The sequence below is a fragment of the Arthrobacter sp. ISL-28 genome, from assembly GCF_018613875.1.
Lineage (GTDB): Bacteria > Actinomycetota > Actinomycetes > Actinomycetales > Micrococcaceae > Arthrobacter.
In genome coordinates this window covers 1-56,277 of the sequence record NZ_JAGGPJ010000010.1, presented here as the reverse complement: position 1 = coordinate 56,277, position 56,277 = coordinate 1, and the positions used below count along the sequence as shown (strand labels likewise).

Annotated in this window: 51 protein-coding genes, 1 tRNA gene, 1 pseudogene and 3 riboswitches (1 of these 56 only partly in view); of the genes and pseudogenes, 21 read left to right on the top strand and 32 right to left on the bottom strand. The window is 65.3% G+C overall.

The features are described from left to right. The 4 genes from J7E80_RS08220 to J7E80_RS08205 all read right to left on the bottom strand — a co-directional run. Positions 1–82: the 5' end (the start) of an NlpC/P60 family protein gene (locus J7E80_RS08220; protein ID WP_215050985.1), read on the bottom strand. The gene continues 677 nt to the left of window position 1, outside the view; 82 of the gene's 759 nt are visible here — the first part of the coding sequence; it begins with the start codon at positions 80–82; the stop codon falls past the left edge of the window. A gap of 98 nt (positions 83–180) precedes the next feature. Then, on the bottom strand, positions 181–861 hold the full coding sequence (locus J7E80_RS08215; protein WP_215050984.1) for a C40 family peptidase: 681 nt from the start codon (positions 859–861) through the stop codon (positions 181–183). A 52-nt stretch (positions 862–913) separates the two neighbouring features. Next, positions 914–1,107, bottom strand: a riboswitch (cyclic di-AMP (ydaO/yuaA leader). Positions 1,108–1,221: 114 nt separating this feature from the next. Continuing rightward, a complete protein-coding gene (locus J7E80_RS08210; protein ID WP_215051062.1) occupies positions 1,222–2,040 on the bottom strand; it encodes a M23 family metallopeptidase in 819 nt (272 codons plus the stop codon). A 10-nt stretch (positions 2,041–2,050) separates the two neighbouring features. Beyond that, a riboswitch (cyclic di-AMP (ydaO/yuaA leader) is annotated at positions 2,051–2,293 on the bottom strand. A gap of 124 nt (positions 2,294–2,417) precedes the next feature. Continuing rightward, positions 2,418–3,113 (bottom strand): metal-dependent transcriptional regulator, encoded by a 696-nt coding sequence (locus J7E80_RS08205; RefSeq protein WP_215050983.1) that lies wholly within the window; start codon positions 3,111–3,113, stop codon positions 2,418–2,420. 340 nt (positions 3,114–3,453) lie between these two features. Here J7E80_RS08205 and serC point away from each other — a divergent pair, with 340 nt between their 5' ends. Then, the gene (gene serC / locus J7E80_RS08200; protein WP_215050982.1) at positions 3,454–4,584 is read left to right on the top strand and encodes a phosphoserine transaminase; all 1,131 of its coding nucleotides are present in this window, start codon (positions 3,454–3,456) and stop codon (positions 4,582–4,584) included. A 29-nt stretch (positions 4,585–4,613) separates the two neighbouring features. On the opposite strand, the gene J7E80_RS08195 is transcribed toward serC, so the two are convergent. Beyond that, a complete protein-coding gene (locus J7E80_RS08195) occupies positions 4,614–5,177 on the bottom strand; it encodes a DUF3027 domain-containing protein (protein WP_215050981.1) in 564 nt (187 codons plus the stop codon). A gap of 8 nt (positions 5,178–5,185) precedes the next feature. Beyond that, positions 5,186–5,569, bottom strand: coding sequence for a cold shock domain-containing protein (locus J7E80_RS08190; RefSeq protein WP_215050980.1), 384 nt, complete (start codon positions 5,567–5,569; stop codon positions 5,186–5,188). Between the two features lie 184 nt (positions 5,570–5,753). Here J7E80_RS08190 and J7E80_RS08185 point away from each other — a divergent pair, with 184 nt between their 5' ends. From J7E80_RS08185 to J7E80_RS08160, 6 genes are all read left to right on the top strand, one after another. Continuing rightward, positions 5,754–5,987, top strand: a complete 234-nt coding sequence (locus tag J7E80_RS08185; RefSeq protein ID WP_215050979.1) for a hypothetical protein — start codon at positions 5,754–5,756, stop codon at positions 5,985–5,987. Positions 5,988–5,997: 10 nt separating this feature from the next. Continuing rightward, the gene (locus J7E80_RS08180) at positions 5,998–8,499 is read left to right on the top strand and encodes a helicase-associated domain-containing protein (protein ID WP_215050978.1); all 2,502 of its coding nucleotides are present in this window, start codon (positions 5,998–6,000) and stop codon (positions 8,497–8,499) included. A gap of 13 nt (positions 8,500–8,512) precedes the next feature. After that, positions 8,513–10,159 carry a DNA repair helicase XPB gene (locus J7E80_RS08175; RefSeq protein WP_215050977.1) on the top strand — a complete coding sequence of 549 codons (1,647 nt, stop codon included), beginning with the start codon at positions 8,513–8,515 and terminating at the stop codon, positions 10,157–10,159. A 61-nt stretch (positions 10,160–10,220) separates the two neighbouring features. Next, positions 10,221–10,934 carry a response regulator transcription factor gene (locus J7E80_RS08170; RefSeq protein ID WP_215050976.1) on the top strand — a complete coding sequence of 238 codons (714 nt, stop codon included), beginning with the start codon at positions 10,221–10,223 and terminating at the stop codon, positions 10,932–10,934. A 2-nt stretch (positions 10,935–10,936) separates the two neighbouring features. After that, positions 10,937–12,454 (top strand): cell wall metabolism sensor histidine kinase WalK, encoded by a 1,518-nt coding sequence (locus J7E80_RS08165; RefSeq protein WP_215050975.1) that lies wholly within the window; start codon positions 10,937–10,939, stop codon positions 12,452–12,454. A gap of 127 nt (positions 12,455–12,581) precedes the next feature. Next, a complete protein-coding gene (locus tag J7E80_RS08160; RefSeq protein ID WP_215050974.1) occupies positions 12,582–12,869 on the top strand; it encodes a WXG100 family type VII secretion target in 288 nt (95 codons plus the stop codon). Between the two features lie 65 nt (positions 12,870–12,934). On the opposite strand, the gene J7E80_RS08155 is transcribed toward J7E80_RS08160, so the two are convergent. The 6 genes from J7E80_RS08155 to J7E80_RS08130 all read right to left on the bottom strand — a co-directional run bounded on the left by J7E80_RS08155 (position 12,935) and on the right by J7E80_RS08130 (position 18,833). Next, the gene (locus J7E80_RS08155) at positions 12,935–13,984 is read right to left on the bottom strand and encodes a ribonuclease HI family protein (RefSeq protein ID WP_215050973.1); all 1,050 of its coding nucleotides are present in this window, start codon (positions 13,982–13,984) and stop codon (positions 12,935–12,937) included. A 186-nt stretch (positions 13,985–14,170) separates the two neighbouring features. Next, positions 14,171–15,799 (bottom strand): chaperonin GroEL, encoded by a 1,629-nt coding sequence (groL, locus tag J7E80_RS08150; RefSeq protein WP_215050972.1) that lies wholly within the window; start codon positions 15,797–15,799, stop codon positions 14,171–14,173. A gap of 291 nt (positions 15,800–16,090) precedes the next feature. After that, positions 16,091–17,374 carry an ABC transporter substrate-binding protein gene (locus tag J7E80_RS08145; RefSeq protein WP_311380785.1) on the bottom strand — a complete coding sequence of 428 codons (1,284 nt, stop codon included), beginning with the start codon at positions 17,372–17,374 and terminating at the stop codon, positions 16,091–16,093. Between the two features lie 29 nt (positions 17,375–17,403). Continuing rightward, positions 17,404–17,610, bottom strand: coding sequence for a cold-shock protein (locus J7E80_RS08140; RefSeq protein WP_215050971.1), 207 nt, complete (start codon positions 17,608–17,610; stop codon positions 17,404–17,406). A 158-nt stretch (positions 17,611–17,768) separates the two neighbouring features. Continuing rightward, positions 17,769–18,422, bottom strand: a complete 654-nt coding sequence (locus J7E80_RS08135) for a LytR C-terminal domain-containing protein (RefSeq protein ID WP_215050970.1) — start codon at positions 18,420–18,422, stop codon at positions 17,769–17,771. 48 nt (positions 18,423–18,470) lie between these two features. Continuing rightward, on the bottom strand, positions 18,471–18,833 hold the full coding sequence (locus J7E80_RS08130) for a DUF3263 domain-containing protein (RefSeq protein WP_396020732.1): 363 nt from the start codon (positions 18,831–18,833) through the stop codon (positions 18,471–18,473). A 116-nt stretch (positions 18,834–18,949) separates the two neighbouring features. On the opposite strand from J7E80_RS08130, the gene J7E80_RS08125 reads away from it, so the two are divergent. Together J7E80_RS08125 and J7E80_RS08120 are read left to right on the top strand one after the other, a co-directional pair. Further along, positions 18,950–19,714 carry a uracil-DNA glycosylase gene (locus J7E80_RS08125; RefSeq protein WP_251036642.1) on the top strand — a complete coding sequence of 255 codons (765 nt, stop codon included), beginning with the start codon at positions 18,950–18,952 and terminating at the stop codon, positions 19,712–19,714. Between the two features lie 107 nt (positions 19,715–19,821). Continuing rightward, complete coding sequence (locus tag J7E80_RS08120; protein WP_215050969.1) at positions 19,822–20,661, top strand: siderophore-interacting protein; 840 nt, start codon at positions 19,822–19,824, stop codon at positions 20,659–20,661. Between the two features lie 98 nt (positions 20,662–20,759). Here the strand turns inward: J7E80_RS08120 and J7E80_RS08115 are convergent, their stop codons facing one another. From J7E80_RS08115 to J7E80_RS08105, 3 genes are all read right to left on the bottom strand, one after another. Continuing rightward, positions 20,760–22,256 carry a threonine/serine exporter ThrE family protein gene (locus J7E80_RS08115; RefSeq protein WP_215050968.1) on the bottom strand — a complete coding sequence of 499 codons (1,497 nt, stop codon included), beginning with the start codon at positions 22,254–22,256 and terminating at the stop codon, positions 20,760–20,762. Between the two features lie 31 nt (positions 22,257–22,287). After that, a complete protein-coding gene (locus J7E80_RS08110) occupies positions 22,288–23,361 on the bottom strand; it encodes a peptidoglycan bridge formation glycyltransferase FemA/FemB family protein (RefSeq protein WP_215050967.1) in 1,074 nt (357 codons plus the stop codon). A gap of 113 nt (positions 23,362–23,474) precedes the next feature. Then, a complete protein-coding gene (locus J7E80_RS08105; RefSeq protein WP_215050966.1) occupies positions 23,475–24,308 on the bottom strand; it encodes a DNA/RNA non-specific endonuclease in 834 nt (277 codons plus the stop codon). Between J7E80_RS08105 and J7E80_RS23735 the strand changes: the two genes are divergently transcribed. After that, positions 24,307–24,873 (top strand): hypothetical protein, encoded by a 567-nt coding sequence (locus J7E80_RS23735; RefSeq protein WP_251036654.1) that lies wholly within the window; start codon positions 24,307–24,309, stop codon positions 24,871–24,873. The two genes, J7E80_RS08105 and J7E80_RS23735, sit on opposite strands and share 2 nt — an antisense overlap. Before the next feature lie 74 nt (positions 24,874–24,947). Here the strand turns inward: J7E80_RS23735 and J7E80_RS24580 are convergent. From J7E80_RS24580 to J7E80_RS08070, 7 genes and pseudogenes are all read right to left on the bottom strand, one after another. Then, a pseudogene (locus J7E80_RS24580) lies at positions 24,948–25,301 on the bottom strand (M23 family metallopeptidase); the annotation flags it as partial. Between the two features lie 732 nt (positions 25,302–26,033). After that, the gene (locus tag J7E80_RS08095; protein WP_215050964.1) at positions 26,034–27,446 is read right to left on the bottom strand and encodes an L-serine ammonia-lyase; all 1,413 of its coding nucleotides are present in this window, start codon (positions 27,444–27,446) and stop codon (positions 26,034–26,036) included. 147 nt (positions 27,447–27,593) lie between these two features. Then, a complete protein-coding gene (gene glyA / locus J7E80_RS08090; RefSeq protein ID WP_311380784.1) occupies positions 27,594–28,931 on the bottom strand; it encodes a serine hydroxymethyltransferase in 1,338 nt (445 codons plus the stop codon). Continuing rightward, on the bottom strand, positions 28,928–29,311 hold the full coding sequence (gene gcvH / locus J7E80_RS08085; RefSeq protein ID WP_215050963.1) for a glycine cleavage system protein GcvH: 384 nt from the start codon (positions 29,309–29,311) through the stop codon (positions 28,928–28,930). Before gcvH ends, glyA begins: the two co-directional genes overlap by 4 nt. 537 nt (positions 29,312–29,848) lie before the next feature. Beyond that, on the bottom strand, positions 29,849–31,024 hold the full coding sequence (gene gcvT, locus J7E80_RS08080; protein ID WP_215050962.1) for a glycine cleavage system aminomethyltransferase GcvT: 1,176 nt from the start codon (positions 31,022–31,024) through the stop codon (positions 29,849–29,851). Positions 31,025–31,035: 11 nt separating this feature from the next. Further along, positions 31,036–33,903 (bottom strand): aminomethyl-transferring glycine dehydrogenase, encoded by a 2,868-nt coding sequence (gene gcvP / locus J7E80_RS08075; RefSeq protein WP_215050961.1) that lies wholly within the window; start codon positions 33,901–33,903, stop codon positions 31,036–31,038. A 215-nt stretch (positions 33,904–34,118) separates the two neighbouring features. Continuing rightward, positions 34,119–34,217, bottom strand: a riboswitch (glycine riboswitch). Between the two features lie 142 nt (positions 34,218–34,359). Further along, positions 34,360–34,899: a TetR/AcrR family transcriptional regulator gene (locus J7E80_RS08070; RefSeq protein WP_215050960.1), complete on the bottom strand. Its 540-nt coding sequence runs from the start codon at positions 34,897–34,899 to the stop codon at positions 34,360–34,362. Positions 34,900–34,966: 67 nt separating this feature from the next. Between J7E80_RS08070 and J7E80_RS08065 the strand changes: the two genes are divergently transcribed. Next, positions 34,967–36,544 carry an MFS transporter gene (locus J7E80_RS08065; protein WP_215050959.1) on the top strand — a complete coding sequence of 526 codons (1,578 nt, stop codon included), beginning with the start codon at positions 34,967–34,969 and terminating at the stop codon, positions 36,542–36,544. Between the two features lie 107 nt (positions 36,545–36,651). Here the strand turns inward: J7E80_RS08065 and J7E80_RS08060 are convergent, their stop codons facing one another. The 3 genes from J7E80_RS08060 to J7E80_RS08050 form a co-directional block, all read right to left on the bottom strand. Continuing rightward, on the bottom strand, positions 36,652–37,110 hold the full coding sequence (locus J7E80_RS08060) for an SRPBCC family protein (protein ID WP_215050958.1): 459 nt from the start codon (positions 37,108–37,110) through the stop codon (positions 36,652–36,654). Next, positions 37,107–37,472 (bottom strand): metalloregulator ArsR/SmtB family transcription factor, encoded by a 366-nt coding sequence (locus J7E80_RS08055; RefSeq protein ID WP_311380783.1) that lies wholly within the window; start codon positions 37,470–37,472, stop codon positions 37,107–37,109. Before J7E80_RS08055 ends, J7E80_RS08060 begins: the two co-directional genes overlap by 4 nt. A 168-nt stretch (positions 37,473–37,640) precedes the next feature. Continuing rightward, positions 37,641–38,120 (bottom strand): Dps family protein, encoded by a 480-nt coding sequence (locus J7E80_RS08050; RefSeq protein ID WP_215050957.1) that lies wholly within the window; start codon positions 38,118–38,120, stop codon positions 37,641–37,643. Positions 38,121–38,330: 210 nt separating this feature from the next. Between J7E80_RS08050 and J7E80_RS08045 the strand changes: the two genes are divergently transcribed. The 3 genes from J7E80_RS08045 to J7E80_RS08035 are packed head-to-tail and all read left to right on the top strand — an operon-like array spanning position 38,331 to position 42,021. Continuing rightward, positions 38,331–39,446, top strand: coding sequence for a nitrilase-related carbon-nitrogen hydrolase (locus J7E80_RS08045; RefSeq protein ID WP_215050956.1), 1,116 nt, complete (start codon positions 38,331–38,333; stop codon positions 39,444–39,446). Further along, positions 39,443–40,483, top strand: a complete 1,041-nt coding sequence (locus J7E80_RS08040) for an agmatine/peptidylarginine deiminase (protein WP_215050955.1) — start codon at positions 39,443–39,445, stop codon at positions 40,481–40,483. Before J7E80_RS08045 ends, J7E80_RS08040 begins: the two co-directional genes overlap by 4 nt. Then, positions 40,480–42,021, top strand: a complete 1,542-nt coding sequence (locus J7E80_RS08035) for an APC family permease (RefSeq protein ID WP_215050954.1) — start codon at positions 40,480–40,482, stop codon at positions 42,019–42,021. The genes J7E80_RS08040 and J7E80_RS08035 overlap by 4 nt, the downstream gene beginning before the upstream one ends. 143 nt (positions 42,022–42,164) lie before the next feature. On the opposite strand, the gene J7E80_RS08030 is transcribed toward J7E80_RS08035, so the two are convergent. From J7E80_RS08030 to J7E80_RS08020, 3 genes are all read right to left on the bottom strand, one after another. Then, a complete protein-coding gene (locus J7E80_RS08030) occupies positions 42,165–42,713 on the bottom strand; it encodes a hypothetical protein (RefSeq protein ID WP_215050953.1) in 549 nt (182 codons plus the stop codon). A gap of 315 nt (positions 42,714–43,028) precedes the next feature. Continuing rightward, complete coding sequence (locus J7E80_RS08025) at positions 43,029–43,331, bottom strand: DUF4193 domain-containing protein (RefSeq protein WP_215050952.1); 303 nt, start codon at positions 43,329–43,331, stop codon at positions 43,029–43,031. Positions 43,332–43,465: 134 nt separating this feature from the next. Further along, entirely contained in the window at positions 43,466–43,672 is a 207-nt protein-coding gene (locus J7E80_RS08020; protein WP_251036631.1) for a hypothetical protein, read from the bottom strand. Positions 43,673–43,935: 263 nt separating this feature from the next. Between J7E80_RS08020 and J7E80_RS08015 the strand changes: the two genes are divergently transcribed. After that, positions 43,936–44,286 carry a hypothetical protein gene (locus J7E80_RS08015; RefSeq protein WP_215050951.1) on the top strand — a complete coding sequence of 117 codons (351 nt, stop codon included), beginning with the start codon at positions 43,936–43,938 and terminating at the stop codon, positions 44,284–44,286. 189 nt (positions 44,287–44,475) lie between these two features. On the opposite strand, the gene J7E80_RS08010 is transcribed toward J7E80_RS08015, so the two are convergent. Beyond that, positions 44,476–44,552: transfer RNA gene (locus J7E80_RS08010), tRNA-Thr, on the bottom strand. 136 nt (positions 44,553–44,688) lie between these two features. Next, complete coding sequence (locus J7E80_RS08005; protein WP_215050950.1) at positions 44,689–45,579, bottom strand: DsbA family protein; 891 nt, start codon at positions 45,577–45,579, stop codon at positions 44,689–44,691. Positions 45,580–45,758: 179 nt separating this feature from the next. On the opposite strand from J7E80_RS08005, the gene J7E80_RS08000 reads away from it, so the two are divergent. From J7E80_RS08000 to J7E80_RS07985, 4 genes are all read left to right on the top strand, one after another. After that, positions 45,759–47,261 carry a trehalose-6-phosphate synthase gene (locus J7E80_RS08000; RefSeq protein WP_215050949.1) on the top strand — a complete coding sequence of 501 codons (1,503 nt, stop codon included), beginning with the start codon at positions 45,759–45,761 and terminating at the stop codon, positions 47,259–47,261. Then, positions 47,251–48,081 (top strand): trehalose-phosphatase, encoded by an 831-nt coding sequence (gene otsB, locus J7E80_RS07995; RefSeq protein ID WP_215050948.1) that lies wholly within the window; start codon positions 47,251–47,253, stop codon positions 48,079–48,081. The genes J7E80_RS08000 and otsB overlap by 11 nt, the downstream gene beginning before the upstream one ends. 238 nt (positions 48,082–48,319) lie before the next feature. Continuing rightward, positions 48,320–49,402, top strand: coding sequence for an ABC transporter ATP-binding protein (locus tag J7E80_RS07990; RefSeq protein ID WP_215050947.1), 1,083 nt, complete (start codon positions 48,320–48,322; stop codon positions 49,400–49,402). A 163-nt stretch (positions 49,403–49,565) separates the two neighbouring features. Next, positions 49,566–50,984, top strand: coding sequence for a DUF4032 domain-containing protein (locus J7E80_RS07985; RefSeq protein ID WP_215050946.1), 1,419 nt, complete (start codon positions 49,566–49,568; stop codon positions 50,982–50,984). 16 nt (positions 50,985–51,000) lie between these two features. Here J7E80_RS07985 and J7E80_RS07980 read toward each other — a convergent pair whose 3' ends face one another. After that, on the bottom strand, positions 51,001–52,371 hold the full coding sequence (locus tag J7E80_RS07980) for an FAD-binding oxidoreductase (RefSeq protein WP_215050945.1): 1,371 nt from the start codon (positions 52,369–52,371) through the stop codon (positions 51,001–51,003). Between the two features lie 204 nt (positions 52,372–52,575). Between J7E80_RS07980 and J7E80_RS07975 the strand changes: the two genes are divergently transcribed. Both J7E80_RS07975 and J7E80_RS07970 read left to right on the top strand, forming a co-directional pair. After that, positions 52,576–54,324 (top strand): glycoside hydrolase family 13 protein, encoded by a 1,749-nt coding sequence (locus J7E80_RS07975; protein WP_215050944.1) that lies wholly within the window; start codon positions 52,576–52,578, stop codon positions 54,322–54,324. Between the two features lie 6 nt (positions 54,325–54,330). Beyond that, a complete protein-coding gene (locus J7E80_RS07970) occupies positions 54,331–55,350 on the top strand; it encodes a LacI family DNA-binding transcriptional regulator (RefSeq protein WP_215050943.1) in 1,020 nt (339 codons plus the stop codon). Positions 55,351–55,359: 9 nt separating this feature from the next. Here the strand turns inward: J7E80_RS07970 and J7E80_RS07965 are convergent, their stop codons facing one another. Further along, positions 55,360–55,854, bottom strand: coding sequence for an SRPBCC domain-containing protein (locus tag J7E80_RS07965; RefSeq protein WP_215050942.1), 495 nt, complete (start codon positions 55,852–55,854; stop codon positions 55,360–55,362). Positions 55,855–56,277: the final 423 nt, after the last annotated feature.

Genomic DNA, 56,277 nt, shown 5'->3' with positions numbered 1-56,277 from the left:
CGACAGCCTTGGCAATGACAGCCAGCGAGTTGGTCTTGGTGACCTCGGCGCGGTGCCGTGCAATGGGTGCACGTGTAGTCATTTTTTCTCTCTTTCGTGTTCCCCGGGCTGCGGTAGCAGGCCGCGGGCTATGGACGCGCCGGCATCTTGGGGGTATGCCGGATCGCCCCGAATGGGTTTTTAGCGAAGGGTGAAGAAGGAGGACGTGCCCGTGGCGGACACGGCGTGCAGGATCGTTCCCTGCGAGGGGTTCAGCGCGCTGATCATCATTCCGTTGCCGACGTAGATGCCCACGTGGGCGCCGCCGTTCTGCATGACCAGGTCGCCGGGAGCGGGAGTCGAGGTGGGCTTCATGGCAGTCCACGCATTGACGCGGGGGATGCTGATGCCTGCCTGGGCGTAGACCCACTGGGTAAAGCCGGAACAGTCCCAGCCGCTGGGAGTGGTGCCACCCCAGACGTAGGGGCTGCCGATACCGGTGTAGGCGATAGCTGCCAGCCCTGACGTCGCAGCGGAGCCGGCGGCGTCGGCCACCTTGTCCGCCTTGGCCGTAAGGGATGCATCCGCCGTTGCATCGCCGCTGGACTGCACGGCAAGAGTCTCGAGAACCGGAGCCGCCTCGGTGGTGACGGCAGGACGCTCGAAGGAGACAGTTGCGGTGGGTGCGGCGGTTACAGCCAGCTGCGTGCCCTGGGATCCGGACTCCGCGGAAGCGGAGACACCGATGGTGGCGTCGGCAGCGTTAGCCGGCATGCCAATGCTCAGGACGAGCCCTGAAGCAGCTGCGATAACAGCTGCCTGACGACCTACTGTGCCAGCATTGGCGCTTACTGCCTTGGACACGGAGTCCAACGGGTTCATACGAACCGTTTGCGCACGGTGGCGCGCAAGATTGTGGCGTGAAGACACGAAGGTAGCCTCTCCCAATGCCTACGAGGTGAGCTGTCGGATTCGGATGGGAGTCACCCGGCCGCGCCGCTTCCTGGGAAGCTTTGCGACTTAACCCCAAGGCCTTCTTGCGAAGACCAAAATTGGTTCCCCCGCCTCTGCCAGACGATGTAATGCGAACGGACCTTGAGCGGTGGCAGAGTTAGGCAATCCACTCAAAGGCGTCAACTTCGGAAAAGTTGACGCGGTTTAGACGGTACAGCAGTTCAGAGTCAATGTCACATTCAGATCACGGCGTGTCACAGGAATGTGAGAGTTTTCCATCGGTTTTACTTAAAGCCAGCCGGTGGGATCAACGACTTCTCCGTTGACCATCACCTCAAAGTGGAGGTGGCAGCCCGTGGATGCGCCCGTGGTCCCACTGAGCGCCACCACGTCGCCCCGGTTGACCTTCTGGCCGACCTGGACGCTCGATGACGACAAGTGGTTGTACGTGGTTTCGAGGCCGTTGCCATGGTCGATGACAACCCTGTTGCCACCGCCGAAGGCGTGCCAGCCGACAAAAGTAACAGTGCCGCTCGCGGCGGCGAACACCTGTGTTCCGCACTCGGCGGCAAAATCCTGGCCCCGGTGGAACTCCCCCGCCCCGCCTGTGATCGGACTTACGCGATATCCGAACGGAGATGACTTGATCGCGATTGCCAGGGGAAGCCCCAGGCTACCGACGGAGGCAGCCCGTGTGATCTTCCCCGCAGACTGGGCAGTCAGGAGCTGTTTGAGCTTGCCGTCCGGGTCACCCTTTGTGGACACCGAAGTGCGGCTGAAGTCGATTTTGGCGGCTGCTTCAGCGGAAACTTCCGGCTGCGCTGCCGAAGAAAGTGCTCCGGCGGTTGCCCGTTGGTCACCGGTAGCCATGACCGGACTTGTAGCGGGGACTGTGACTGTCAGCAGGAGGCCAGTGGCGGCCAGTGCGACTCCAGCCTTCTGACCCACTCCGCTGGCGGAGGCGAAATCTGTGACCTGGCGGAAGGGACTGCGCTGCTTCCGTGCTTCGCGCTGCGCATCCCGGGGGCGTTCAGTGGCGAATACTGCGGGGGTGCGCGGCTCCGCAGCGGGACCTGCCGCGCGGCGGCGGCCCCGCGAATTCTGCATGGTCAAGAACGGTTCCTCTCTGGATAGCCTGCGAAGTTAGCTGTCGGATTCGGGTCAGAGAGATCTTCAACCCGGTCCGCCGTAGCAAGCATTTCGGCACAGGGGTATCCCGGGAGATTCCATCTGTGGAAAGTGACCTGCTGCTTGCGGACTTCACCCCAAGGCTGTTTTTCAACAGCCGATTGTGGTTCCCCCGCCTCTGCCAGTAGGTGATTCGTACTGATCCGCTGGCAGAGCTCGGCTCCAGATCAGGTAACGCTTTGGTATCGGCGTTGCTGTTTAACTATAGGCGATTAAAGTGCGCAGTAATAAATCCGTGATGTTTAAGTGCAGTCACATCTGGCTACAGATGTCAGACAGATCCGCGCGGTGCCGACTTAGCTCACACGGACGAAAACGTGTGCAGCGACTTCCGGCGGAAGCTCGAGCGCTCCCTCAATCCCCGGGACACGCACCGAGATGTACTCCCCCACCCGCTCCAGGGATACCGTAGCGCCGGGGCGGATGCCGCCTTCGTCCAGCTGGACCAGCAGTTCGGGCTCAACTTGGATAGGCTCCGCCAGGCGGCTGACCCTGACGCGCGAGTCCGGACCATATCCGGCCATGGCCTCGAGCAGGGTTATGCCGCCATCGGGGAAGTCGGAAGAGGATTCCCCACCAAGTGCCGCCAGCCCGGGAATCGGGTTGCCGTAGGGCGATTCCGTGGGGTGGTCCAGCAGTTCATAGATCCTGCGCTCCACCCGTTCGCTCATCACATGCTCCCACCGGCAGGCCTCGTCATGGACGTAGGCCCAGTCCAGGCCGATCACGTCGGCGAGCAGCCGCTCAGCAAGCCTGTGCTTGCGCATCACTTCCGTGGCGCGCTTCCGGCCCACTTCCGTCAGCTCAAGATGACGGTCATCGGAAACAACCACCAGTCCGTCCCGCTCCATCCTGCCGACGGTCTGGGAGACGGTGGGTCCTGAATGGCGGAGGCGCTCAGCGATGCGGGCGCGCAGCGCCACGATGTTCTCTTCTTCAAGCTCCAAAATGGTCCGAAGATACATCTCCGTGGTATCGATCAGATCCGTCATTCAGCTCAGCTCCTCGAGCACAGTACTTGAGTCCGTCCCACCGTACCGGGGGGCCCACCGCCCGGCGGTCCGGCGTCAAGCTGCCGCGGCCGCGATCCGACGACGGAGCAACACCGGGTTTCCGCCCGTACGTCCATTCAAAGCTTAGCCTATTTTGAATTACTCCGGATAATTTTGCGACCACCTGCAAAGTCACGATGACTGGACTGTGACGGGTGCGTTTCCCGTGATTTCCGGGTCTCAGGCAGAATAAAAGGGGTCTTCGTGGCAGACATGACTGCCAGCCGGCCATCATCTGTCCCCGCCGAACTGCATGTCCATGCCGAAAATTGGAGCCACTGTGAGCGACACCAGCATCACTATCCCAGCAAACCTCCTGCCCAAGGATGGACGGTTCGGCGCCGGGCCCTCCAAGGTCAGGCCCGAGCAGATCGAGGCGCTGTCCGCAGCCGCCACGTCTATCCTCGGCACGTCCCACCGCCAAGCGCCGGTGAAGAACCTGGTGGGGTCGGTCCGCGAGGGACTGAGCACCCTGTTCCGGGCTCCTGAGGGGTACGAAGTGATCCTGGGCGTGGGCGGTTCGACGGCGTTCTGGGATGTGGCCAGCTTCGGCCTGGTGGAGCAGAAGGCCCAGCACCTTTCCTTCGGCGAATTCGGTTCCAAATTCGCTGCCGCCACCAACAAGGCGCCGTTCCTCGCGGAATCCTCCATCATCAAGTCCGAGCCGGGAACGTGCCCGGCGCCCCAGGCCGAGGCGGGCGTTGACGTCTACGCCTGGCCGCAGAACGAGACTTCCACCGGCGTGGCCGCCCCGGTCAAGCGAGTGAACGGCGCCGATTCAGGTTCCCTCGTCCTCGTGGACGCAACCTCGGCCGCCGGCGGGCTGGACGTGGACGTTGCCGAGACCGACGTGTACTACTTCGCGCCGCAGAAGAACTTCGCCTCCGACGGCGGCCTGTGGCTCGGTCTCTTCTCGCCCGCGGCCCTGGAGCGTGCCGCACGGGTCAAAGCCAGCGGCCGGTGGATCCCGGACTTCCTTGACCTGCAGACCGCCATTGACAACTCCAAGCTGAACCAGACCTACAACACCCCGGCCCTGGCCACACTGGTCACCCTGGATGCCCAGGTGCAGTGGCTGAACGCCGGCGGAGGCCTCGACTTCGCAGCCGACCGCACCGCGGATTCCGCCAGCCGCATCTACAAATGGGCTGAAGCCTCCGAGTTCGCCACGCCGTTTGTGGCCAACGCCGCGGAACGCTCGAACGTCATCGCCACGATCGATTTCGACGACTCCATCGACGCGGCAGCCATTGCCAAGGTGCTCCGCGCCAACGGCATCGTCGACACCGAGCCGTACCGCAAGCTGGGACGCAACCAGCTCCGCATCGCCACCTTCGTGGCGATCGAGCCCGCGGACGTATCCGCGCTGCTGGAATGCATCGACTATGTGGTGGGCGAGCTGAAGAAGTAGTCTCTCCCAAACCGGTGACGCTGACAGCGTCAGCGTTCGACGGCGTCGTCCGGGCTTGTGTCCGGGCCGGCGCCGTCCGCCGTTCCGCCGCCGGACGGCTCGACGGAATCTTCCCTTGGAGCCCTGGCCTGCTCCTCCTCTGGGGATTCTGCAGGTTCCTCCGCCTCGCCGGCATCAGTGCCGCCTTCTTCAGCGGCGTCTTCCTGGGCGTCCTCGGGCCGTACCCGTTCGGCCCACGGGATCCACTCCGGTGCGAGGATGGAGTCCTCCGAGGGCAACAGGCCCAGCTCATTCACCGTTATCACCTTGGACCGCGAGTTGCGCGTGAGCACGGCATACCACTGCCAGCCGACGTACCCGGGCAGCCGCGATTCGAAGAGGTGCGTCACCAGGCGGTCGCCCTCGGTGCGCGCTGCGATGTGCTCGCCGATTTCGGATGCCTTCGCTATGCCTTCAATGGCGGACCGTGCAACGTCCACGGCAGCCGCCAGGACGGCGTCCGGCTTACCGGTGCGCCATACCGGGACACCGGCGCGCCGTTTGGGGGCCTTTGGCTCCACCTTGGACTCGGCCTGATCAGGTTCCGGGTTCATGGGGATGCCTAAGCGTCCAGCTCGTCGGCAACCTTACGCAGGGCGGCAGCGATGGCTTTGCCTTTATTACCCTCCGGGTACTTGCCTGCGGACAGCGTGCCGGACAGGTTGTCCAGCACGCTGACAAGGTCCTGTACCAGCGGTGCGAGGTCCTTGGCGTTAGGCCGCTTGGCCTTGGCGATGGACGGCGTCTTGTCCAGGACACGGAGGCCCAGGGCCTGGGCACCTTTGCGGCCGTCAGCCACACCGAATTCAACGCGGGTGCCGGCCTTCAGTTCGTGGACGCCCTCGGGAAGCGCCGACTTGGGCAGGAACACTTCCTGCCCGTCCTCACCTGCGAGGAACCCGAAACCTTTGTCCTTGTCATACCACTTGACTTTGCCGGTAGGCACGTAATCAACCTTCTTCGTTCTGGCGTTACTAAGACATGTCCGGCCATCACCGCATCCGCACTGATATGCGGGTTCAGGGAATGACTGCCTGGTCCATGTTGGTCTGTTGATTCAAGGTTATCCTGACTGGCTCTGGATTCCTGCTTTGAGGCGCGGCCGTGGCCGGACTGTTAGCGTTACGTGCATGATACCCACGCGTTTCCGGCGTCCCCTGATGATCGCCGCTGCAATCCTGGCAGTGCTCTCCCTGGCCGCCGTGGGAACGGTTATGGCGATGGCCTTTGGCGGCCAGGCCGCTCCGCCCTGGATAACATCCACCGCTCTTTATGGACTTCCGCTCGCTTTCATCCTGATGTTCGTCCTAGTGATCGACGGCGTTGCCGCACGCCGACGGACAGGAAGCGGCAGCGGGCGGTAACGTTGGACTGATGTCCCTCATTCGTGCGCTCAGCAAGGAACTTGAGGCACGCAGCGACGAGTCGCTGCGTGCTCTGTTCATTGCTCGGCCGGACCTGATCTCGCCGGGCGTCCCGGACTTCGCGGCCCTGGCAGCGCGCGCCAGCGCCAGAGTCAGCGTGCAGCGCGCCCTGGAACGGCTGAACCGGCCCCAGATGCAGGTGCTGGAGACCCTGCACCTGTGCACGAACACGGACACCGGGCACAGCGCGTCTGCCACGGGCGTCAAGAAAATGATCGCCGGCTCAACGGTGGCCGCTGTTGAACGGATCCTTCTGTCGCTCCAGGAACTGGCACTGGTCCAACGGGCAGAGCCTCCTCACACCGCCGGCCCCGCTGCCCACCGGCAGCGGTATTACCTGCCGGTGGGCAGCTTGAAGGACGTCGTCGGCATCTATCCGGCCGGGCTCGGGCGAAGCTACACCGAGCTGGTCCGGCTGCAGCCGGCTTTCGCCCAGCGCGTCGTCCAGCTGGTCGGCGAACTGCACCGCAGCGGTGCCGCCATCCAGGCGGCCACCACTCCCATGGAGGCAGCGCTGGCGCTGCAGCACTGGACCTCCTCTCCGGAGGCTTTGCGCGCTATCCTCGCCAAGGCCCCCGAACGCACGACGGCGCTGCTCGCCAGGTTCAGCAACTGGGCCATGGGTGCCGTCCCCCAGGCACAGCGAAAAGCATCAGTCACCGCCGAGAGCCACGATGTGGGGCCGGTGGACTGGCTGCTGGCCCGCGGCCTGCTGGTGCCCCTGGACGCCGCTCATGTGGAACTGCCGCACAGCGTCGGCATGTCGCTCCGCGGCGGGGCCGTGATCGACAACTTTTCCCTCACTCCCCCCAGACCCACGCTGGGAACAACCACCGCTTCCCTGCGCCGGAACGCTGCCCTCGGCGCCATCGCCGAAACCCTGCGGCTCACCGGCGAGTTGCTCCATGCCGTCAGGGAGCAGCCGCTGGCCACGCTGCGGAGCGGCGGAGTGGGCATCCGCGAAATGCGCAGGCTTGCCGAGGCCCTGCGGGTGGACCAGCACATGGCGGCGGTGCTGCTTGAGTTCTGCGCCCTGGCGGGGTTGATCCGACTGGACGTGGACAGCTCCTGCTGGGTGCAGCCGACGCCCCAGCTGGAGTGGCTGGGCCTGCCCCGGCAGGAACAGTGGCTTTGGCTGGTCAACGCCTGGCTGGCCAGCGAACGCGCCCCGTCGCTGGTGGGGCAGCCCGTCACCGCCCAGCCTTCCGGACCGCCGAGCCACCGGACGGCCGCCGGCACCACGATCAATGCTCTGTCCGCTGAGGCCCAGCGGCCCGATGCGCCGGTCGTCCGCAAGAGAATCCTGGAGATTTTGCACGAGCTGACGCTGGAAGCGGAGGCAGCCGACGGCACGGCTCCCGTCCTCAATGCCGATGCCGTGCTGCAGCGCGCGGAATGGTCTCAGCCCCGCATGGCACGGCGCTTCAGCTCGCTGATCCGCGGGGTCCTGGCCGAGGCTGAGATGCTCGGGCTGATCGGCTCGGGTGCCCTGAGCCAGCTGGGCGCCGCCATTGCAGCGGATGCGCCGGACGACGCGATGAACATCCTCGGCGAGCACCTCCCGGCGGCGCTGAACCATGTCCTGCTGCAGGCCGACCTTACCGCTGTCGCTCCGGGATACCTGACGCCGGAGCTGAGCGAACAGCTGCAGCGGATGGCAGACGCCGAGGGGCAGGGCCCTGCCACCATCTACCGGTTCTCGGTGCAATCCATCCGGCGTGCCCTCGACGGGGGGCTGGATTCCGCGTCCATGCTGGATTTCCTGCGCCGACATTCGGCCACCGCCGTTCCGCAGCCGCTGGAGTATCTCATCGAGGACACCGCCCAGCGGCATGGCAAGCTGCGGGTCGGGGCAGCCGCCAGCTTTATCCAAAGCGATGACGAAGCGGCACTTGTCGAGCTGGCCGGCGAGGCCGCGGCGGCCTCGCTGAACCTCGTCCGGATCGCCCCCACCGTCCTGGTTTCCTCCGCACCACCCCGGCAGACCGCATTGGTGCTGCGCGGGCTGGGACTGTCACCTGCCGTCGAAGAGTCCGGTTCCGCCGTCGTCCGCCTGAACCGCACAGCCCCGGTGGCTGGCGCCGCGGGGCGCCCGGTCTACAGCGCTCCGCGGACGGCGCCGCCGGAAGCCGACATTGCCGCCCAGCTCACGGTACTGCGCAGCCACGCGGCTGTGGCTGGCCCCAACGGGCATCGTGCCAGCGCGGCCCTCAACGGCGGAGAGGAAGCCACGCAGCTGGGGCTGGAGACGCTGCGGACAGCCATCAGGCTCAAACAGCGGGTCACCATGAATGTGGTGGACAGCATGGGGAATGCCAAGCTGGAAACCGTTGTTCCCGTATCGGTCACCGGCGGACGGGTCCGGGTCTTCGACCCCGCCAAGGACACCGAGCGGGTGCTGTCCATCCACCGGATCATCGACATCGAAGCAACAGAGGAAATGCGTCCGTGAAAGTTGACGCCGCGTGAATGACGGCCCCCTGATTGTCCAGAGCGACAAAACCATCCTCCTCGAAGTGGACCACGAGCAAGCCACCGAAGCCAGGCACGCCATCGCGGCGTTCGCCGAGCTGGAGCGCGCTCCGGAGCATATGCACAGCTACCGGCTGACCCCGCTGGGCCTCTGGAATGCGCGGGCGGCGGGCCTCGACGCCGAGAAGGTGCTGGATACGCTGCTCAAGTACTCCCGTTTCCCGGTGCCGCACTCGCTCCTGATCGACATCGAAGAAACCATGTCCCGTTACGGCCGGCTCCGGCTGGAAAAGGATCCGCAGCACGGGCTGGTGATGCGCACCAGCGACTACCCCGTGCTCGAGGAGGTCAGCCGGGCCAAGAAGATCCAGCCGCTGCTGGGACCGCGCATTGACGGCGAGACCGTTGTGGTCCACTCCTCCCAGCGCGGCCAGCTGAAGCAACTGCTGCTCAAGATCGGCTGGCCCGCGGAGGACCTGGCGGGGTACGTCGACGGGACACCCCACCCCATCATGCTGAACGAGTCGGGGTGGAAGCTGCGGCCTTACCAGCGGCTGGCGGCGGAGAACTTCTGGGCCGGCGGCAGCGGCGTGGTGGTGCTCCCCTGCGGCGCGGGCAAAACCCTGGTGGGGGCGGCAGCCATGGCCACCAGCTCCACCACCACGCTCATCCTCGTCACCAACACCGTCTCCGCCCGGCAGTGGAAGGATGAGCTGCTCAGGCGGACGTCGCTCACGGAATCCGAGATCGGTGAGTATTCGGGAGCTGTCAAGGAAGTCCGGCCGGTCACCATCGCCACCTACCAGGTGCTCACCACAAAGCGCGGCGGCCTGTACCCGCACCTGGAGCTCGTGGACGGGAACGACTGGGGGCTGATCATCTACGACGAAGTCCACCTGCTTCCCGCACCGATCTTCCGGATGACGGCGGACCTCCAGGCCCGGCGCCGTCTGGGGCTGACCGCCACGTTGGTCCGCGAGGACGGCCGCGAGGGCGAGGTCTTCAGCCTCATCGGACCGAAACGCTATGACGCGCCGTGGAAGGACATCGAGGCCCAGGGGTATATCGCGCCCGCCGACTGCGTGGAGGTGCGGGTCGACCTCCCCCGCGATGAACGTGTTGCCTACGCCATGGCCGATGACGCCGACAAGTACCGGCTGTGCGCCACGTCGGCGACCAAGACGGTGGTGGCGGAGCAGCTGGTGGAGAAACACCGCGGCGAGCAGGTGCTGGTGATCGGCCAGTACATCGACCAGCTTGATGAGCTCGGCGAGCGCCTTAATGCCCCGGTGATCAAGGGCGAGACGTCCGTGAAGGAACGCCAGAAGCTCTTTGATGCGTTCCGCGCGGGTGAGGTCCAGATGCTCGTGGTCTCCAAGGTGGCCAACTTTTCCATCGACCTGCCGGAGGCGTCCGTGGCCATCCAGGTCTCCGGTTCCTTCGGCTCCAGGCAGGAGGAGGCCCAGCGGCTCGGCCGGCTGCTGCGGCCGAAACAGGACGGCAGGGCCGCACGCTTTTACTCACTGGTGGCACGGGACACTCTGGACCAGGACTTTGCCGCCAAGCGCCAGCGGTTCCTGGCCGAGCAGGGCTATGCGTACCGCATCATGGACGCCAAGGACGCCGGCGCGATGGGCTAACCCAAGCAACACACAACATTCATCCAGATAACTCCCAGTTTCTGGGAGCATCATGGGAGATATGAAAAAGAACGGTGCCGAAGCCAAGCTCCTCGTGGTCGACGACGAGCCGAACATCCGCGAGCTGCTGTCCACGTCGCTGCGCTTCGCCGGATTCGAAGTGGTCTCGGCCGGCAACGGACGGGACGCCCTCGCGGCTGCGGAAACCCACTCACCCGATCTGGCCGTGCTGGATGTCATGCTGCCGGACATGGACGGCTTCACTGTCACGCGCCGGCTGCGCGCCGCAGGCAAGCATTTCCCCGTTCTGTTCCTGACCGCCAAGGACGACACCGAGGACAAGGTCACCGGACTCACCGTGGGCGGCGACGACTACGTCACCAAGCCATTCAGCCTCGATGAGGTGGTGGCCAGGATCCGTGCCGTGCTCCGCCGCACCCAGCCCATGCTGGATGATGACGAGGCCGTCATCCGCGTGGACGACCTCGAGCTCGACGACGATGCCCACGAGGTGCGCCGCGGCGGGACGGTGATTGAGCTGTCCCCCACCGAGTTCAAGCTTCTCCGGTACCTGATGCTCAATCCGAACCGCGTCCTCTCCAAGGCACAGATCCTGGACCACGTCTGGGAATACGATTTCAACGGCGATGCTTCGATCGTGGAGTCCTACATCTCGTACCTGCGCCGCAAGGTGGACATCGATCCCGAAGCGCCGGCCCTGATCCAGACCAAGCGCGGCGTGGGCTACGTGCTGCGGACAGCAGAAAAGCGCTGACCTTGCTCGAGCGCTGGAAGTCCGCCACACTCCGGTCCCAACTGGTGGCCATCATGATGGCGCTCCTGCTGGTGGCCCTGGCAGTGACCGGAGCCGGCACCCTGACGCTGCTGCGCAGCTATCTTGAGGGCCAGGTGGACGACAAACTCCAGGCCGCCGTCCAGTCCGCCGAGCGGCAGCGGTCCTTCAACCAGCTCCTTGTGCCGAACCCTGTGGTCCCAACCGACTACACCGTGACCATCTACTTTCCGGATGCCGGGAGAAGCAATCTCGACGGCAAGGCTGACCGCCCCGACATCGACTCAATCTCGCTGGATGAGGCCCGCCAGCGCGGCCTGAAGCCGTACCAGGTCCGCGGCAGCGACGGCAAGAACTGGCGGGTCGTCGCGGTCAGCGTCGTAACCAGCGAGCAGGAGCGGGCAGTGGTGGTTGTCGGGCTGCCGCTCTCACCTGTCGATGAGGTCTTGCGGCACGCTACCCTGGTGGTCGTCGGCGTCGGACTGCTGACCCTGGTCCTCGCCTTCTTTATCGCGTCCTGGACGGTCACCAGATCCTTCAGGCCGCTCGCCAGGGTGGAAAAGACGGCCGCCGCCATTGCGGCCGGGGACCTGTCCCGCCGCGTCGCGGTGGAAAACCCAGCCACGGAGGTCGGCCGGCTGGGACGGTCCCTCAACGCCATGCTGGCCCACATCGAGGCGGCTTTTGCGGCCAGGATGGCCTCAGAGGACCGGATGCGCCGTTTCGCGGCGGATGCTTCCCATGAGCTGCGCACACCGCTGGTGACCATCAGGGGCTACTCGGAGCTCTACCGGCATGGTGCCCTGCAATCAGACGAGGACATTTCAAGCGCCATGGGCAGGATCGAGAGCGAAGCCAAGCGGATGGGCTCCATGGTGGAGGACCTGCTCCTGCTTGCCCGGCTGGACGAGCAGCGGCCGCTGCAGCAGAAGCCGGTGGACCTGCAGCTGATCGCCCACGACGCCGTCGTGGATACCCACGCGAGCGCCAGAAACCGCACCATCGCCCTGATCGGGCTCGACGGCGGGAGCGCCGCACCGGCCCCCGTTCTCGGCGACGAGGCGAAGCTCCGCCAGGTGGTGGGAAACCTCGTGGGCAACGCCTTGCGGTACACCCCGGAGGGTACGCCGATAGAGCTCGCCGTCGGCGTGCGGACGGGCGAGGACGGTGCACCCCGGGCTGTGCTCGAAGTCCGCGACCACGGGCCCGGCATTCCTGAAAGCGAAGCGCCCAGGATCTTCGAGCGTTTTTACCGGTCGGACACCTCGCGCACCCGGGAAACCGGCGGCAGCGGACTGGGCCTGGCCATCGTGGCGGCCATTGTCGGCTCGCACGGCGGCTCAGTCCGGGTGGAACCGACCGACGGCGGCGGCGCCACGCTTGCCGTCAGCCTCCCCCTCCGGGATGACTCGCAGGAAACCCGCCACGGGGACGCCGACAGCCAGCAGCGCGGGAGCAGGGACGACAGGAGCCAGGACGACGATCAGGTTATGCACATATAGAAATTAGCCGTGGCGCCCGCTGCGGCCGCGTTCGTAGGCTCGACTCAGTGGACCGGAACACCAGTCCCTGTCTTCCCATAGCCGGTTCCGCAAGCACCGGTCCAGCGAACGTCGAGAGGCCAGAGCCATGAGCATCATTTCCGTCGATACCGAACTCCTCCAGGTGAAGTCAGCCAACGTCAAGGCGACAGTTGACCGCATCAGCGCCGACGTCCAGACGATGAAGCGTGGCCTGGACGAACTCCAGGCCACGTGGCGCGGCTCTGCAGCCACAAACTTCCAGGCACTCGTCACCGAGTGGACCGTGACGCAGGGAAAGGTGGAGGCCTCCCTGGCTTCCATCAACCTCGCGCTCTCCTCTGCCGCCGCCACCTACGCCCAGGCCGAGCAGGGCAACGCCCAGCGCTTCACCTGAGAGGCCCGTCAGTCCCCACGCTCGCCGGTGGACCGGTTCGGCTTCCGAGTCCGTTGGCGGGCCCGTCAGGCCTCGGGGGTGCCTTGATGGAAGCGGAGGCGCCACTGCCCGCCGTCGAGGACCCAGAGGGAGCTGCAGAGGGCAGTGCCGGCACGGGAGTGGCTCCGATAGGTCAGCAGGATGGCGTCCGCACCGATCCGCTCCGTGCTAATCATCTCCAGCTCCCTCGGGCCGCCCGGGCTTTCCTCAAGCGACATCATCAGTGCGTCGCGCGTCCAGATCCGGCCGGAGCGTCCGATCTCCGTGAATTCCGGGTGCAGGAGCACGCCTATCCGCCCGATGTCACTGCGCACATCCGGGCGGAGGAGCTCGCGCTCGAGCGCCTCCACGGTTTCTTCCGGACTCACGCTGCCGCCGGGCGTGGCGGCAAAGGCGTCCGCTTCCATTTCGCTGAAGAGATCCGGCTCGCTCTCTGTAACAAGTCTGGTGCCCGTCACACTGCTGTCTGCTAGCGGACGGTCCTGGCTGCCAAAGAGGTCCAATTCGTCAGCGCCGTCCAGTTCAGCGCCGTCCAGTTCAGTGCCGGCCCGTTCATCGCCGTTCAGTCCTGCGCGGGTGCCCGGGGCATCCTCTACCCCCAGTGCTGCCGCTCCGCGGAAGCCGGGGCCGGAGCGTGCAGCGACCCCCTGCTGGAAGGACAGTGCGACGGCGCGGGCACGCTCGTCGGCGGCTTCGTTCAGGTCGTGGCCGGTGTGGCCCCTGACCCATTCGAAGGTGTACTTCCGCCCTGCGAGTTCCTTGTCAATCTCCTTGAGGAGGTCCACGTTAAGTACGGGCTTGCCATCCGCCTTGCGCCATCCCTTGCGCTTCCAGCCCGGCATCCATTTGGTCACCGAGTTGATGACATACTGGCTGTCGCAAAGGATGCGCAGGTCCTCCTGCGGTATGTGGGCCGTGGCGCGGAAGAGATCCAGCACAGCCATCAGCTCACCCTGGTTGTTCGTTCCGTGTGGCCAGCCTCCGGCGCGCCAGCAATCGTCGTTCACGTACCAGGCCCATCCGGCCGGGCCGGGATTTCCTAAAGCCGAACCGTCGGCCGCTGCTGTAATCGTCACGAATCCATCCTGCCAGACCCAGCCGGCACTGTTTTCACCCCCAGGTCCGGTGGACCGCCGGACCTGGGGAGCAGCCACGTCCATGCCAACAAAAAACATCTCCACGCTGTTAAAAACCAGCAGCGACCCCACCCGAAGGCGGGGCCGCTGCTGCTCTTACGCGTTAGCGACTAGGAGGCCCGGGGGTTAGAAACCGCCCATGCCGCCCATCTCGTCGCCGCCGGCCATGGCCGGAGCGTTCTTCTCCGGCTTGTCGGCTACTACTGCCTCCGTGGTGAGGAACAGGCCGGCAATGGAAGCCGCGTTCTGCAGGGCAGAGCGGGTTACCTTGACGGGGTCGTTGATGCCGGCAGCCAGCAGGTCGACGTACTCGCCGGTTGCAGCGTTCAGGCCGTGGCCAGCGGGCAGGCCGCGGACCTTGTCGACCACAACGCCGGGCTCGAGGCCTGCGTTGAAGGCGATCTGCTTCAGCGGGGCGTCGATGGCAACGCGGACAATGTTCGCACCGGTTGCCTCGTCGCCTTCGAGCTGCAGGTTCGCGAATGCCTTCAGGCCAGCCTGGATCAGGGCCACGCCACCGCCGGCGACGATACCCTCTTCAACGGCAGCCTTCGCGTTGCGGACGGCGTCCTCGATGCGGTGCTTGCGTTCCTTGAGCTCAACTTCGGTCGCGGCACCGGCCTTGATGACTGCAACGCCGCCGGCCAGCTTGGCCAGGCGCTCCTGCAGCTTCTCGCGGTCGTAGTCGGAGTCGGAGTTTTCGATCTCGGCGCGGATCTGGGAAACGCGGCCGGCGATCTGGTCGGCGTCGCCGGCACCTTCAACGATGGTGGTCTCGTCCTTGGTGACAACCACCTTGCGGGCGCGGCCCAGGAGGTCCAGCCCAGCGGTCTCAAGCTTCAGGCCAACTTCCTCGGCGATGACCTGGCCACCGGTGAGGATGGCGATGTCGGCAAGCTGTGCCTTGCGGCGGTCACCGAAGCCCGGGGCCTTGACGGCAACGGACTTGAAGGTGCCACGGATCTTGTTGACGATCAGGGTGGCCAGGGCCTCGCCCTCGATGTCTTCGGCAATGATCAGCAGCGGCTTGTTGGACTGCATGACCTTTTCGAGGACAGCAACCAGTTCCTTGACGTTGGAGATCTTGGAGTTGACGATCAGGATGTACGGGTCCTCGAGGACCGTTTCCTGACGTTCGGTGTCCGTGACGAAGTATGCGGAGATGTAACCCTTGTCGAAGCGCATGCCTTCGGTGAGTTCCAGCTCCAGGCCGAAGGTGTTGGACTCCTCGACGGTGATGACACCTTCCTTGCCGACCTTGTCCAGGGCTTCGGCAATGAGGGCGCCGATTTCGTCGTCACCGGCGGAGATGGACGCCGTAGCGGCGATCTCTTCCTTGGTTTCGATTTCCTTGGCGTTGTCCAGCAGTTCGCGGGTTACCGCTTCAACTGCCTTCTCGATACCGCGCTTGAGGGACAGCGGGTCAGCGCCGGCCGCAACGTTGCGCAGGCCTTCCTTGACCAGTGCCTGTGCCAGCACGGTTGCCGTCGTGGTGCCGTCGCCAGCGACGTCATCCGTCTTCTTGGCAACTTCCTTGACCAGTTCGGCGCCGATTTTCTCGTAGGGATCGTCCAGCTCGATCTCCTTGGCGATGGAAACACCATCGTTGGTGATCGTGGGGGCGCCCCACTTCTTTTCGAGGACGACGTTGCGTCCACGCGGGCCGAGGGTGACCTTGACGGCGTCGGCGAGGGTGTTAAGGCCCCGCTCGAGGCCGCGGCGTGCCTCTTCATCAAATGCAATGATCTTGGCCATAACGGCAGTAGTCCTTTCGGGGACAGTCGTTAAGAATGAACCTCGTTGCGGTGCCCGCGACGGACGATCTTTCCTGCAGGCCTCTGTATGCCGGCAGTACGGATCTCACCCCAACCAGGTGTTTCTTTCGCTCCATGCACGCCTGCCAAGCCTCGCTGACGGCCTAAACCGGGCGACGCTTTAGCAGTCGATACGCAAGAGTGCTAATCAATAATTAGCACTCCCCCGGGGAGAGTGCAAGCAGCGGGCGAGAAAAACGGGACGCGTCCGCGGACACTTCGCTGCCAGCGATCAGCTGGCGGCCCGGCTTGCCGTTTCGCTGCCGGTGAGTTTCGCTTTGTTGTCCGCCCCGTATGTGAACACCATGTAGTTGGCCACCGTGACGTCGCCGTCGGCGTTGAACCGGACCGGGCCCGACTCGCCGTCGTAATCAATGGCCGTTCCGGCTTTGAGACCGGCCAGGCATTCTTTGTACGTCCTGCAGACGGATGGCTTGCCGGCGGGCTGGGTGGCTGTTCCGGCGGACCCGCCCGAGACGGTGATCAGCATCGCGGCCACCGATGCGCCCGCGTCGTCATCGGCCGCGGCGGCCGCCAGGGCCGCAAGATTGACTGCATCAAAGGTCTCAGAGGCAAAGGTCATGTCCTTCAGCTCCGCATCCACGGCGACAAGTTCACCCTGCAGGTGAGCTGAGGGAAACACCCCCGGGACGACCCCGCGGGCGCCCTCCAGCGCCTTGGACCCGAGGTCCGAGCCGTACTGCCGGAAGGCGCCGTCGGACAGGATCAGTCGCTTTCCCGTCAGGCCGGCGTTGGTCAATTCTGCTATGGCGCCCTGCGCACCTTCACGGGCAACCACAACGACGGCGTCCGGAGCGGCAGCACCGGCGGCGGCTGCCGCATTCTGCGCCGCGCCGGGTTTGAAGCCGGCCACTGTCACGGGATCCAACCCGGCACTCTTCGCGGAATCGGACACCGCCGCGGATACTTCCGTTCCGTAGGTGCCCTCCTCATGGACCACGGCGAGGCTCTTGGCCCCGCCGTCCTTGGCCAGCTTCACCAGCACCGCAGCCTGGGCAATATCGGCTGCGGCAGTGCGGAAGTAGTAGCCGCCGCTCTTGTAGGCGCTCAGGTCCCTCGCCGTATTGGCAGGCGAGATGAGCGCGATCCTGGCCTTGGACAGCACATCGATGGCCGCCGGAGCGCGGCTCGAATCGGTGGGTCCGATCACGACGTCGGCCTTCGCCGCCACGAGTTCCCGGGCTTGGGCGGCGGTGTCGGCACTGACCTTTTCCGGCAGCAGTTCCACCGGCCTGCCTTTGTGGCCGCCGGCGGCATTGATCTCCTGGACGGCGAGTTTGGCGGCGGCAAGCTGGGCCTTATTCAGGAACGCCTGGGCGCCTGTGTTGTCCAGGATCAGGCCGATCCGCAAGATTCCGTCGCCGCTGGCCTCCACCGATGCCGTCCTGGCACTTCCGTCCGGTCCCGAGCAGGCGCCCAGCGCCAAGACGGCGGCGGCGCCCCAGACAGCGGTGCGGGCGGGCTTCACAATGCCGGGCCGCCGCCGTACAGTCACCCGGGTGCGCCTCCCGGCGGCGGGACGCGTCACTCGGCAGGCCGGACGTTCTCGGCCTGCGGGCCCTTTTCGCCTTCGCCGACCTCGAGCTCCACGCGCTGGCCCTCGTCGAGCGCACGGTACCCGTCGCCCTGAATGGCGGACCAGTGCACGAAAACGTCGTCGCCCGTGCCGTCAACAGTGATGAAGCCGTAGCCCTTTTCGGCGTTGAACCACTTCACGGTACCCAATGCCATGATCTCCACACTTTCAGATTGCTTCCGTAAGGCCCACTTCAGTGTGCGCCGTGAATTACGCTTCGAAGTCTGAAGTCACTCTATCTATTCGGGCCCGCCGGGCGGCAGGAGGAGAGCCGGAACCCGACCCAATAGTTATTCAGGCGTAACCCACAACGTCACTCGTAGCCAGGGCCCAGCACCACGGCAAAGGGCGTTTGGAATTCCGCGCTCTCCACAAAGGTGGTGATGTTCAGCAGGTCACCGAGGGCCTCAGCGCTGGCCCGATGTGCGGCATCAGAGTAGAAGATGACCGACTGCTTCTGGGGGGCACCCTGCCAGTTGGCAACCTCACCCAGTACCCAGCCGTCGGCCTCGACGGTTGCGCCGACACGGCCGGCGAGTCCGGATGTCAGCGTGCCGTTGTAGACGGAGACCGGCAGAGTTTTGTCCACTGCTGATCCAAACTCTTCGATCGCCCCGGGAGCGGTGGTAGAGGGCGATGCAGACTCACTGGCGGACGGCGTTTCCGACGGCTTTTCTGCCTCCGCGGCGCCGGACGACTCAGCTGCCGATGGCGTGACCGAGGGGCGCGCGGACGACTCCGACGGCGCGGCGGCTTCGGCCTTGGCTGAGAACGGGCTCACTGCCTTCTCGAACCCAAGCTGCGGCAGCAGGAGAAATGCGGCCAGGCCGACGACCAGGGCGCCGATCCCCACGCTCAGGATGGGCCACAGGCGGGGGCGTGCCGCGGCAGCGGGAGCGCGGTGCACGCCCTGCCGGGAAGTGGCCTCCGGTACCCTGTCGAATTCGTCCCGAGCATAGTTGGTCATGGTGAAGAGACGTCCTTGTTGGTCTTGGCCGGCAATCGGCCCTAACGATTACGCGTCAGAACCCAGGCGGCGTGCAGTGCGGGCCCGCTGACGTGACGTACGTAGTCTACGCAATCTCTTCACCAGCATGGGGTCGTGGGCCAATGCATGCTCGGTATCGATCAGCGCGTTGAGGATCTGGTAGTAATGCGTTGCGGAGAGATCGAACAGCTCACGGATGGCTTGTTCCTTGGCTCCCGCGTATTTCCACCACTGCCGCTCCAGAGCCAGCATCTGCTGCTCACGTTCGCTCAGCGGCGAGTCCCGCAACTGGAAGTCATCCAGCAGCGAGCCGCGCTGGAGCGCGGCGTCCGGCTCGCCGGCTGCCGCGTGGGACGGGTCTGCGAGATGGTCCTGCAACGGCTCCGCCACTGCACACTCCTTCGCTGAATCCGGTAAAAGTCCAACCCCCATGGTACGGATGAATAACAGCCTTGTCATTTACGCCGTGTGACGTGATGCGCCGGCACTGGAACAATGGACACGTGATGGAACCTGAACCCTTGTTCGAGCTGGTGCAGGCCGAGAGCGGCAGTCTGAGCTTCGCCGACATGGCTGCCATGCCCCTGGACGAACTCGTGGCCCCCGACTGGGCCATGGCCCTCGCCGGGGTGGAAGGTGAATTGAGGGCGGTGCTCTCCTTCCTGGCCGGGGAGATCGCGGCGGGGCACCCGGTGTTGCCCGCGCCGTCGAACGTTCTCCGGGCCTTCCGCCAGCCGCTGGCAAACGTGCGGGTGCTGATCGTGGGCCAGGACCCATACCCCACTCCGGGCCACGCGGTAGGCCTGGCCTTTTCCGTAGACGGCCGGACCAGGCCCATCCCCCGCAGCCTCGCGAACATTTACAAGGAACTTGAGTCCGACCTGGGACTCCCGGCTCGAGTCCATGGCGACCTCGGCGCCTGGTCCGACCAGGGCGTGCTGCTGCTCAACCGGGTCCTGAGCGTCCGCGAGGGTGCCGCCGGCTCGCACCGCGGAAAGGGCTGGGAAACCATTACGACGGCGGCGGTCTCCGCCGTCGCCCACCGCCGGGGGGCGGATGGCAGGAGGCTCCCGCTGGTCGCGGTGCTGTGGGGCAAGGACGCCGAGGGCATGCGCCCCCTGTTGGACGAGACCCCTGTGGTCGCCAGCGCCCACCCCAGCCCGCTGTCTGCGTCACGCGGGTTCTTCGGCTCCCGGCCGTTCAGCCGGGTCAACAGCTTGCTGCGGGAGCAGGGCGACGGCGAAGTTGACTGGGAATTGCCCGTGCTGTGACCGGCAGCGAAATTCGCCGTTGACCGTGAAGCTGATGGCCGTAACGCTGGGAACCGGCCCGCCCGCGGCTGCCGTGCCGACGGCGGGCTTAGCCTAGGCTTACTTCCATGACTTCAGTTCCCGCCGAGACCTCCGCCAATCGGAAGTCCCGCCCCCAGATCAACCTGACGGTCCTTAGGCGTGAGCAGCTGTCGGCGCACATGGTGCGGATTGTCGCGGGCGGTGACGGCTTCACCGAATACGTGCACAACGACTTTGTGGACAGGTACGTAAAGATTGCCTTCCCCCAGCCGGGCCTGGACTATCCGGAGCCACTGGACCTTTGGGCGGTACGGGAGACGATGCCTCGGGAGCAGTGGCCATACACGCGGACATACACTGTCCGCTGGGTGGACAAGGCTGCGCGGGAGCTGGCCATCGACTTCGTCATCCACGGCGACGAAGGGCTCGCCGGACCATGGGCCGCTTCCGCCCAGCCGGGCGATAGCCTGATTCTCACCGGGCCCGGCGGAGGCTACAACCCAGACCCCACCGCGGACTGGCACCTGGTGGCCGGGGACGAGGCAGCCCTGCCTGCCTGCGCCGCCGTGATCGAGTCGCTGCCCGCGGACGCAACGGGGATGGCGTTCCTGGAAGTGGATACGGATGCTGACATCCAGGCCATTGCCGCCCCCCTCGGTCTCCAACTGGTGTGGCTCAAGCGCGAAGGTGCACCGGCGGGAGGCGGCGAACTCCTGATCAACGCGGTCCGCGATGCTGAGTGGCCGGAAGGGCGCGTTGATGTCTTTGCGCACGGCGAACGCGGCTATATGAAGGGCCTGCGCGAGGTGCTGTTCCGCGAGCGCGGCCTGGAGCGAAGCCAAGTGTCACTGTCCGGCTACTGGGCCCTCGGCCGCGTGGAGGATGACTTCCAGGCCGAGAAGAAGCTCCCCATCGGGAAGATATAGCGCAGGAAGATTTAGGGCAGCGAGAGTCCACCTAGCGGCGCCAGCGGCGGGTGACGCTGCTAGCGGCAGCGTCACCCTCCAGTGACAGTGCTGAACCGCTAGCGGCGCCGGGCGCGCCGCCGCTCGTTGCTGGCGAGGCTCCGGGTGAGCGGCCTGGCCAGCGTGTCACCGAGCACAATGCCGCCGGCCACGCCGAACACAATTGCACCGGCGTTCAGCATCCCTCCGGCGCCCAGCAGGATCTCGGATTCCCCAATGGTCAGGACATACATCGACCGGAATATGGTGAGGCCGGGCAGGAGAATCAGGCCGGCAGGCACGGCGACCACGAGCTGCGGGGCGCCCATCTTCAACGCCACGAGGCGGGCCAGCAGGCCGATCACCACAGCGGCCAGCGCCGGCGAGAAGTTCGGGCCGACGCCGAGCATCTCGCCACTGATGAGGGCCAGGTGTCCCACCACACCTACAGCCGCCGTCGGAAGCAACAGCTTCCAGTCTGTTTGTTCCGTGATGCCGATCGCTACGACGGCGATGGCAACCATAATCACCTGCGCCCACAGCGGGTAGGCGGGCGGGAATGTCTCTGTGACATCGATCGGCTCCATGCCGATCCTGTCCCCCACCACAAACGCGACGGCAATGCCGGCGACGACTGCCCCGAACGTCAGCAGCGTAGACAAGAACCGGCCGGCCGCCGTGACGGGGAAGCCGTTGATGGCATCTTGGACCGAGGACACGAGCCGCCCGGTGGGAAGCAGGAGCAGAATACCGCCCACCACCACAATGGCGGGGGCTAGCCGGACCCCGACAGGACTGCCGAACTTCCACATGAGCAACGCGATGACCGTAACCACGAAGGAGCAGGACGCCGTGATGAAGAAGTCAGGCGTCCGCCACCGGCCCAGCTTCCGGGCCACCAGGCTGATCAGCAGGTTAGAGGCGAACGCGACCACCGACGCGCCCAGGCCGCCACCGATCACGCCCACGAACAGCGCCGAAAACACAGCGAACGCGACCGTCACCATCCAGCGTGGAAACGGCTTCGGGCTGCGGACAATCTCGTCGAGCCGGCGGCCTGCCTCGTCCCGGCCCACGCCTCCGGCCACGATGTCGGTGACCAGCTGGTGGACCTTGGCCAGCCCGGCATAATTGTTGGTCCAGGAACGGACCACACGCAGGAGCGCGATGGGTGTCTGGTCCGTGGGCGCGTAGTTGATGGTCACCGACTGGTTGGTGATATCCACCTCGATGTTCTTCAGACCAAAGGCAGCAGTGACGGCGATGATGCTCGTCTCCACTTCCAGGGCGCCGGCACCATATCGGAACATGGATTCGGCCAGGTGCAGCGCAAAGTCCATGGTCTTGCGCGCCGAGGTATCCACGCCGCTGACCTGGATCATCGGGTTGGCGTAGGGGCTCCCTGCGAGCCGGTCCACGATGCTCAGCGGCGCCGTCGGCGGGTTATCCCCTTGGACCAGGCGGCGCAGCATGCGCTTGGCAGCGGCGTTCTGGTGCACCTGTGAAGGTGTCAGAGGCTCTGTGTTGGGCAGGCCGTCCGTCCGCGGCTTCCTGGGCCCCTGGGGTTGTTTGATCATTCCGGCCTCCCTCCGCTAGCTGCCGTTGGTATTAGTAGAACTGCTGTCCTGTCCGCCTCGTGTAGACCTGACGGGCGACGCGTTCGCCGGCCGCCATCCACGCCTTGTACTTCAGCGGGCTGATGACCTGGTCGTAGCAGCCCACGAAGTCGGTGACGGTCTTGCTGAAGCTGGTCTTGAACAGGCCCAGCCCGTGGAACGGGTTGGACGTGTCCTTGAGCTTGTCGCTGGGCGGAGTGCCGCAGAAGTCGTATTCCGTGCAGCCCAATTCCTTGAGCTGGTTGATCGCTGTCCACTGCACGAGGTGCGAATCGCCGTACTGGCTGCGTTTCTGGAGGGAGCCGCCGTCCTTGTACGTGCCCTTGCGGCCGTAGTTGATCACGAAGGCGCCAACCGATGGCACACCGTCCTCGTAGACGAACAAAAGACGGCCCTGGCCGCGTTTGATGAAGTTGGTCCAGAACTGGCGGTAGTACTCGTACTCACGGACCCTGACCTGGGACTTCGCCTCCACTGTGGTGGTCATCAGACCGTACATGGCACGGAAATTCTCTTCGGTGGGTTCCACGTTGTGGACTTCCACCCCCTCACGGATGGCGCGGCGCACCGCATTCCGGCCACGGGAGTGCAGGTTCCGGAGCAGCTGGTTCTCGTCTGGGGAGATGTCCAGGAGCGCGGTGGAGTCATTGGGCTGAAGGTTGGGCGTCTTGACCAGCCCGGCCCCCTCGATGACCTGGCGGGCTGAGTCGCTCAGCACGATGTCAGGCTCGATCTTGATGGCGAATACGCCGAGCCGGGTCCGCTTGACGAAGTCCGCGTTGGCTTTGGTGATGCCCGGAATGTCTTCGACGTCGGCCACGTCCGGCCCCTTGATGAGGTACCAGAGCTTCCCCAGCACCGGAAAGCTCTTTTCCAGGACGAGGTTGTAGCTCACGTAGTCAGCTGTTTCGTAGACGAGGTGGAGGGTCTTCCAGCCAAAGTGTTGTTTAACGTCGGCGAATGCCTCCGACTGAAGCAGGTTTCCACCGTTCGGGTTCGCGGTGACGTGGGAATCCCAGTTGGCGACCTCCTCGGAGGAGGCAAAGCGGGCAGTGAATTCTCGCAAGTGTGCCGTGTCCAATCTTCGCGTACGTGTCAGCAGCTGCTGCCCGGTGAGGCAGCCTCAAGTCTATCCGCCCGGTTGTGCTGCCGGCTGGATGCGCCCGCTTCCGGCCCTGCTCAAAGCCGTATTTGCGCCACATCAGTGAGCAACATCGCATTGTTTTCCGGGCGCGGCCGCTCCCCTCCGACGCTGAAGCGGTCCGACTCCTCCAGCTGGGTGAGCGGTATCCCGGCCAACGCGGAAATGCCCCGTAACGGAACCTGGAAAGCGCGGAAGGGGCCAAGGGGCGGAGGCTCGTCCGCCAGCAGCCGCTCCCGGATGGCCTGAGCCAGCTCATCCTTGCCCAGCAGGGGTGACTGGTCCAGCAGGAAGCCCGCGGCGGCCAGCCTTCCATCCATGGTCCAGGCTGCTATCTTCCAGAACTTCCGGGGTATCTGCACTCCCCTGTACGGCACATCGTCGTCTGCGAGGACCGGGCCGGTGAAGACACTGATCCTGGCGTCGTACTCCTCCGCGTGGCTGAGAACGTGGTCCTCGAGGCCGCGCCACAGCTCCATGCCCTGGTTGAACGCCGCGGCTTGGGGCGCGGCGTTGGAATAGGCGAACGTTTCCTGGTTGGCGTGCCGTGCCGTGGTCTCATCGCCCCACACGGGGTCGCGGCGCCGGACCAGGTGGCCGCGGTCCAGCTCATTGCTCAGGTAGACCTCGGGGCCGGTCTGCAGCATCCGCGGAAGTCGGGTGTCAAAATGCCAGGTGCCCTCGCGTGCCAGCGGCACCAGTTCGCGCCCGTTGATGTTGACGGCTGCCACCGCGGCCAGCCTGCGCGGCGCCCGCAGCCGGATGGAGAAATGCGTGTAGTCCAGGAGGACGGTGGCGTCCGCCGGGTTGGGCAGTTCAACTGACTCCCGCAGGAAGCCGGGATCATATCCGCCACCGAGAGTGCCCACCATGGCTCCATGGTCGCACCGGGGACCGACAAGCCGCAGCCCGTCTGCCCCGCGCGTTCACTACGGGACGGACATATGGGCTGCCGACGGTGCCTGCGCCGCCTCAGTCTCAGTGACAGCCGGCACGTCTGTTGATGCCTGTTCCGGTTCCTTTGCACGCTCCTGCGTTACATTCCGGGCAGGAACGGGAACCGGTGCAGAGCTCGGCGCGACGCTGGGTGAAGGCGTCGGAGTCGGAGTCGGTGCAGAGCTCGGCGCGGCACTGGGCGAAGGCATCGGAGTCGGTACAGGGCTCGGCGCGGCACTGGGCGAAGGAGTCGGAGTCGGTACAGGGCTCGGCGCGGCACTGGGCGAAGGCATCGGAGCCGGCGCCGCCGTGCGGGCCGGCGAAGGAGTCCGCGCAGGCACCGGTGCGGTGGCACGGGCGGTGGCCGGAGCGGAACGCCTGGTGCGTGAAACGATGCGTGCCGGCGATTCATGCTCATCGTCTGCCACTTCATGGCTATGGTCATGCCCGACCGGGACCGCCCAAACGGGCGCATCCTTCTGTTTGCCCGCCTTCCGATAGTCCGTCATCGCTATATCGGCAACAGGCTGAGACGGGCGCAGGGGCAGCAGCGTCCATTTTCCAGGATCCGTGTGGCTGCCATTCAAAACCGTTTCGAAATGGAGGTGGCATCCTGTTGATGACCCGGTAGTCCCAACCTTGGCGATGACTTCCCCGACCTGTACCGACTGGCCCTTCTTGACGGCGATGCCCTCGAGGTGGTTGTAGGTGGTGATCAATCCGTTGCCGTGGTCGAGTTCCACTCTGTTGCCGCCACCCCACTGATGCCATCCCACGGCCCGCACCACGCCGGCATCCGCTGAGTAGACGCGCGTTCCGCAGGCGGCGGAAAAGTCCAGGCCCCAGTGAAACTCCCCCTTTGAGCCCGTGATCGGATTTGTCCTCAGCCCGAAGCCTGAAACGCGGGTAAGGACCTCCAACGGTGCCATCAAGGTTCCAGCTGTGGGACGCCGCCGCTGGGCTGACACCACATCGAGCTTCTGGACCCTTTCCTTCGTTCCGGTAAAGACCACGGAACGGCTGTAGGACAGAACCGCCTCCGCAGAAGCTGAGACCGCTCGGGCGCTTGAGCCGGTGTCCTGTGTAGCCGGCCCGACGGCAGCGGAGCCGCGAGGCGATTTCGCTGAAACGTTGCCGGGCATTTGGGTCGACACCTGCCCGGAAGAAAGGACTGAACCGTCGCTGTGGAATCCAACAGCACATACCGCAAGGACCGCGGTGCCCGTGCTCATGGCCAGCCGAAGGGCACGGCGTCGGTGCTGAGGCGTCCGCCGGGCAGCGGCCGGTGCAAGATGTTTTGCCAACTTAGTCTCCCCCATCAAGGCCGCCGGGACCCTACTGGGTGGCGGTCGTTTCTACCATGGGACCATGAAGGGAAAACGGTTGGAACGAAAACAGCGGCGTATGTGGATAAGCTAGGAAAATCCTCAGCTAGGCGTCCGCCACCTGCGGAAATCTTGGCACGAAGTTGAGCAAACCGGGGTGTACCGTCCTGGCGCCAGCGACGGCCCGAGACCGCAACTCACATGGCTCCCCACCATCGGCCGCACCACTCACCAACCGCGCCACTCACCAACCGCGGCACTCACCAACCGCGCCACTCACCAACCGCGGCACTCACCAACCGCGGCACTCACCAACCGGGGCAGTGCAGCCTACGCTCAGCACTCCACCACGTTGACGGCCAGCCCGCCCATGGCCGTTTCCTTGTACTTGGAGCTCATGTCCTTGCCGGTCTCGCGCATGGTGACGATGACTTCGTCCAGGGACACGCGGTGGGAGCCGTCGCCCCACAGTGCCATCTTGGCTGCGTTGATGGCCTTGGCGGCGGCGATGGCGTTGCGCTCGATGCAGGGCACCTGCACGAGCCCGCCGATGGGGTCGCAGGTCAGCCCCAGGTTGTGTTCCATGGCGATTTCCGCGGCGTTCTCCACCTGTGACGGGGAGCCGCCCATGACTTCGGCGAGGCCTGCGGCGGCCATCGACGACGCCGAGCCCACCTCGCCCTGGCATCCCACCTCTGCGCCGGAGATGGAGGCCTGTTCCTTGTACAGCACGCCGATGGCGCCGGCCGTCAGCAGGAACTTCACCACGACGTCGTCGCGGTCCTGCTGGTTTGCCGTGTCCATTCCCGGGGTGAAGTGCAGCGCGTAGTACAGCACCGCGGGGATGATGCCGGCTGCGCCGTTGGTCGGGGCGGTTACGACCCGGCCGCCGGAGGCGTTTTCCTCGTTGACTGCGAGGGCGATCAGGTTGACCCATTCCTGCCAGTACCTCGGGTCGCGGTCCTTGTCTTCCTTCAGGAGGCGCTCGTGCCAGTCAGGAGCACGACGGCGGACCTTCAGTCCGCCCGGCAGCAGCCCCTCCCGCTTGAGGCTGACATCCACGCAGCCCTCCATCACTGAGTAGATGTGGAGCAGGCCTTCGCGGATTTCCTCCTCGGAGCGCGAGGCGCGTTCGTTGACCAGCATGACCTCGCCGATGGACAGGCCCTGGGACTGGCAGTGGGCCAGCAGTTCAGCGGCGGTGCGGAACGGCAGCGGCAGTTCCTGCTTGGACTCGTCAAGCTCCTTCAGGGCCGCATCCTCTTCGCCGTCCCGGACGATGAAGCCACCGCCCACGGAGAAGAAGGTTGCTTCGTGGAGGACCTCGCCTGCGGCGTCGGCGACGGTAAAGGTCATGCCGTTGGTGTGCCTGGGCAGGATGGTCAGCGGCCGCAGGACCATGTCCTTGACGCCGTAGGGCAACGGCACACCGGCGCCCTGCCCGGCCCCGGCGAGCTGCAGGATTCCGGTTTCGGCGATGGACGCCAGCCGGGTTTCCACTTCGTCGGGCAGGATCAGCTCGGGGTGGAAGCCCTCCAGACCCAGCAGGATGGCGGTCATGGTGCCGTGGCCGTGGCCTGTTGCGGCGAGCGAACCGTAGAGGTCTACCCGCAGTGACGCCACGCGCTCCAGCTGTCCCGAGGCCTTGAGCTCCTCGGCGAACACCGCAGCCGCCCGCATGGGGCCCACGGTGTGTGAACTAGAGGGGCCAATCCCAATAGAGAAAAGGTCAAAGACTCCAACGGCCATTGTCGGTTCCTAACTAGGTCATGCTTCGGTCCGGCAGATGGTCCTGCCGGGGACTGTCTGGCCGCGGGTCGCGGCGTACAGTCGGTCAGTACGACGGCGGGCGGCAGCTTGTGACGGCCGCCCGCCGTCGTGCTGTTTTAATCCACGCTACGCGGTTTTAGGCGTTGCGAGGCCGGCGACTGCCGGGTAAAGCGGGTGCGCTTCGGCGAGTGCCTCCACGCGGGAGCGCAGGCCGGAAAGGTCCACGCCGGCGTCGGCGATCAGTGCCTCGGCGATGATGTCCGCGACCTCCGCGAAGGCCGCCTCACCGAATCCGCGTGTGGCCAGGGCCGGGGTGCCGATGCGCAGCCCTGAAGTGACCATCGGCGGACGGGGGTCGAACGGCACGGCGTTGCGGTTGACCGTGATGTCGATTTCCGCGAGGCGGTCTTCGGCCTGCTGGCCGTCGAGCTCACAGTGGCGCAGGTCAACCAGGACCAGGTGCACGTCGGTGCCGCCGGAGATCACGTTAATGCCCTTAGCAGTGACGTCCGGCTGAACCAGGCGGTCGGCCAGGATCCGGGCCCCGGCGAGCACGCGCTCCTGGCGTTCCTTGAACTCCGGCGAGGCTGCGATCTTGAATGCCACGGCCTTGCCGGCGATCACGTGCTCCAGCGGGCCGCCCTGCTGTCCCGGGAACACTGCCGAGTTGATCTTCTTGGCGATGTCGGCGTCATTGGACAGGATGATGCCGCCACGGGGACCGGCGAGGGTCTTGTGCGTGGTGGAGGTGGTGACGTGCGCGTGCGGGACCGGCGAGGGGTGGAGGCCCGCAGCGACGAGGCCGGCGAAGTGGGCCATGTCCACCATGAGGTAGGCGCCCACGGAGTCGGCGATGCGACGGAACTCGGCGAAGTCCAGCTGCCGGGCATAGGCGGACCAGCCGGCGACGATCAGCTGCGGCTTGTGCTCCCGGGCCAGGCGCTCGACCTCGGCCATGTCGATCCGGTGGCCCTCTTCGCGGACCTGGTACGGAATGACGTTGTACAGGCGGCCGGAAAAGTTGATCCGCATGCCGTGCGTCAGGTGCCCGCCGTGGGCCAGGTTCAGGCCCATGATGGTGTCGCCCGGCTTGATGAGCGCGTGCATCACCGAGGCGTTCGCCTGCGCGCCGGAGTGCGGCTGCACGTTGGCGTATTCGGCGCCGAACAGGGCCTTCACCCGGTCAATTGCCAGCTGCTCGATGACATCCACGTGCTCGCAGCCGCCGTAGTAACGCTTGCCCGGGTATCCCTCGGCGTACTTGTTGGTCAGCACCGAGCCCTGCGCCTGCATCACTGCGGCGGCGGTGTGGTTCTCCGAGGCGATCATCTCCAGGCCGTTGCGCTGGCGGGTGAGTTCGTCGTCGATCTTCGCCGCGATCTCGGGATCCAGCTCGGCGAGGGTGGCATTCAGGCTCGCGGAGGCAACGGCTTCGAAGGCGGTTGCGGTGCCCGCGGCGCTCACAGCTCGCCGCCGTTCTTGGACGCGTAGTCCTCAGCGGAGAGCAGCGGACCGTCGGACTCGGCCGCCACCTTGAAGAGCCAGCCGGCGCCGTACGGATCGCTGTTGATCAGCGCCGGGTCCTCGACGACGGCCGCGTTGATTTCCGTGACCTCGCCGGTCACTGGGGAGTACAGGTCCGAGACGGACTTCGTGGACTCAACCTCGCCGCAGGTCTCCCCCGCGGTCACGGCCGAGCCGACCTCGGGCAGGTCGACGTAGACGATGTCGCCGAGGGCGTCGGTGGCAACGGCGGAGATCCCGATGGAGACCAGGTTGCCGGCCTCGCGGGCAACCCACTCGTGCTCGTCGGAGTACTGCAGTTCAGGGGCAACTTTTGCCATGTTTTTTCCTTACGTTTGAAATCTGTGTGGTCGGTTGGCGACAGGGAACTGAATTCCTCCGCGTGCCTGGGCCCACGCCGTCCGGGTTCCCTGGCCGAGCTTGCGAGGCCAGGGAACGGTGGGGTGCACGCTTCCGGAATCCACTCACCCGCCGTCCCCGGCCGTCAGTTCCGGTGGGGAACTCACGGCAGTGAAAGATAAATCAATATGCGGGCTGGTTCTGGGCCAGACGTTTCGACAAGCTCAACCCCCAATGATCAAGCTTGGCGAAGTGGGGGGTCGAAGGACCACCTCCGTCAGGCAGTCCATCCCCCCAGCACCTTTGGCTTTCGAAGGTGCCAGATCTTCTGAGTCCTGTCCGTGGGTCAAGAGGTGAGCTGACCTGAGGGCCCCTTCGGGGCCGGCATCCGGAAGCGTGCGTCGAAGGGAGCGACACGTCCGCTCAGCGGACGCCTTCGCGACCGAGCACGCGGAGGATGTCGGCCCCGACGGGCGCAAGCTGAGCCGGGAACCGCTGGAGGCCCCGGACCCTCCGGGCTACTTTTGGCGCTTGTAGAAAGGCAGTGCCACGACTTCGAAGGGCTCCGCCTTGCCGCGCAGATCGATGTCCAGGACTGTGCCCGGCTCGGTGTACTCGACGTCGACGTACGCCATGGCCACGGGGTAGCCAAGGCTCGGGCTCGGCTGGCCGGAGGTGACCTCGCCCACGACGTTGCCGTCCTTGAGCACCGGATAGTGCCCGCGGCCGGCGCGGCGGCCCAGGCCTTTGAGGCCCACGAGCTTACGGCCCGAGGTGGAGCCTGCGCCCGCTTCCTTCTTGGCGGCCAGGGCAGCCTTGCCCACGAAGTCGCCCTCCTTGGACAGAGCGACGACGGGACCCAGTCCGGCGGCGAACGGGTCGCCCTCGAGGGACAGCTCGTTGCCGTACAGCGGCATTCCGGCTTCGAGGCGGAGCGAATCGCGGGAGGCGAGGCCCGCGGGCGTCAGCTCCCCTTCGTCCGCAATGGCGACGATGGCCTGCCAGAGGGCAGCGGCGTCGTCGTTGTCCACGAAGATCTCGAAGCCGTCCTCGCCGGTGTAGCCGGTGCGGGCGAGCAGCAGCGGGCGGCCCTCGCCGCCCACGAGGAAGGGAACTTCCACGGCGGCGTAGTACTTCAGGCCGGTGACGAGCTCGTGCTGCGCGGCGGGAACCAGGCGCAGGAGGATTTCCTCCGCCTTGGGACCCTGGACGGCAATCAGCGACGTGGCGGCGGAAACATCGTCGACGACGACGTCGAAGCCCCCCTCCTGTCCGGCAGCGGCCCGCTCGGCAAGGGCCCCGGCCACAACTTTGGCATTGCCGGCGTTGGGCACCACGAGGAACCTGTCCCTACTGCCTTCTGCGGCGTCAGCAGCCGCGGGGCGCCGGTACACGATGAGGTCGTCGATGATGCCGCCGTCCTCATTGCAGATCAGCGAGTATTTGGCTTTGCCGACGGACATGGCCGAAATCTTGCCCACCAGCGCGTAATCCAGGAACGCTGCCGCGTCCGGCCCGGTCACCCAGACTTCGCCCATGTGGGAGAGGTCGAAGATGCCGGCGGCCTTGCGGACGGCGTGGTGTTCGGCCAGCTCGGAGCTGTACTTGAGCGGCATCTGCCAGCCGCCGAAGTCGGTGAAGGAAGCGCCGAGTTTCTTGTGCTCTTCGTAAAGGGCTGTGTAGTTCTCAGTCATGGGGCGAATCCTTAGTTTTCGAGGGCTGCTGGAGTGTCCTCGAACGCTTCGAGGGGCGGGCAGGAGCAGATCAGGTTGCGGTCGCCCAAGGCGCCGTCGATCCGGCCCACGGGCGGGAAGTACTTGTCCTGCTTTAGGGAGTGCACCGGGAACACGGCCTGCTCGCGCGGGTATTCACGGGCCCAATCCGAGCTGATGGCGGCCGCGGCGGTGTGTGGGGCATTGCGCAGCGGGCTGCTCTCCACGGTGAAGTCACCGTTGGCCACCTGGTCGATCTCGTGGCGGATGGAGATCATCGCCTCGATGAACCGGTCGATCTCCGCCAGGTCCTCGGACTCGGTCGGCTCCACCATCAGGGTGCCGGCCACCGGGAAGGCCAGGGTGGGGGCATGGAAACCGTAGTCGATCAGGCGCTTGGCCACGTCCTCAGCCGTAACTCCGGTCCTGGCCGTGAGTTCGCGCAGGTCAAGGATGCACTCGTGCGCCACGAGGCCGCCCTCGCCGGTGTACAGCACGGGGAAGAAGTCATTGAGCTGCGCGGCCACATAGTTGGCGGCGAGCAGCGCAGACTTGGTGGCTTCGGTGAGCCCATCTCCGCCCATAAGCTTCACGTACGCCCACGAGATCGGCAGGACACCGGCGGAGCCGAAGCGCGAAGCCGAGATCGGCACGTCATCGCCCTCGGTCCAGGACGCGGCGTTGCCGGGCATGAAGGGCGCCAGGTGCGCCTTAGCCGCGACGGGGCCAACGCCGGGCCCGCCGCCGCCGTGCGGGATGCAGAAGGTCTTGTGCAGGTTCAGGTGGGACACGTCCCCGCCGAACTTGCCCGGCTGCGCCAGTCCGACGAGGGCGTTGAGGTTGGCACCGTCGATGTAGACCTGGCCGCCGGCTGCGTGCACGGCGTCGCAGACCTCACGGACGTCGGCGTCGTACACGCCGTGGGTGGAGGGATAGGTGATCATGATGCAGGACAGTGCGTCCCTGTTGGCGTCGATCTTGGCGTACAGATCCGCGTGGTCGATGGTGCCGTCGGCGGCGGTGGCCACCACGACGACCTTCATGCCCGCGAGCACCGCGGAGGCGGCGTTGGTGCCGTGTGCCGACGCCGGGATCAGGCAGATGTTCCGCTGCCCCTCCCCGCGGGAGCGGTGGTAGCCGCGGATGGCCAGGAGGCCGGCCAGCTCACCCTGGGATCCGGCGTTGGGCTGGATTGAAACCTGGTCGTAGCCGGTGATCTCGGTCAGCTGCGCCTCCAGGTCGGCAATCAGCTCACGCCAGCCCTCGGTCTGGGAGTCGGGGGCGAAGGGGTGGATCGAGGCGAATTCCGGCCACGAGATGGCTTCCATCTCGGCCGTGGCGTTCAGCTTCATGGTGCAGGATCCCAGCGGGATCATGGTGCGGTCCAGCGCCAGGTCGCGGTCGGAGAGCCGGCGGATGTAGCGCAGCAGCTGGGTTTCGGAGCGGTGGGTGTTGAACACCGGGTGCTGCAGGTACGCAGAGGAGCGTTCGACGGCGGCGTCAAGAGCGAAACTGCCGGAGACTCCCACTGCTTTGGCACCGAAGGCCCCAAGGACGTCCGCGACGATTGCCGCCGTCGTCGTTTCATCGGTGGAGATGCCCACGGTGTCGGCGTCGATCACACGGAGGTTGATGCCCTTCTCTTCGGCTGCGGCGATGATGCCGGCGGCCTTGCCCGGGACGGAAACCGTCACCGTGTCGAAGAAGCTGGTGTGCAGGACCTCCAGGCCTGCAGCCTTCAGTGAGGCTGCAATGATCTTGGCGTGGCCGTGGGCAGTCTCGGCAATCGCCTTCAGGCCCTCCGGTCCGTGGTAGACGGCGTACATCGAGGCGACGATGGCCAGCAGGGCCTGCGCCGTGCAGATGTTGGACGTCGCCTTCTCACGGCGGATGTGCTGCTCGCGCGTCTGCAGCGCGAGGCGGTAGGCCGGTACTCCGGCAGAATCCTTGGAGACACCCACGAGGCGGCCGGGCAGGGAACGCTCGAGGCCCTTCTGCACGGCCATGTAGGCGGCGTGGGGTCCGCCGTAGAACAGCGGCACACCGAGGCGCTGTGCAGAACCGACGGCAATGTCCGCGCCCTGCTCGCCCGGAGGGGTGATGAGGGTCAGGGCCAGCAGGTCAGCTGAGACCGTGACCAGGGCGCCGCGTTCCTTTGCGGCGGCAATGATGCCGGAGTGGTCGAACACCCGGCCGGAGACCCCGGGCTGCTGGAGGACAACACCGTTGATGACGCCGTCGGGCAGCCCCTTGGACAGGTCCGCCACCTCGACCTCGAAGCCGAGCGCTTCGGCGCGGCCCTTGACGATGGCAATGGTCTGCGGCAGGCAGTCGGCATCAAGGACCGTCTTGCCGTCCTTGGCGTCCTTGTTCTTGTTCGCCCTGCGCATCAGCAACACCGCCTCGGCCACGGCGGTGGCTTCGTCCAGCAGGGAGGCGTTGGCAATTGGCAGGCCCACGAGGTCCTGCACCATGGTCTGGAAGTTCAGCAGGGCTTCAAGGCGGCCTTGGGAAATCTCCGGCTGATAGGGCGTGTAGGCGGTGTACCAGGCCGGGGCTTCAAGGACGTTGCGGCGGATCACCGGCGGGGTCACGGTGTCATAGTAGCCCTGGCCGATCATCTGCACGGCCGTCTTGTTCTTGCCAGCGAGCTTGCGCAACTCGGCCAGGGTTTCGACCTCACTCAGGGCCGGTGCAAGCTCCAGTGCGGAATCCTGCCGGATGTCCTTGGGAACGGCGGTATCCACCAGAGCGTCAACAGTGTCATAACCGACAGCCTTGAGCATGGTGTCGACGTCGGCTTCGCGGCGGGCGCCAATATGCCGGTCAACGAAGGACGTGGAGGCTGAATTTACGGTCAAAGGAACTCCATAACTAAGGCGGCGCAGGGTACGCCACATTGATTCGGGTTCCTCCCCGCTCTGTATTGGACCTGAGAGTTTCCGCGTTGCCGTGCTTTGCGCACAGCCCCGCTTGCACCGTCGGTGAGCACAGCGTGTCCCGATGTTTGGGGTCCCTGATGTTTCGGGATGATCCCGGGACTCCAGGCGGACAGCCTGCTACTTTCCAGAGTCGCCTTGCCGCGGCGGTACATGGGCCTGAGAGATTCCTGGGGAGGGTTTGCTCCTACGGCGCCTGCTTGTACCTACTTGCAGGACTCTCCCGCCGCAGATCAAAGGCATATTCAGTTAGCGGTGACAACAGTCACAAGGGTTATTGTCCTACGTCCGGAACGCGTCTGCAAACCAGCGACGTCCCCCTGCCTGACCCCTACGCGGCAACGGATGCCGGCATGCACCGGGGGCCGTTCGGACGGCTCAGCCGCGGAGCCGTTCCAGTGCAGCGAGCAGGCTCTCGACGTCGGCCGCCGTCTCGGCGGCGGTAGCAGCCGGCCCGATCGACAGCATCGCGTTGAAATAGAGCCCGTCTCCCATGTACAGGACTGCTTTCGCAAGCCCCGGCCCCACATCTTTCGCGATCTCATCGAGCCAGCGCTGCTGAATGTGCGCGAAGCGGCGCCGGGTCTCCGCATGCGCAACCTCGGCCAGGCGCGTGGCTGCCACGATGACGCGGTCCAAGGGGGTATCTGCCCACACCGAGGATTTGATGAAGTAGGCGGCCGCCCCTTCAGATGCGGCGGCCATGGCCTGGGCATCGGCCTCGGCATATTCCTCCAGACGGTCCAGCAGGACGCCGATCAGGGCTTCCTTGTTCGGGAAGTGATACAGCAGCCCACCCTTGGAGACACCTGCACGGCTGGCGACCGCATCCAGCGTTGCGGCGCGCTCCCCCACCTCGATAAGGAGTGATTCAAAGGCGTCAAGGACCGCACTGCGCGCTACTGGTTTTCTGGCCATGGCTCCCATCATGCCTCTTTGGGCGTTCCGGTTTATAACTATACCGTCTGGACGGTATAGTTATTGGATGACCACCTCCGCAGACCTCCGGCAGAAGAAGCCGCACACCGACGCCGCAGCAACCCAGTCCTCCCGCACCCCCGCCGGAGTGCGCGACTGGCTTGCCCTGGGCCTGCTGATGTTCCCTGTTCTGCTCGTGGCCGTGGACAACACCGCCCTGACCTTCGCCCTGCCGGCAATCGCCCGGAGCCTGGATACATCAGGGGTGCAACTGCTGTGGATCGTGGACGCCTATGCCCTGGTCCTCGCTGGACTCCTGGTGGCCATGGGAAGCCTGGGTGACAGGATCGGACGCCGCCGCCTACTGCTGATCGGCACCATGGGATTTGCCGCAATTTCGGCTGCCACCGCGTTCGCCCCGACTGCAGAATGGCTGATTGGGGGGCGTACCGCCCTGGGCGTCTTCGGCGCCATGCTGATGCCGTCCACGCTGTCACTCATCCGCAACATCTTCCCGGACCCGAACCGGCGCAGGCTCGCCGTTGCCATCTGGGCGGCGGGCTTCTCGGGCGGTGCAGCCCTCGGCCCGATTTTCGGCGGCTGGCTGGTGGAGCAGTTCTGGTGGGGCGCGGTGTTTCTCGTGGCTGTGCCGATCATGCTGCCGCTGCTCGTTTTTGGCCCTGCCTTCATTCCGGAGTCCAAGGATCCGAATCCCGGACGCGTGGACGCGCCCAGCATCCTGTTGTCGATGCTGACCATGGTGTCGGTGGTCTATGGAATCAAGGAACTGGCCATCGAGGGGCCCGGGGCGCTGCCGCTGTTCATCATTGCTTTTGGGACGGCCATGGGTTGCGTCTTTGTCCGGCGCCAGCAGCGGCTCGCGTCGCCCCTGTTGGACGTTTCCCTGTTCAGGAACCGGGTTTTCAGCATGGCGATCACCGCCAATGTGCTGGCCCTGTTCTCTTTCAACGGCTTCATCCTGTTCCTTTCCCAGCACCTGCAACTGCTGGATGGAATGTCTCCGTCAGCGTCCGGGACCGCCATGCTGCCCGCCCTGGCGGCCACCGTGGTGGCGGGCCTTCTCGTGGTGCCGCTGGTGCGGCGGGTCCGGCCGGGATTCGTGGTGGCAGGCGGCCTGTCGCTAAGCGCGGCGGGCTATTGCCTGGTGGCTTTTGGCGACCATTCGGCCGGACCTGCCCTGCTGCTTGGAGCATTGCTCCTCCTGGCCTTGGGAGTCGGTGCCGCCGAAACCATCTCCAATGACCTGATCCTGGGGACCGTTCCGCCTGCGAAGTCCGGGGCCGCGGCGGCGATTTCCGAGACCGGCTACGAAGTGGGCTCGCTGCTGGGAACGGCCATCCTGGGAGCGATCCTGACAGCGTCGTACCAGGGGCAGCTCATGCTGCCCGACGTCGTGGCCCAGACGGTTCCGGCCGACTCCGCAGACCGCGCCAGGGAAACGCTCGCGGGGACAATGGAGCTTGCGGAGACACTGCCCGGACCGCTGTCCGAGGCACTGGCCGCGGCGGCACGCGCAGCCTTCGACTCAGGCGTCCACATCACGGCCGCCATCGCGCTTGTACTGATGGCGGGAGCGGCGGTCCTCTCCGCCGTCGTGCTCCGCCGGGTGCCACGGGCCCGCTGAGGTACTGGACGGCGATCGCGGCGGTGGAGGCCGACGGCGGCGGGCACCGCCGCCGGCCCCGGCGCCCATGCGGTATACACCGCAGGGCCCGGCCGGAACAACGGCCCTCAGTCGCCTTCGACGAAGGCCTTCAGGGCGTCGAGCAGCCCCTCGGTTCCTTCCTTGCGTCCTGCCATCTCGTCCGCCCCCGTGAAGTAGGCTCCCTGCTCGGTCAGCGTCAGGAGGGTCCCGCCACCGTCGGCTTCAAGCTCCACTGTGCAGAGCGAAACGGAGGTCCGCTCGCCGTCCAGCAGCATCTCGTAGGTGTAGACAATCCGTTCGTTCTCCACGATGTCGTAGTAGGCGGCGTGCATCGTGGAGACGAAGCCGCCCACCGGCCCGCCAACGTCCGTCTCGCTGCCGCCTTCCCTGAAGTCGAGGCTTGATTCGCCTTGGTTCCACTCCGGCGGGCCGCCAAACCACTTCTTCTTGCTGGCATAGTCCGAGAAGGCTTCAAAAACGCGCGAGGGCGGGGCATTGAGTGTGCGTGACAACGTGAAGCTGGCATGCGTGATGGGGGTGCTCATGGCGTACTCCTGGGTGTTGTGGGCGGATCAGGTGAATCAAGGAACGACTCCAGCCGGTCGAGGCGGCTCTCTTGTGCTGTCCGGCGGGAGCGCAGCCAGGCCTCGGCTAAGCGCACGGCCGAAGGAACGATGCTGCAACTGCGCACCCTCCCGATCTTTTCGCTGCGGATGAGGCCGCTGGCCTCGAGGACCTGGAGGTGCTGAACGATCGCCGGCAGGCTCATGGCGAATGGCCTGGCCAGCTCTGAGACGGACGCCGGGCCCTCGCACAGGCGGACAAGGATCGCCCTGCGGGTGCTGTCGGCGAGCGCCTGGAACACGGAATCCAGCTCCGGATCCTGCGCCGGCTGATTGTTAAGCACATGCTTAAGTATTCACTTGCAGCGCGCCGAAGTCAAGAGCCGCGGAGCCAAAGCACGAAGGTAATGCGGGCGTCGGAACAGCACCAGCCCCGGAGGAATCTCCGGGGCTGGTGCTGTTCGTTCGGCGGGTGGCAGACGCCTGCCCCATCTGGGGCCGTTGAGTTGTAGCTACTTGCCGTCGGGCTGGGTGACGCTGGCCGAGGCCTTCATATTCTCGGCCCCCACCATCCATGCAAACTGCTCAAGCTTCTCGATGAAGGTGTGCAGCAGATCCGCGGTGGTGGGGTCTTCCTCATCCACCTCGTCATGGACCTTGCGCATAGTGCCGACGGCGGCCTCAAGCGCCGCAACGATCCGGTCGATCGCGTCCTTGGTGCTGATGAGGCCCTGCGGGAACTGCGCCAGGCTGGTGGACTTCGCCACGGTCCCGCTGCGGCCGTCGGGCAGCGCGTGGAGCGCGCGCATCCGCTCGGCCGTGTCGTCGGCGAACGCCCTTGCCGCGTCGACAATTTCGTCCAACTGCAGGTGGAGGTCCCTGAAATTGGTTCCCACAATGTTCCAGTGCGCCTGCTTGCCCTGGATGTGCAGTTCGATCAGGTCCGCGAGCACGGCCTGCATGTTGTTGGTCAGGGTCGGTGAAGCTTTCATTAGTCCTCCTCGAGTGGTCCAGTGGCTCCGACGCTATCGCAGGCCCGCCCGCATGCGGCAGGAACAAAGGCCGGATTTCACCATCAGCTTACTTACTATTTCCGCCATAAACGAACGCCATTCAAATAATCCTTGTCAGCGAGCCCTCCACCGTGCATACTAAATGAACGTCATTCATTTAGTGACCATCGTCTCACTGGAGTAGTCATCATGCTTGAAATCACCTGCCTCGATTCACCCGCCTCCCCCGCCCGGACAGTGCCGTCCGGGCGCCCCGCCTTGCGGGTTGGAGTCGTCCAGCACCGTTGGCACAACAACGCGGCAGCCGTACGCGCCGAACTTAGCGATGGCATCGAACGCGCAGCCCGACTCGGCGCCACCGTTGTTTTCCTTCCGGAACTCACCCTGTCCCGCTACCCAGCGGACCAGATCCCCAGCAATGACCTGTCCCTGGCGGGACAAAACCGGCCCCGTCCCTCGGACGCGGCCGAGGACCTGCTCACCGGCCCAACCTTCCACTTTGCAGCGGGGGCTGCCCGCCGCCACGGCATCTGCGTCCATGCCTCGCTCTACCAGCGGGCGGACAACCCGGACGGCGCGGACGACGGCCTGGGCCTGAACACCTCCATCCTTGTCTCCCCCGGCGGCGAACTGCTGGCCCGGACGCACAAGCTGCACATCCCCGTCACCGCCGGCTACTACGAGGACCGGTTCTTCCGGCAGGGTCCTGCAGCGGACGACGCCTACCAGGTCCACTCGCCGGCCGAACTCGGCGGCGCACGGCTCGGCATGCCCACGTGCTGGGACGAGTGGTTCCCCGAGCTTGCGCGGCTGTATTCGCTCGGCGGCGCCGAACTGCTCGTCTATCCGACGGCGATTGGTTCGGAACCGCTGTTCCCGGCCTTCGACACCCAGCCCCTGTGGCAGCAGGTCATCGTGGGCAACGGCATCGCGAACGGGCTGTTCATGGTGGTCCCCAACCGCTGGGGCCAGGAGGGCAGCCTCAACTTCTACGGATCCTCCTTCATCTCCGACCCCTACGGCCGCATCCTGGCCCAGGCGCCCCGGGATGAATCCGCGGTGCTCGTTGCGGACCTGGACCTGGACCAGCGGCGGGACTGGCTCACCCTGTTCCCGTTCCTGACCACCCGCCGCCCGGACACCTATGCCCGGCTCACCGATCCCGTCCGCCACGACGCGCCCTTCGGGGAAAAATCCCCTGGGATGTCCTCAGGCTCAACCGGCAGCCCGCTGGTCGAGCCTGTCGAGACCTGGATTTCGACGGGCTCAATCAGCGACCATGTCCCCGCAGAGGTGACCGCATGAGCACGTGGCGCATGCCCGCCGAAACGGCGCCCCAGGAACGGCTGTGGATGGCGTTTCCCACCGGCGGCTACACCCTGGGTGAGACAGCCGAAGACGCCCATGCCGCACGTTCGGCCTGGGCTGACGTCGCCAATGCCGCCGTCCAATTCGAGCCGGTCACTGTGGTGGTGGCCCCCGACGACGTCGATACAGCCGCGCGCTACCTACGTCCCGCCGTCGGGGTGCTCACCGCGGAATTGAACGACGCGTGGATGCGGGACATCGGCCCGACCTTCGTGCTGGACGACGACGGCCGGGTGGGAGCAGTGGACTGGGTCTTCAACGGCTGGGGAGCCCAGGACTGGGCGCAATGGGACAAGGACGAGCTGATCGCAGCCGAAGTTGCCGGCTGGACCGGGGCCCACCACCTCGTGTCCGGACTGGTCAACGAGGGCGGCGGCATCCAGGTGGACGGAGAGGGCACGGTGCTGGTCACCGAAACCGTGCAGCTGGATCCGGGCCGCAATCCAGGACTGAGTAAGGCCGACATTGAGGCGGAGCTCGCCAGGACCATCGGCGCCAGTCATGTGATCTGGCTTCCACGGGGCCTCACCCGCGATTCCGAAAAGTTCGGCACGCGTGGGCACGTGGACATCGTGGCCGCCATTCCGTCGCCCGGCACGCTCCTGGTCCATTCGCAGCAGAACCCGGAGCACCCCGATTTCGAGGTCAGCCGCGAGATCATCAGCTTCCTGGCCACTACGCGGGATGCCGCCGGACGGGAGTGGAACATCATCGAAGTTCCCGCCCCCGAAACCCTTACCGACGCCGAGGGCTTCGTGGATTACAGCTACATCAACCATGTGGCGGTCAACAGCGGAGTCATCGCCTGCACCTTCTCCGACCCCAATGACGAGAAGGCCCTCCGCATCCTCGCCGACGCTTATCCCGGGCGCCGGGTGGTGGGCATCGACGCCCGCGAACTCTTCGCCCGCGGCGGGGGCATCCATTGCATCACCCAGCAGCAGCCCGCTGCCTCCAGAAAGGGTCAGTCATGAGCCAAACCACCCGCGCCGTTGCACCTGCCGGCGCCAGCACTTCGCATGGCATTACCGGAAAGGGACTGAAGGGCGGGCAACTGGGCCTGCTCGCCGTCGTCGTCCTTGGCATCTCTACCATCGCACCGGCCTACACGCTGACCAGCGCCCTCGGCCCCACGGTCAATGAGGCCGGACTGCAACTTCCGGTCATCTTCCTCATCGGTTTCATCCCGATGATCCTGGTATCCCTCGCCTACCGCGAGCTGAACGCTGACTCCCCGGACAGCGGCACCACCTTCACCTGGGTGACCAAGGCCTTCGGCCCCTGGGTGGGCTGGATGGGCGGCTGGGGCCTGCTGGCAGCCAACATCATTGTGCTGTCCAACCTGGCCGGTGTGGCGGTGGACTTCTTCTACCTGTTCCTGGCGCAGCTGACGGGCTCGCCGGAACTGGCCGACCTCGCAGCCAACAAGCCGCTGAATGTTCTCACGTGCTTCGTGTTCGTGGCGCTGGCCGTGTGGGTCAGCTACCGCGGCCTGCACACCACCAAACTGGTGCAGTACGGGCTGGTGGGCTTCCAGCTCCTGGTGCTGGGCCTGTTCGTGGCCATGGCCTTCGCCAACTGGTCCTCCTCCGGGACCGCCATCCCGTTCAGCTGGGAGTGGTTCGACGTCACCAGGATCGAGACCTTCGGCCAGGTCGCCGCCGGCATTTCGCTGTCCATCTTCGTCTACTGGGGCTGGGATGTTTGCCTGACCGTCAACGAGGAAACGTCGAACGGTAAGAAGACCGCCGGGTTGGCCGGCACGCTGACCGCCGTCGTCGTCCTGGGCATCTACCTGCTGGTGACCATCGCAACCATGATGTTCGCCGGCGTCGGCGACACCGGGATCGGCCTGAACAACGAGGACAACCACGCCAATGTCTTCACCGCTCTCGCCTCGCCCGTCATGGGTCCGTTCGCCATCCTGATGTCGCTGGCGGTGCTCTCCAGCTCGGCGGCCTCGCTCCAATCCACGTTCACCTCACCGTCGCGCAGCCTGCTCGCCATGGCGCACTACGGCGCGCTGCCCCCGCGGTTCAGTCACCTCAGCAGGAAATTTTCGACGCCGGCATTCGCTACCGTCGCGGCCGGTATCCTGTCGGCAGGGTTCTACGCGGTGATGCATGTGGTCAGCGAAAACGTCCTCAACGACACCATCCTGGCGCTGGGCCTGATGATCTGCTTCTACTACGGACTCACGGCCTTCGCCTGCGCCTGGTACTTCCGCAACAGCGTCTTCAGCAGCGCCCGCAACTTCCTGCTGCGGCTGCTCTGCCCGCTGCTGGGCGGGATTGGGCTGACCGTCGTGTTCCTGCAGACCGCGGCGGACAGTTGGGCCCCGGAGTTCGGCAGCGGCTCGGAAGTGTTCGGTGTAGGCCTCGTCTTCGTGCTGGGCGTAGGCATCCTTGCCCTGGGACTGGTGTTCATGCTCGGTCAGGCCCGGCTGCGGCCGGGGTTCTTCCGCGGGGAGACCATCCGCCAGGACACCCCGGCGCTGGTGGTCCCGGACTAGAACCTCCACGGCCGCTCCGCACCACACCAAAGCGATGCCCCGTCCCCCGGCTGTCCGGGTGACGGGGCATCGCTTGCTTTATTCGGTAATCCCGGTCAGATGCTCGCGTGTTCGGGGCTCACGGGGCTGCAGAGCCTGGCCTGTCACCAGTGGTGGGCGACATCGATGACGAGCCTGGATCCCGAGCCCGGACCGTCAAGGGTGAACACTTTGAACGGCAATCGGGCACGGACTCCGAGCCCCAGCGTGGTGTAGCCTTCGAAGCTGCCTGCCCAGGCCACCTGCCTGAACGTCTGGTACCCGGACACCTTGGTCACCTCTGACGGGTTGGCCGGAATGAAGGTGGCCTTGCCCGTGGCGTTGTCATAGGCCGGTGAATGGGCTGTGACCTGAAGGAACGCGCCGCCCCTCAGCTTGATGGGAAGGCCGGAACCATCCTGTACTACCTGGGACACGTAGCGGACGTTGTAGCCCTTCGTTTTCCCCTTAAAATCGATCACCAGCCGGTCAAAGCAGTAGTGCTGCCCAGACCGCACATTGGTGACTGCTGCGGCGCCCATGGCCTGGTTGGACTTTGCCAACGAGCCCCAGACGAGTCCGCAATAGGAGGCTGCGGAGGCGGACCCCGGAGCCATTAGGCCTAGTCCGACAGCCATAAGGATAGCTGTCAGCCAGGCATAGATTTTTTTCATTGTGGCCACCCCCTCGAGTGATTGGATAGCTCAAGCGTAGGATCGCCGTTGCCACGAAACGAGGGATGTTTCCGGTTCGGGTCACAACCGTTAATCTCACCGGAAACCGATTACGGGACTGTAATTCCGGGATAGTTTTTGAGGGCTTTGAGAGGCATTCGTTGCCCTTTCTCCATATGCCCGTTACCGCTCATAACGGCCGGTATCCTCCGCACCTGCGGCGGGGCAAAAAAGCGAGGCGCCGGCTTTCCCCTGTGGGGCGTGCCGGCGTCTCGCGTTCCCTTGCTGCTATGGATGGCCCGCGCCTGGGAAGGATCAGCCTTCGCAGTCGCGGCAGTACTTCAGGCCGTTCTTTTCCTTTGCGACCTGGGACCGGTGGCGGACCAGGAAGCAGGATGAGCAGGTGAACTCGTCGGACTGCTCGGGAACAACAATGACCGTCAGTTCTTCGCCGGAAAGATCTGCGCCCGGAAGGTCGATGCCTTCAGCGGTGTCGTTCTCGTCGACGTCGATAACAGCGGTCTGGGCGCCACCGCCGCGGGACGCCTGAAGGGCCTCCAGCGATTCGGAGGGAGACTCTTCTTCTGTCTTGCGTGGAGCGTCGTAATCGGTAGCCATAGCGTTGTTCACTTTCGTTGCTGCACAGCGCCATTTCAGGCACCTCAGTGAAGCAGTTTAGGTGATAAAGCAACGATTGGAAGACTAGTGTGCGCAACGCGACAGTCAGCCGCGCGCCGAGGCTAATCCAAGGGCTATTCGGGGTCCCCGCCGGCCACGGTTTCGTGGGCGCGGCGGGCATGTTCTCCGGCCACGGCGACTCCGCTTAGGGCGGGCAGCCAGGTCCAGCGCGTGACCTGCTGGAGGGCATCAGCGGCTTGCTCAGCGGTATCGGGAAGATGATGGGCGGACAAGGCGTCAATGGCGCCGTTCCAGATCCTCGTCAGCAGGTCTGTAGTCATGGTGCCACGGTAGGCTGCGCGTGTTGTCGGGACGTTTCAGCGCCGTCTCCGCCTGGTTAACCCCCGCGAGGGGGCAGAGAAGGCGCGAAGTCCGGGCCGGGAACGAACAGGTTTCCGCTTCAACTGGCAAGCATACTGGCGGGCCCCCGTCGGCGGTTCTAGCCTAGACGTGTGGCAGGAGCGTGGAGGCGGATCCGCCAACTCGGCCACCGCCAGCTGCAATTCAATCCCGTCCAACTCCCTCAGCAGTGCGGAGGCACCAAATGGCCACGAAACTGAACCGCAAAGCATTGGAACTTGCCCGCGATCTCGTAAAAAAGGGGAAGGTCGAACGGGACATCCGCGACGACTGGAGCGAACATGCGCCGTCCACGGACGACGAAAACTCGTTCATCGACAAGCACGGGTTCGAGGAGTTCTCGAAGTGGCATCTTGGCATTGACCGCGAACAGTCGGAGGGCACCAAGGGAAGCGTCAGTTTTCCCTTCGGCGATTTCAAGAAAGTCCACCGCTGCGCCATCATTTCGCTGGAGAGCCGGGCAGCGCAGTATGACCACGACGACATCCGCAAGGCGGCCAAGGATCTGTTGGACGAAATCGATGCGGAGAAATGAGGCGCCCTGCCCTCCCCTCGGCTTTGCCGATATCGTGCGTCGGGGCCACTAATGGAGGAGCAGTGCCACCACAGCGAGGCTGTGCTCGGATAGCCTCACTGCTGCCAGCATGGTCCTGTCAATGCTCGGCTCTGCTGGCTTCCCCTCACGGCCTCCGGAAGGGTGGGTATCAGCGAATTAGCGCTGTCGTGGAGCCCCCTGTCGGATTCGAACCGACGACCCCCGCTTTACAAGAGCGGTGCTCTGGCCAACTGAGCTAAGGAGGCGCGCCCGTCAGGCGTGCGCCGTAACGATGCTAGTCAAGGTTAGCCCAAGGACTGCCCGCAGGTAAAAACGGGAATGGCCCGCTTTCCGGAAGAATCCGGGAAGCGGGCCACCACTGTTCAAATCCAACTGCCGAGGCTATGCCTTGGCCTTGATCGCTGCCTCGACGAAGGCCGGGAATTCGGTCTGGGCGCTGTCTCCCTTGCCCCACTGCTTGCCGTCAACAAGGACGGTCGGCGTGCCGGCGACACCAATGGCAGCCGCTTCCTGGGTGGTGTACTTCACCCACGGGCGGTAGGTCTTTTCTTCGACGCACGTGTCAATGCTCTTGGCGCCCACTTCGGTGGCCATCTTCTTGAGATCATTGTCGGACAGCCCCGCGCCGCCCTCGGCGGGCTGCTTCTCAAACAGGGCGTTCACGAAGTCCGCGTACTTTTCCGGGGACTCGTTGACAACGCAGGCCGAGGCCGCAGCCGCGCGCGAGGAGTAGTTGGTAGTGGAGCGGCTGTCCAGGAATCCCAGCGCGCGGTATTCCACGGAGATCTTTCCTTCGTTGCGGAGAGTCGTGAGGGTCTCGCCGTACTGTGTCTCGAAGTTCTTGCAGACGGGACAGATGAAGTCGATGTAGAGCACCACCTTCACCGGCTTACCGGCTTCTGCTTCCGCGTCTGGGGCCTTGATCGTCGCGGGGGGTGACGCCGGAGCTTCCGGGAGGTCTGCGACATTGACAGTCGCAGGCTCGGTCTTGGCGACCTCGGTGCCTTTCAGCAGCGTGACGCCGCCGTGCACGTTGCCGTTGGCCGGCGTGGGTCCTTGGTCCGCGACCGGCGCGTTGTTCCGGATGTTCGAGGTGACCACGAGTGCCACCACGGCAAGGATGGCAACCACCGCAACGACGATGCCCCAGCCGATGAGCAACTTGTTCCGCTTGTCCTTCTTCAGCTGCGCTTCACGGATCTGGCGGGCTTTCTCGCGGGCCTCTGCCGTGCGTTCAGCTTTGGACTTGCGGGCTTCGTTTGCGGGGCTCATTAGTTCCTCGTGTCGATCGGACAGGTGCTGATCACCCAGGGGCAACTCTCCCATTTTAGGGGTAGCCCCAGAGCTTGCGCTTTCAAGTATTCCTTCAGGCTGCCCAACGGACGAATAGCAGGGAAGATTCCCCGCCCGATAGGGTGGGATTAGAGCCACAAGCAACCCCAGGGAGCGCAATGCAACGACCTGAACGCGAAAATCCGGACGAACAAGCGGAAAACGGGGCTTGGTCAGCGGACAGCTCCGACGTCACTACCTACGACTTCATGGTGGTGTCCAATCGCCTGCCCGTAGACCGCTGCGCCCCGGGGGAACAGGGCGATGACGGCTCAGGGTGGCGGCGTTCCCCTGGCGGCCTGGTGACCGCCCTCGCTCCGATGATGGCCAAGACCGACGGCGCCTGGGTTGGCTGGCACGGCGCTCCTGACGAAACAATCAGTCCCTTTAGCCACGGCGGCATGGACCTGGTGCCGGTCCAGTTGAGCAACGACGACTTCGAGCTGTATTACGAAGGCTTTTCCAACTCCACCCTGTGGCCGCTCTACCACGACGTCATCGCGCCGCCGGAGTTCCACAGAACCTGGTGGGATTCCTACCGCAAGGTCAACAGAAGGTTCGCGGACGCCGTCGTCCGCCATGCTGACCAGGGCGCCACGGTGTGGGTCCAGGACTACCAGCTTCAACTCATGCCGCGCATGCTGCGCGAGGCGCGGCCGGACCTGCGGATCGGCTTCTTCAACCACATCCCCTTTCCCCCGCCGGAGATCTTCGCCCAGCTTCCCTGGCGCCAGGCCATCATCGACGGACTGCTCGGGGCCGACCTCGTGGGCTTCCAGCGCAGCAGCGACGCCGGCAACTTCATGCGCTCTGCCCGCCGCTTCCTCGGCGCCAGCGTCAAGCAGCAGCAGGTCCACGTCAAGGGTCAGGACGGCGGCATCACACATATCGCCCGCGCACAGGCCTTCCCCATCTCCATCGACGTCCGGCACATCACCGAACTGGCCCAGAAGCCCGAAATCATTGAACGCTCGCGGCAGATCCGCCACGACCTCGGCAACCCCAAGACCATCCTGCTCGGCGTTGACCGGCTGGACTACACCAAAGGCATCCGGCACCGGCTCAAGGCCTATGAAGAGCTCCTCAACGAGGGCAAACTCACCGTGGGCGATGCGACCCTGATTCAGGTGGCCAGCCCGAGCCGCGAGCGCGTGGAACAGTACCGCCTGCTGCGCGAAGAGATCGAAGGAACCGTGGGCCACATCAACGGAACCTACGACACCATCGAGAACACGGCCGTCCGGTACCTGCACCACAGCTACCCCATCGAAGAGATGGTGGCCCTCTACCTAGCCGCAGACGTCATGCTTGTCACGGCCCTGCGCGACGGCATGAACCTCGTGGCCAAGGAATACGTCACGGCCCGGACGCAAAACGACGGCGCCTTGGTCCTCAGTGAATTCGCAGGCGCTGCGGACCAGCTCAAACAGGCGCTCCTGATGAACCCGCACGATATTGACGGACTGAAGGATGCTGTGATGCGGGCGGTCAGGATGTCGCCGAAGGAGTCCGCCCGCCGCATGCGTTCCATGCGCAAGCAGATCCTGGACCACGACGTGGACCACTGGTCCGCGGACTTCCTGCACGCGCTCAATGAGAAGGTGGTCCGCGATGACTCCTGAGACAGACCCTGCGCGACCCCGGGAAAACGCCCCGCTGACGCTTCCACCGGAGCTGCTCGAGGCCGTGCAGCGCATCGCGGGCACCGAACACCTGCTGATTGCCATGGATTTCGACGGCACCATCTCACCGCTCGTGGACCACGCGGGCGACGCCCGTCCGCTGCCCCGCTCGGCGGCGGCCTTCGCGGAACTCTCGGCACTTCCGCGGACGACGACGGCACTCATTTCAGGCAGGGCACTCGCCAGCCTGCGCGCGGTGGCCTCGCCGCCTGACGAGACGCTGCTTATCGGCAGCCACGGCGCCGAGGCCTGGCTTGGCCCGGGCTCGGCGCCGCTCACGCTCGACCCCGAACAGCTGGAGATCCTCGCCGACGTCCGCAGCATCCTGGAATCAATTGTGGAGCTCGCTCCCGGCACGCTCCTGGAGGAGAAACCCGCCGGCGTTGTGCTGCACACCCGGCTGGCCGAGGATGACGTTGCAGAAGACGCTGTATCGGCCGCGCGTACGGCACTGCAGGACCGCGAGGGTGTCTATCTCAAGAACGGCAAGAGGGTCCTGGAAACGTCGGTCGTCCACGCCTCCAAAGGCGAGGGCGTCGACTTCCTCAGGCAGGCCACAGGCGCCACCGCGGTCGTCTTCGCCGGCGACGACACCACTGACGAAGACGCCTTGGGCCGCCTGGGTCCTGACGACGTCGGCATCAAGGTGGGTCTCGATTTCACCCAGGCGCAGTTCCGCGTTGAGGCTCCCGTGCATGTGGCGGAACTGCTGGAAACCCTGCTCCGGGAGCGGCGCAGGGCCGTGGAATCACCGTCCTGACCACCTCCGGGGCCACGGCCGCGTGCCGCATCTCACGTGTGACACGCGTAACATTTGCAACTATTAAAGATAAATCTGACATACTCTGGGTGTGATGTGGCGCACAGGAACCGTGCGGCGTCACGCGATGCTCCTCGGCTTCGGCCGGGGAGTACATCATGCAGTACATAACTGAATTACATGAACCATTCACAACGGATCGTCCGGCACGTACCTGCCGGTGAAGGGATTGATAACTGTGGCAACAGTTACTTTTGATAACGCTACGCGTCTGTACCCGGGCACAGAGAAGCCCGCTGTTGACAAGCTCAACATCGAAATCGCCGACGGCGAATTTCTGGTCCTCGTTGGACCCTCCGGTTGCGGTAAGTCCACTTCCCTGCGCATGCTCGCAGGCCTGGAAGATGTGAACGCCGGCCGTATCCTCATTGGCGACCGCGATGTCACCGACGTTCCGCCCAAGGACCGCGACATCGCCATGGTTTTCCAGAACTACGCCCTGTACCCTCACATGACCGTGGCGGACAACATGGGCTTCGCCCTGAAGATCGCAGGCGTCAGCAAGGAAGAGCGTGCCGAGCGCGTCCGTGAAGCTGCCAAGCTCCTTGACCTTGAGCCGTACCTGGACCGCAAGCCGAAGGCACTTTCCGGTGGTCAGCGCCAGCGTGTTGCCATGGGCCGTGCAATCGTCCGTAACCCGCAGGTCTTCCTCATGGATGAGCCGCTGTCCAACCTGGACGCCAAGCTCCGTGTCCAGACCCGCACCCAGATTGCGTCCCTTACCCGCCGCCTGGGCGTCACCACTGTCTACGTGACCCACGACCAGGTCGAAGCAATGACCATGGGTGACCGCGTCGCAGTGCTCAAGGACGGACTGCTGATGCAGGTGGACACCCCCCGCAACCTGTACGACCGCCCGAAGAACGTCTTCGTTGCCGGCTTCATCGGCTCCCCCGCCATGAACCTGCTCGAACTCCCGGTCGTCGACGGCGGCGTGCAGTTCGGTGGCACCGTTTACCCCGTACCGCGCAACGTCCTCGAAGAGGCTCACGGCAGCACCGTGACGCTGGGCACCCGCCCCGAGGACCTCGAGACCGCGCCGCAGGGCGACGGCCTGCAGGTTGAGGTCGACGTCGTCGAAGAGCTCGGCGCCGACGCCTACGTCTACGGCCACACCATGCTGGACGGCAAGAGCCACGACATCGTGGCACGCGTCGACGGCCGCAGGCCTCCGATGAAGGGCGAGTCCATCTGGGTCCGTCCGCAGTCCGGCCACGTGCACCTGTTCGACACCAAGACCGGCGAGCGCCTGGGCGACTAGTCCCCACCGGCGTGGGCCCACCCACCGGCTCCCTAGGCTCGCTCCACAGCACAAAATGAACGACGGCGGCCCTCCCAACCGGAAGGGCCGCCGTCGGGCGTTTAAGCACCGGCGACCTGACATTGTTTTAGGCATGCCGCCCTATGTACGGAAGAATTGACCCATGACCGAGGAATACAGCGCCCAGTGGCACGACGAACCCACCGACTACGGGCAGATCGGCAAGCTGCCGAGGTTCGAGGCCGCCAGCGCCAACGACGACAAAGCGTCCTCGGTCTCCAGTTCCCTGAACATCACGGCGGCTGCGGCTGATCCCGAACTGCTGGACCTGCCCTGGCACATTGCGCTCGAGGACTGGCCGGCCGAGAACCTGGCTGCGCTCCCCCGCGGTATCTCGAGGCACATCGTCCGGTTCGCGCACCTGGGCGGCTCCGTCATCGCCATTAAGGAAACGTCCGAGCACGTGGCCCGGCACGAGTACCACATGCTCCGGAAGCTGGCCCGGCTGGACGTTCCGTGCGTGGAGCCCGTTGCCGTCATCACCGGGCGCACCACCCCCGACGGCAGGCCCCTGAACCCGGTGCTGGTCACCCGCCACCTGAAGTTCTCCATGCCCTACCGCGCGCTCTTCTCGCAGATGCTGCGCAAGGACACCCTGACCAGGCTCATCGACGCGCAGGCGCTGCTGATGGTGAGGCTCCACCTCATCGGCTTCTACTGGGGCGACGTTTCGCTCTCCAACACGCTGTTCCGCCGCGACGCCGGCGCCTTTGCCGCCTACCTGGTGGATGCGGAGACCGGCGAACTCTATCCGGACCTCTCCACGGGCCAGCGAGAGTACGACCTCGAGATTGCGCGCGTGAACATCGCGGGCGAGCTCATGGACCTCCTCGACGGCGGCCTGATTGAGGAGAAGGTGGACCCGGTGGCCACGAGCGAGCTCATCATGGACAGCTACCGCCGGCTCTGGGCTGAACTGACCGAGAAGGAATCGTTCGAGCTGGGCGAACGCTGGCGTGTGGGCGCCCGCATCCGCCGCCTCAACGAGCTGGGCTTCGACGTCGAGGAATATGCCATCAAGACCACCCAGAACGGTTCCACGATCCAGCTGCAGCCGAAGGTCGTGGACGCCGGGCATCACCAGCGGCGCTTGCTCCGCCTCACCGGGCTGGACGCCCAGGAGAACCAGGCCCGGCGCCTGCTCAACGACATGGACTCGTTCCGCGCCGACAACAATCCCGAGATGGATGAGGAGTACAGCGCCCACCTCTGGGTCAGCCAGATCTTTGAGCCGATCGTGCGCTCGATCCCCCGCGACCTCTCCGGAAAGCTGGAGCCGGCAGAGGCCGTGCACGAGGTGCTGGAGCACCGCTGGTACATGTCCGAAAAGCAGGAGCGCCATATTCCGCTGGCAGAAGCTGTGCAGTCCTATATCGACTCCATCCTGCGCCACCGCCGCGACGAGGCTGCCATCATGCTCAACCCGGACACCGCAATGCTGAAGATCCTGGATGTGGAAACCGAGGAGTCCCGGTACGGAGCCGACGAATCCATCGACGAGTACCCGGACTCAGACGACTGATGGTGGCACGGCTGGGTTAAATAGCCTTCCCCGGATTCAGAATCCCTGCCGGGTCGAAGAGTTCCTTGACGCGACGCTGCAGGACACGAATGGATTCGGGCTGCTCGAGACTCAGCCAGCGCAGCTTGTACTGCCCGATGCCGTGCTCCCCCGTGATGGTGCCGCCCATGTCCAGGGCGACGGCAATTGATGCGTCCAGGGCCTTGTTCAGCCGCAGCATGGCGTCGGCGTCCACAAGGTCATTCACGCGGTCCACCCAAAACGTGGGATGCAGGTTTCCATCGCCGGCGTGGGCCACCACCTTGAGCTTCACGGCGTGGACCTCGGCCAGTGATTCGAGGGCTGCCACGTAATCCACCAGCCGGGAGCGGGGCACCGCCACGTCCTCCCCCACCCGGTACTGGTCGTCCACTTCGACGCCGCGGCTGTTGCGCCGCAGTTCCACCAGCTGTTCGGCTTCCTCGTTTGCTTCGCTGGTCACCACGGCGCCGCCCGCGGCAAGAACGTCACGCACGACGGCGGCCTCCGCCGCAGCCCCGAACCCGTCGGTCTGGATGAGCAGGAGGGATGCGCCCCGTGCGGCCAGATCCGAGCCGTGGATCTCGTCCAGCTGGGCGAGCGACCCGCCGTCGAGCAGTTCCATGATGGCTGGCTGTACGCGGGCCTTGCCCACTGCGAGGACGCCGGCGGCGGCCTGCCGGAAATCGGGGTAGAACGCGGCGATGGTATGCACCTCGCGCGGCAGGTACTTGAGCCGCACGGTTACACCAACCACGATGCCCAGGGTCCCTTCGGATCCGACGAACAAGCCCGTCAGGTCGTAGCCCGCCACGCCCTTGAAGGTCTGGTGGCCGGTGTGTATGAGGGAACCGTCGGCGAGCACGACGTCCAGCGCCAGTACCGAGTCGCGTGTCACGCCGTACTTGGCGCACCGCAGCCCGCCGGCGTTCGTGGCCACATTGCCCCCGATCGTGGAGATCCTGAAACTCGCCGGGTCCGGTGCGAACATCAGGCCGTGCCTGGCGGCAGCATCGTTGAGGTCTGCATTGATCACCCCCGGTTCCACGACGGCGGTCTCGTCGTCCGGATTCAGGTTCAGTATCCGGTTCATCCGTTCCAGGCTCAGGACGACCGAGCCTTCAATGGCGTGCGCCCCGCCGGAGACACCCGTTCCGGCCCCGCGCGCCACCAGCGGAACCTGGCGCGCAGCACAGCTTTTGACCGCCGCTTGGACGTCAGGCACCGACTCTGCGAAGACCACCGCGAGCGGCTGCTGGTAGTCAAGCACCGGCGCCTGGTCCACGGCGTAGGCAGCCAGCACGGCAGGGTCCTGGACAACTTTTCCTGGTCCGAGGATTGAAGTGAGTTCATCGACGATGCTGCTCATTGGGTCTCCCGTTTCGGTCACGCGTGCCTCCCAGTCTAGATGCGGGCCCCTTCCCGTGAGCTGCATCGGACCCTTCTGCAGTGCAAACGCTTCCAGTCCAGTTAAGGTTCTGACGGACAGCAGCATGCGCATTACGGAAATTGTCAAGGCAACAGGGACTGGAAACGCTTTCATTTCGGCAGTCCGCGCCTCTAAGCTGGCCCAATGTCTGTTGACTCACTCCTGCACGCAGCGTCGCCCCGGTCGGGAACCTTCACCCCGGTTCATGCCCCGGACAACGCCCATGGCTGGTGGCGCTCGGCCGTCATCTACCAGGTGTACCCGCGCTCTTTCCGGGACCTGAACGGGGACGGCATCGGCGACCTTGCCGGCATCACTGCCGAGCTTGAACAACTGGCCGAACTGGACATCGACGCGGTATGGCTCTCGCCGTTCTACCGCTCCCCGCAACGCGACGCCGGCTATGACGTCAGCGATTACTGCGATGTGGACCCACTGTTCGGCACGCTGGGCGACTTCGACGGAATGATTTCCGAAGCCAACCGGCTGGGCATCCGGGTGATCGTGGACCTCGTTCCCAACCACTGTTCGGACCAGCACCGGGATTTCCAGGCTGCACTTGCCGCATGGCCGGGAAGCCGGGAACGGGATATGTTCATCTTCCGCGACGGCACGGGAGCTGACGGCGAGGAACCGCCCAACAACTGGCAGTCACACTTCGGCGGACCGGCCTGGACGCGCATCACGGAGGCAAACGGTGCGCCGGGCCAGTGGTATCTGCACCTCTTCGACTCCTCTCAGCCTGACTTCAACTGGGACAACCAAGCCGTCCACGACGAGTTCGAGCGAGTGCTGCGCTTCTGGCTGGACCGCGGGGTCTCAGGCTTCCGTGTCGACGTCGCCCATGCGCTGGTCAAGGCACCCGGGCTTCCGGCTTGGGGCGGGCGCGCTGACGGCAGCAGCACCGATGGCTTTCCGGGGAACGAAGCCCCCATGTTCGGCCAGCCGGCCCTGCACGACATTTTCCGGAACTGGCGCCGGATTCTCGAAGAGTATGGCCCTGACCGCATCTTGTGCGCCGAGGCCAATGTGGAGCCGCTGCCCCGGCTGGCGGAGTGGGTCCGGCCCGACGAGATGCACCAGGCCTTTAATTTCCCCTACCTTCACGCAGGGCTGGACATCCACCGGCTGCGCCACGTCATCACAGAATCCCTGACTTCGCTTGATTCTGTCGGCGCACCCAGCACGTGGGTACTTTCAAACCACGACGTCGTGCGGCACGCCACCCGCTTCGGCTACTACTGGTCGAGCCCCCGCGAAGGCGACGGAATCGGCCCAGCGGACCCGCAGCCGGACCACGACCTGGGCAGGACCAGGGCCGCGGCTGCAACCCTCTTCATGCTGGGCCTGCCCGGCGGTGCCTACCTCTACCAGGGCGAAGAGCTCGGCCTTCCGGACGGCATCGAAATCCCCGACCATCAGCGGCAGGATCCCACGTTCGCCCGGACTGGCGGCGCACGGCTGGGCCGTGACGGCTGCCGCGTCCCGCTGCCCTGGCGGGCGTCGGAGCCGCACCACGGTTTCGGCTCGGGCCAGGACCCTTGGCTGCCGCAGCCGGCGAGTTTCGCCGAGCTGGCCCGGGACGCCCAGGCCGGGGACCCGTCGTCGCACTTGAACCTGTACCGCCGCATGCTTAAGGCACGCCGCGAACTCAAGCTGGGGCGCGGCTCCCTGTCCTGGGCTGAAGAGTGGTGCACCAGTTCGGCGCTGGGGTTCCTCAACGGCAACGTCCTGGTGGTCATGAACGTCGGCCAGGACACCCTCGAGCTGCCCGCGGGTGAGGTGCTGCTGCGCAGCGCCTCCAAGGCCTCCGAATACGCCGACGGCTGGCATGGATTAGGCTCTGGGGAGACCGTTTGGTTGAGGATTTCAGCAGAGGACACGGAGAACTAAAAACACATGGCCGGCATCAAGGACGTCGCGGAACGCGCCGGGCTCTCCATAGCCACCGTTTCGCGGGCCTTGAGCGGCAAGGGCAACGTCTCGCCGACGAGCCGCGCGCGCGCCCAGGCGGCAGCCGCCGACCTCGGCTTCGTTCCGTCCTACCAAGCCTCGAGCCTCGCCTCAGGCCGGAACTACAACATCGGGATTGTTGTCCCCTCCGTTCATCGGTGGTACTTCTCCTCTGTCGTGGAAGGGGTCTCGGCATCGCTGCTCGACGCCGGCTACGACCTGACGCTGTACAACGTCAGCGAGGGCTCAGCGCGCCGTCAGAGCATCCTCAAGGACTTCCTGCTCCGGAAGCGAGTGGATGCGGTCATAGCGGTTTCACTGGCCCTCTCCGAGTCGGAGATCCGGCAAATGCTGGCCGTGCACCGGCCCATCGTGGGCATCGGCGGGCCGCTGCAGGGCGCCTCGACCATCCGCATCGACGATCACGGCCTCGCTGAGGCGGCGGTGAACCACCTCATCCGGCTGGGCCATACCAAGATCGCGCACCTGACCGGCGACGCGGTGGACGAACAGGACTTCAAGATTGCCGGAACCCGGCTCGCAGGGTTTGAAAAGGCGATGCGGGGTGCAGGGCATGAAGTCCGGCCGGAGTGGATCGTTCCGGCGGACTTCACTATCCAGGGCGGTTACGCGGCCGCCCGGCAGCTGCTTGGCAGCCCGGCGGAGCGTCCTACTGCCGTCTTCGCCGCTTCCGACGAGATGGCCATCGGTGTCATCCTCGCCGCCCGCGACTTCGGGCTCCGGGTCCCTGATGATCTGTCCGTCATCGGGCTGGACGGCCACGAGCTCGGTGAACTCTTCGGCCTCACCACCGTTGACCAGGATCCGCGGGGCCAGGGGGAAATGGCAGTGCGCCTGCTGCTGGAGGGGCTCGACGGCGGTGCGGACCGTCCCGTGGTGGATACCGAATACCCGACGAACTTCATCATCAGGTCGAGCACGGCTGTGCCGCCGCCAAGAGGATAGCCTGCGCGGTTACGCTGCGTCGCCGCCCATGAACCTTGCAAACCGTTCGAGGATTTCCGGCCAGCCCTTTTCGTAGCTCGCGCGCGTGACTGTGGGATCTTCTGCGCCCTCCCAGCCATCGTGAACTACCCGCACCTCAGTGCCTTCATTCACGGCCCTGAACGCGACCCTGAGCTCCGTGGACCATAGGGCAGTGGTGCCCGGATACCAGGACGCGTGGAACGACAACGGAGGCTGCCAGTCATCGATGGTTCCCCACGTGGTGGTTCTGCCATCGTCCGCCGTCTCAAGGATCAGGTTCTCTTCAAACTCCACATACGACCCAGGCCCGAAAACGCTGTTGGTTTCCATGGGCCACCAGAGGTGGGTATGGTCCGTGAACCCTGTGAACGCCCGGGAAACGGAACCAGGAACCACCAACGTGCAGATAACGGGATCCAGATCGACGGCGGGATCAGGCTCGTTGGCGCCGGGGCCGGGTGCGTGGCTGAAGAGGTTTTCCATGGGGATCAACTCTACAACCTGAAAACCGTTGGTTAATCCTGTGGATCTCGACTGGCTCGATCAGCGATGGGCGTCGCTTTTTTGAAGCTGTCGGACAGTGGGACTCTCGCTGGTTGAGCCTGTCGAAACCCGGGTGGGTGTTAATGAGTGACGCTCCCTCACCTTTCGCCCGGGTTTGGCCCGACCATCCCTCACCATTCGCCGGGTTTGGCCCGACGCTCCCTCACTTTTGGCCCGGGTTTGGCCCGACGCTCCCTCACCATTCGCCGGGTTTGGCCCGACGCTCCCTCACTTTTCGCCCGGGTTTGGGCCGACCCTCCCTCACCATTGGCGTGTTGTGGTGTGATGCTGCCAGATGGTTCCGGGAGGGTCAGGGTTTACGGTCCGGGTTCTGAGGGAGGGTCCGGGTTTGCGGGCCGGGTT

What these genes read in the sequence shown, in the direction of transcription:
- J7E80_RS08095 (WP_215050964.1), bottom strand. Translation starts at nt 27,446, where the DNA reads ATGGCCGTTGGAGTCTTTGACCTTTTCTCTATTGGGATTGGCCCCTCT.
- J7E80_RS08015 (WP_215050951.1), top strand. Translation starts at nt 43,936, where the DNA reads ATGGCCACGAAACTGAACCGCAAAGCATTGGAACTTGCCCGCGATCTC.
- J7E80_RS08170 (WP_215050976.1), top strand. Translation starts at nt 10,221, where the DNA reads ATGAAAAAGAACGGTGCCGAAGCCAAGCTCCTCGTGGTCGACGACGAG.
- J7E80_RS08180 (WP_215050978.1), top strand. Translation starts at nt 5,998, where the DNA reads ATGTCCCTCATTCGTGCGCTCAGCAAGGAACTTGAGGCACGCAGCGAC.
- J7E80_RS23735 (WP_251036654.1), top strand. Translation starts at nt 24,307, where the DNA reads ATGGCTCCATGGTCGCACCGGGGACCGACAAGCCGCAGCCCGTCTGCC.
- J7E80_RS08210 (WP_215051062.1), bottom strand. Translation starts at nt 2,040, where the DNA reads ATGCAGAATTCGCGGGGCCGCCGCCGCGCGGCAGGTCCCGCTGCGGAG.
- J7E80_RS08025 (WP_215050952.1), bottom strand. Translation starts at nt 43,331, where the DNA reads ATGGCTACCGATTACGACGCTCCACGCAAGACAGAAGAAGAGTCTCCC.
- J7E80_RS08205 (WP_215050983.1), bottom strand. Translation starts at nt 3,113, where the DNA reads ATGACGGATCTGATCGATACCACGGAGATGTATCTTCGGACCATTTTG.
- J7E80_RS08160 (WP_215050974.1), top strand. Translation starts at nt 12,582, where the DNA reads ATGAGCATCATTTCCGTCGATACCGAACTCCTCCAGGTGAAGTCAGCC.
- J7E80_RS08185 (WP_215050979.1), top strand. Translation starts at nt 5,754, where the DNA reads ATGATACCCACGCGTTTCCGGCGTCCCCTGATGATCGCCGCTGCAATC.
- J7E80_RS08120 (WP_215050969.1), top strand. Translation starts at nt 19,822, where the DNA reads ATGACTTCAGTTCCCGCCGAGACCTCCGCCAATCGGAAGTCCCGCCCC.
- J7E80_RS08065 (WP_215050959.1), top strand. Translation starts at nt 34,967, where the DNA reads ATGACCACCTCCGCAGACCTCCGGCAGAAGAAGCCGCACACCGACGCC.
- J7E80_RS08045 (WP_215050956.1), top strand. Translation starts at nt 38,331, where the DNA reads ATGCTTGAAATCACCTGCCTCGATTCACCCGCCTCCCCCGCCCGGACA.
- J7E80_RS07965 (WP_215050942.1), bottom strand. Translation starts at nt 55,854, where the DNA reads ATGGAAAACCTCTTCAGCCACGCACCCGGCCCCGGCGCCAACGAGCCT.
- groL (WP_215050972.1), bottom strand. Translation starts at nt 15,799, where the DNA reads ATGGCCAAGATCATTGCATTTGATGAAGAGGCACGCCGCGGCCTCGAG.
- J7E80_RS07975 (WP_215050944.1), top strand. Translation starts at nt 52,576, where the DNA reads ATGTCTGTTGACTCACTCCTGCACGCAGCGTCGCCCCGGTCGGGAACC.
- J7E80_RS08140 (WP_215050971.1), bottom strand. Translation starts at nt 17,610, where the DNA reads ATGGCATTGGGTACCGTGAAGTGGTTCAACGCCGAAAAGGGCTACGGC.
- J7E80_RS08215 (WP_215050984.1), bottom strand. Translation starts at nt 861, where the DNA reads ATGAACCCGTTGGACTCCGTGTCCAAGGCAGTAAGCGCCAATGCTGGC.
- J7E80_RS08195 (WP_215050981.1), bottom strand. Translation starts at nt 5,177, where the DNA reads ATGAACCCGGAACCTGATCAGGCCGAGTCCAAGGTGGAGCCAAAGGCC.
- J7E80_RS08135 (WP_215050970.1), bottom strand. Translation starts at nt 18,422, where the DNA reads ATGACCAACTATGCTCGGGACGAATTCGACAGGGTACCGGAGGCCACT.
- otsB (WP_215050948.1), top strand. Translation starts at nt 47,251, where the DNA reads ATGACTCCTGAGACAGACCCTGCGCGACCCCGGGAAAACGCCCCGCTG.
- J7E80_RS08040 (WP_215050955.1), top strand. Translation starts at nt 39,443, where the DNA reads ATGAGCACGTGGCGCATGCCCGCCGAAACGGCGCCCCAGGAACGGCTG.
- J7E80_RS08115 (WP_215050968.1), bottom strand. Translation starts at nt 22,256, where the DNA reads ATGATCAAACAACCCCAGGGGCCCAGGAAGCCGCGGACGGACGGCCTG.
- J7E80_RS08060 (WP_215050958.1), bottom strand. Translation starts at nt 37,110, where the DNA reads ATGAGCACCCCCATCACGCATGCCAGCTTCACGTTGTCACGCACACTC.
- J7E80_RS08030 (WP_215050953.1), bottom strand. Translation starts at nt 42,713, where the DNA reads ATGAAAAAAATCTATGCCTGGCTGACAGCTATCCTTATGGCTGTCGGA.
- J7E80_RS08020 (WP_251036631.1), bottom strand. Translation starts at nt 43,672, where the DNA reads ATGACTACAGACCTGCTGACGAGGATCTGGAACGGCGCCATTGACGCC.
- J7E80_RS08050 (WP_215050957.1), bottom strand. Translation starts at nt 38,120, where the DNA reads ATGAAAGCTTCACCGACCCTGACCAACAACATGCAGGCCGTGCTCGCG.
- J7E80_RS08070 (WP_215050960.1), bottom strand. Translation starts at nt 34,899, where the DNA reads ATGGCCAGAAAACCAGTAGCGCGCAGTGCGGTCCTTGACGCCTTTGAA.
- J7E80_RS07970 (WP_215050943.1), top strand. Translation starts at nt 54,331, where the DNA reads ATGGCCGGCATCAAGGACGTCGCGGAACGCGCCGGGCTCTCCATAGCC.
- gcvT (WP_215050962.1), bottom strand. Translation starts at nt 31,024, where the DNA reads ATGACTGAGAACTACACAGCCCTTTACGAAGAGCACAAGAAACTCGGC.
- J7E80_RS08000 (WP_215050949.1), top strand. Translation starts at nt 45,759, where the DNA reads ATGCAACGACCTGAACGCGAAAATCCGGACGAACAAGCGGAAAACGGG.
- J7E80_RS07980 (WP_215050945.1), bottom strand. Translation starts at nt 52,371, where the DNA reads ATGAGCAGCATCGTCGATGAACTCACTTCAATCCTCGGACCAGGAAAA.
- gcvH (WP_215050963.1), bottom strand. Translation starts at nt 29,311, where the DNA reads ATGGCAAAAGTTGCCCCTGAACTGCAGTACTCCGACGAGCACGAGTGG.
- J7E80_RS08105 (WP_215050966.1), bottom strand. Translation starts at nt 24,308, where the DNA reads ATGGTGGGCACTCTCGGTGGCGGATATGATCCCGGCTTCCTGCGGGAG.
- J7E80_RS08035 (WP_215050954.1), top strand. Translation starts at nt 40,480, where the DNA reads ATGAGCCAAACCACCCGCGCCGTTGCACCTGCCGGCGCCAGCACTTCG.
- J7E80_RS08125 (WP_251036642.1), top strand. Translation starts at nt 18,950, where the DNA reads ATGGAACCTGAACCCTTGTTCGAGCTGGTGCAGGCCGAGAGCGGCAGT.
- J7E80_RS08005 (WP_215050950.1), bottom strand. Translation starts at nt 45,579, where the DNA reads ATGAGCCCCGCAAACGAAGCCCGCAAGTCCAAAGCTGAACGCACGGCA.
- J7E80_RS07985 (WP_215050946.1), top strand. Translation starts at nt 49,566, where the DNA reads ATGACCGAGGAATACAGCGCCCAGTGGCACGACGAACCCACCGACTAC.